The organism is Actinoplanes palleronii, from assembly GCF_016862315.1.
Classification (GTDB): domain Bacteria; phylum Actinomycetota; class Actinomycetes; order Mycobacteriales; family Micromonosporaceae; genus Actinoplanes; species Actinoplanes palleronii.
Map to the genome: position 1 here is coordinate 1 of NZ_BOMS01000099.1, position 47,554 is coordinate 47,554.

Below are 47,554 nucleotides of genomic sequence, written 5' to 3' on the forward strand. Positions count from 1 at the left end.
CCACCGCCCCGACCCCGACCCACCGCGGACCCCTGCCGCCCCTTCGGTGCCGAGCGCGGACTCCGGCCGCCCCACCGGTGTTGAGCGCGGACTCCGGCCGCCCCACCGGCATCGATCACCCACGCCGGCCCGGCGAAGCGCCACCGAGCGACCGAACCTCCCGGCCCGCAACGCCCCCACCCACCTGCATCAGCCTGCCCGGCTGCGGGCAGCGACCGGCGTAGCGGACCGCGACCAACTGCCGGCCCCGCTTGGCAAGCCTGACCACCACCCCCCCCGACCACGATCGATCAAGGCGGGATGGCATGGGCTGGTGCTGGCGGCGGTCACCACGAACGCGAGACGACCGTGCGCGCCAGCCGGGGCCGGTTCGGTGTCGAGGTCGAGGTCGTCGAGCCGGATCCGGGCCTGCCCGCGTTCACCGACGTCGTGCTGCTGGGGGACCACGTGCCCCCCGGAAGACTTCCCGGCCGTGCGGAACGTCATGCCGGACGGCGAGCTGCGCCTCTCACCCGGAACCCGGAAACCCGGGCCCGGGGCGAGAGGCGCAGTCCGGGTCAGGCCGCGCTGGTCAGCGCCGGCAGGTAGCCGTTCGTGTACCCGCTCGAGTTCGGGTGGTAGGAGTTCTGCGGCGGGATGATGGTCAGCCCGTTCAGGTAGGGCTTCGCGGCGCACACCCCGTGCCCGCTGAAGTTGTCACGGACGTCCGAGAAGGTGAACCCGGCCGCCGCCACCCGCGACTTGATCATGTCGTCCAGCACCTGGGCGCCGCTGTTCAGCGCCTTCCGCTTGGTCGAGCTCATCTCGCAGATGACCGCTGACGTGTCGAAGATGTTCGGGTACGACAGCACCACCACCTTCGCGCCCGGCGCCTTCGCCTTGATCGCGGCGTAGGTGCTGTCCAGCTTGCCGGGCAGTGTGGTGGCGACGTAGGTCTTGCCCGCGTTCACCTTGGCCGTGCACGTGGCGTCGCTGCCGGTCAGGCAGGTCAGCACGGTCGAGGCGAACCCGGCGTCGTTGCCGCCGATGGTGATGCTGATCAGGTCGGCGGCGCTGCTCATGGCCGGCACCTGGGTCTTCACCACGTCGTCGGTGACGGCGCCGCTGCAGGCCAGGAACTGGAACGTGGTCGGGCTGTTCTTCGCCGCCCACTGCGCGGCGTAGCTGTAGTTGCTCCGCAGGCACGTGCCGGACTGCCCGGGTGCGCCGACCCCGGACGAGTAGGAGTCGCCGAGGGCGACGTAGTCGACGCCGGCCGCCTGGGCGGGGGAGGCGGTGGCGACGGTGAGCGCGAGAACGGACGTTGAGACGAGACAGGCGAGGACGGTAGCCCTACTCATCATCGATGGCCTCCGATATCCGCGGGGGATTTCTGGGGCCGAAGCGCTTCGGTTACCGCACAGTAAGTCAAGGCTCCGAGAAATGGAATCCGGTGACTTTCCTGTTACATGGGAGTAACATGCATCGATGTGACCTGGGGTTATGACCTTGGGTGATGTTACGTGTGCGGTTCTCCGCAAGCACCGAGCGGGTCTTCAGCGTGTCCCCAGAATGCCGGGCTACGGTCGGCGGTATGGAAGAGAACCGGGCCCGCCGGGTCGTCGACCGGCTTCGCGAGCGCAACGTCTTCGCTCATCTGAAACTCCCGCACGCAGGCCTCACCCAGTTCGGCATCCGCGTCGTGCTCCCCGACGGCCGCGAGGCGATCTGGGACAACGACGGCACCGCCGGCCTCGAGGCCCAGGTCATGCGGGACGGCATCCTCGTCGGGTTCGTCCCGTCCATCCCGGGCTCGGAGTCCTTCGGCGAGGAGCAGATCATCGACGCGATCTCCGCCGCCGACTACGACCGCCCGATCGGCCGCTCCACCGCCACCGCGGGCCGCCGCCCGACACCGCCACCCCCGCCCCCGAGCCTGGCCCAGCGCCTCCGCACCACCTTCGGCGGCTGACCTCGCGCCCGCCGAAGCCCACCACCAAGCGTTCCACTTACGGCCGCTCCGAGTCCCGGTCCTTCTACGGTACGAATACTCCAGCGCCCGTCCGTAGGCTACGAGCCGAGTCCCGCCCGTGAGGCCATCGCAAGACCGTGCCCACCCCGGGCCGCAGCGCGCCCCACGGTCCCCGGCTGGTCCCGAGGGGTGCCTCCGGCACCCCGACGCACCCCTGAGTGCCAGCCCGGACCCGCCGCGTGCCCGCGGTCTCCGGCTGGTCCCGAGGGGTGTCTCCCGGCCCTCGAGGCACCCCTCAGAACCAGCCGGGGGACCGTGGCGCGGGGCGGGGGCGGGGTCAGGCGGAGTCGCGCCAGATGATCGGGGTGGGGAGCAGCTGGCCCTCCGGGGTGATCTGCTCGCCGCTGAGCTGGCGCAGGATCAGCTGGGCCGCGCACGACCCGATCTCCTTCGCGGGCTGGTGCACGGTGGAGAGCTGCGGCTGCGTGCGCACCGCCCACGTGCTGTCGTCGAACCCGACGATCCCGACCTCCCGGGGCACGCTGCGACCCGCCTCGCGAAGCGCTTCGAGGGCGCCGGCGGCGATCGCATCCGACGCGGCGAACACCCCGTCGATCGTGGGGTCGCGTTCCAGGAGCAGGCGCATGCCCTTGACCCCGGAGCCGTAGTCGTAGTGCGGGACGTCCGCGACCAGGTCGGCGTCGAAGCGGTCGCCGAGGGCGGCACGGAACCCGGTCAGACGGTCTATTCCCGAGTCCCGGTCCAGCGCCGCGGCGATCATGCCGACCCGCCGGCGACCGGTGGCCAGCAGGCGCTCGGTCACGGTGCGGGCGGAGCCGACGTTGTCGATCCCGACGTACGGAATATTTTGATCTAAATCTGGCGGATGTCCGACGAACGCCGCCGGCAGCCGCAGATCGCTGATCATCTTGATGATCGGGTCGTGGGTGCGCGCCGACACGACGATCGCGCCGTCCACGAAACCGCCGCTCAGATAGCGCCCGACCCGCTCGGTGTCGCGCGCCGACTCGACCACCAGGCTGACCATCTGGTGGTCGGCCAGGGAGAGCGCGGCGTTGGCGCCCAGCATGATCGCGCCGATGTTGGGGTCGTCGAGGAAGAGCGAGTGTGGCTCGAGGGCGACGAAGCCGACGGCCTGGGAGCGGCGCATCTTGAGCGTGCGGGCGGCCGTGTTCGGCACGTAGCCGACCTCGGTGATCGCGGCCTCGATCGCGGCACGAGCCTCGGTCGAGACGTATCCGCCGTTCAGGACGCGGCTGACCGTGCCCCGGGACACGCCCGCGGCAGCCGCGATGTCGTGCACCGTGGCGCGTTTGCGGGGTTGCGGCATGCGATCACGATATCCCCGCCAACGCTATTGACCTTGTGTCAGCCCGGTCATACTGTGTGCACGTTCACACATCCGTAACGCCCATTTAGGCGCTAGGAAATGTGTGCACGTGCACACACCCGTGACCAGGAGTTTTATGAGCACCCTGCGTTTGTCTATACCCGGGATCAGCCTGGGCTGTGATTACAACCCGGAGCAATGGACGCCGGATGTCTGGCGCGAGGACGTCGCGCTGATGAGCGAGGCCGGCGTCGACCTGGTCGCGGTCAACATCTTCGGCTGGTCGAGCGTCGAACCGGCCGCCGGCCAGTACGAGTTCGACGACCTGGACGAGGTCATCGGCCTGCTGCACGCCAACGGCATCAAGATCAACCTGGGCACCGGCACGTCGTCCCCGCCGCCGTGGCTGACCACCCTGCACCCCGAGGTGCTGCCGGTCGCCGCCGACGGGACCACCCGCTTCCCGGGCGGCCGCCAGGCGTGGTGCCCGAGCTCGCCGGTCTTCCGCGACCGGGCCTACGACCTGGTCCGGCACGTCGCCGACCGGTACGGCGACCACCCGGCGCTCGCCCTCTGGCACGTCTCCAACGAGCTGGGCTGCCACAACGCGCTCTGCTACTGCGAGACCAGCGCCGAGGCGTTCCGCTCCTGGCTGCGCCGCCGGTACGGCAAGATCGAAACCCTGAACGAGGCCTGGGGCACCGCTTTCTGGAGCCAGCGGTACGGCGACTGGGCCGAGATCCAGCCGCCCCGCGCGGCGCTGTCGGCCCGTAACCCGGCGCAGATCGTGGACTTCCACCGGTTCAGCTCGGACGAGCTGCTCGACTACTACCGCGGCGAGACCGAGATCCTGCGGGCCCGCTCGGCCGCACCGGTCACCACGAACTTCATGGTCACCGCGCACATCCGCAACCTCGACTACTGGTCCTGGGCGCCGGAGATGGACGTGATCGCGAACGACCACTACCTCGACCACCGCCTCGGTGACCCGGTCGCCGAGCTGGCCTTCGCCGCGGACCTCACCCGGGGTCTGTCCGGCGGCGCGCCGTGGATGCTGATGGAGCAGGCGGCCGGCGCGGTCAACTGGCAGCCGCACAACCTGACCAAGGCGCCCGGCGAGATGCTCCGCAACACGCTGACCCACGTCTCGCGGGGCGCCGACTCGGTCTGTTTCTTCCAGTGGCGGGCCTCCGCGCAGGGCGCCGAGAAGTTCCACTCCGCGATGCTGCCGCACGCCGGCACCGACACAGTGGCCTGGCGCGAGGTGCTGCGGCTGTCCGCGACGCTGGACCGGATCGGCGAGGTGGCCGGCACCCGGGTGGAGTCCCGGGTCGCGGTGCTGTTCAGCTGGGACTCGTGGTGGTCGTCGGAGGGTGAGGCGCGGCCGTCGCAGGAGGTGAAGTACCTCGACCAGGTGCACGCCACCCACCGGGCGCTGCGTGAGCTGGGCGTCACCGCCGACGTGGTGTCACCGGACGCCGACCTGAGCGCGTACCGGCTGGTGGTCGTGCCGGGCCTCTACATGGTGGGTGACCTGGCCGCGGTCCGGATCGCCGACTACGTGGCGGACGGCGGGCACCTGCTCGTCACGTTCTTCAGCGGCATCGTCGACGAGCGGGACCGGATCCGGCTGGGCGGTTACCCGGGTGCGTTCCGTGACGTGCTCGGCGTGCTGGCCGAGGAGTTCGCGCCGCTGAAACCGGAGCAGGACGTCGCCCTGACAACCGGGGGCACCGGAACGCTCTGGACCGAGCGGCTGCGGACCACGTCGGCCGAGACGATCGCCAGCTACGCCGACGGGCCGATGCCGGGCACACCGGCGATCACCCGGAACACGTTCGGCGCGGGGACGGCCTGGTACGTGTCGACCGCGCTCGACGCCGTCAGCCTGCGGGACTTGACCGGAGATATCGCGAAAAATGCGGGTGTGAAATCCCTCGCCCTCCAGCCCAGCGGTGACGTCGAGATCGTCCGCCGCACCGGTGACGGCCGCAGCTACCTCTTCGTGATCAACCACGGGGCGGCGCCGGTCGAGTACCCGGTGACCGGTTTCGATCTGGTCGCCGACCAGGACGTCCACGGCCTGCTCCGCGTCGAGGGCGGCGGCACCGCAGTGGTCCGGGAAGACACGAAGCAGGGGGACCGGTCATGACGAAGAAGAAACACCTGCTCGTCTTCATCCTGCCGTTCGGGCTGCTCTTCGCCGCCTTCTACGTGGCGCCGATCGGGTACGCCATCAAGCAGTCGCTCTACAAGGTCACCCGCACCGGCACGTTCGGCCCGGCCCACGAGGTCTTCGGCGGGCTGGAGCAGTACCAGCGGGTGTTCGAGAACGGCCCGTTCTGGGAGTCGGTCGGCCGGGTGCTGCTGTTCGGCCTGGTCCAGGTCCCGGTGATGCTCGGGCTGGCGCTGCTCCTCGCGCTGCTGCTCGACTCCGGCCTGGTCAAGGGGCGGCGGTTCTTCCGGCTGGCGTTCTTCGTGCCGTACGCGGTGCCCGGTGTGGTCGCCGCGATCATGTGGGGCTTCCTGTACTCGCCGAACCTGTCGCCGTTCACCGCGGTCACCAAGAACTGGGACCTGCTCTCCGCCGACCTGGTGCTGTGGGCCATGGCGAACGTGGTGACCTGGGTCTACGTCGGCTACAACATGCTGATCATCTACTCCGCCCTGCTGGCCATCCCGCAGGAGGTGTACGAGGCCGCCAAGATCGATGGGGCCGGGCCGTTGCGGACCGCCTGGTCGATCAAGATCCCGCTGGTCATGCCGGCGATCGTGCTGACCACGGTCTTCTCCATCATCGGCACCCTGCAGCTGCTCGCCGAACCGCAGGTGTTCCGCACCTTCAGCTCCGCGGTGTCCAGCACGTACACGCCGAACCTGACGGTGTACTCCACCTCGTCGATCCCGAACTTCAACCTGGCCGCCGCGTTCTCCGTGGTCCTGGCGCTGGCGACGTTCGCCCTCTCCTTCACGTTCCTGAAGTTCACGCAGCGAGGAGCGGACAAGTGACCAGCTTCAAGTTCACGCAGCGAGGAGCGGCGAAGTGAAGTCCAAGACCGCAGCGATGGCCATCATGGGCCTGAGCACCCTCTACTTCCTGGTCCCGATCTGGTGGCTGTTCGTCGGCGCGACCAAGTCCCGCGGCGACTTCTCCAGCACCGCCCCGCTCTGGTTCGCCGACTTCAACCTCGGCCAGAACCTGCACGAGCTGGTCAGCTACCGCGACGGCGTCTTCCTGCGCTGGATGCTCAACAGCATCCTCTACACCGGCGGCGCCGCCCTGCTCGGCACGGTGCTCGCCGCGATGTGCGGGTATGCCCTGGCCAAGTACCGCTTCCGCGGCCGGGAGCTGATCTTCAACATCGTGCTCGGCGGTGTCCTGGTACCGGCCACCGCGCTGGCCCTGCCGCTCTTCCTGATCTTCTCCCAGCTGAACGCGACGAACACCTTCTGGTCGGTGTTCCTGCCCAGCCTGGTCAACCCGTTCGGGGTCTACCTGGCCCGGATCTATGCCACCGCGAGTGTTCCGGAGGAGCTGCTGGAGGCGGCCCGGCTGGACGGCTCCGGCGAGGTCCGCACGTTCTTCAAGATCTCCACCAAGCTGATGTTCCCGGCCCTGGTGACGATCTTCCTGTTCCACTTCGTGGCGGTCTGGAACAACTTCCTGCTGCCACTGATCATGCTCGGCAACGAGCGGCTGTTCCCGGTCACGCTCGGTCTCTACTCCTGGAACACCCAGGTCAACCAGCTCCCGGAACTGCGGATGCTGGTTCTCACCGGCGCCCTGGTCTCGATTCTCCCGCTGGTCGCCGCGTTCCTGCTGCTCCAGCGCTTCTGGCGCAGCGGCCTCGGCTCCGGCGCCGTCAAGTAACACATCCCTCCCCGTTGGAACGCTCTCAAAGGCGGAAAGAAATGAAAAAAATACTCAGCGTCCTGCTGACTTCCACCCTGGCCCTGACCGCCTGCTCCTCCGGCGGTGACGACGACACGACCGCCACCACCGGCGCGGCGAGCTGCGCGCCGTCCAGCGGCGGCCCGGTCACCCTGAACTTCACCTCGTGGATCCCGAACATCGAGGACGTCGTCAAGGTCTGGAACGACTCGCACCCGAACATCCAGGTCAAGGTGCAGACCGGCCCGAACGGCAACGGCGGCACGTACCAGAACTTCTTCAACCAGCTCAAGGCCGGCAACGCCCCCGACCTGGGCCAGATCGAGTACGACGCGCTGCCCAGCTTCCGGGTCCAGGACGGCCTGGAGAACCTGGCCGCCTGCAAGCCGGTGAGCGACGCCAAGGACCAGTTCATCGACTGGACCTGGAACCAGGTCAGCTTCGGCGAGCAGAACGCGGTCTACGGCGTGCCGCAGGACGCCGGCCCGATGGCGCTGTTCTACCGCAAGGACCTGTTCGAGAAGGCCGGCATCGCGATCCCGACCACCTGGGAGGAGTACACCGCGGCCGCCGAGAAGGTCAAGGCCGCCGGTGGTTACATCACCAACTTCTCGCAGAGCGACATCAACCAGTTCGCCGGGCTCGCCTGGCAGGCCGGTGGCCACTGGTTCGCCAACGACGGCAGCAAGTGGTCGGTGAACTTCCAGGACGAGGCGACCACCAAGGTGGCCACCTACTGGCAGGACCTGATCACCAAGAAGCTCGTCTCCACCGTGCCGCCGTGGACCACCGAGTGGGACAACGCCTACAACAAGGGCAACGCGTGGACCTGGGTCTCCGCGGTCTGGGGCGCCAACTCGATCTCGTCCGGCGCGCCGGACACGTCCGGCAAGTGGGCGGTCGCCCCGATGCCGCAGTGGACCGCCGGTGGCAAGACCGCCGGTAACTGGGGTGGCTCGTCCACCGCGGTCTTCAAGGGCTCGAAGCACCCGTACGAGGCGTCCGAGTTCGCGATCTGGCTGAACACCTCGCAGGAGGCGCTTACGCTGCTCAACGAGAAGGCCAACCTGTACCCGGCGACCAAGTCCGGCGCCACGCTGCCGGCTCTGTCCAAGGGCGTCGCGTTCTACGGCGACCAGAAGATCTACGACGTCTTCGCCGAGGCGTCCGGCCAGGTCGCGCCGGACTTCACCTGGGGACCGACGATGACCTCCACCTACGCCACCGCGTCGGACGGCTTCAAGGCCGCCGTCTCCGGTAACGGCACGCTGATCGACGCGCTGAAGAAGGCGCAGACGACCACCGTGGACAACCTGAAGTCGCAGAGCATCCCGGTCGCCGAGTGACCCTGCACCACCTCCGTGCCGCGGGCGCCAGCTTCGTGCTGGACGCCCGCGGCGTCGTGCTGCACTGGGGCCCTGACCTGGGCGAGCTGCCCGCCGACTTCGCCGACACCCAGGTGCCGGCGATTCCGCCCAGCTCCATCGACGTACCCCTGCAATTGCCTTTGCTCCCGACCGTGCGTGACGGATGGAGCGGGCGGCCCGCCCTGTCGGGCCACCGCGACGGCAAGACCGCGGGAACGCTGCGGGTCACCGACATCCAGACCACCGAAAACACCATTTTTGTACGATCGGAAAGCACCGACAACGGCCTGCACGTGACCACCGAGGTCGTCCTGTCGCCCGAGGGTGTCCTGCAGTTCCGGCACGCCGTGGAGAATCGCGGGCCGGGCGATTTTGAATTGGCCGCCCTGGATGTGCTGCTGCCGATCCCGGCCGAGGCGTCCGAACTGCTCGACTTCACCGGCCTGTGGGCACACGAGCGCCGCCCGCAGCGGTCCGCGCTGCGCTCCGGCACGTGGAGCCGGGAGAGCCGGCACGGCCGCCCCGGTCACGACGACGCGTTCCTGCTGATGGCCGGCGAGCCCGGCTTCGGTTTCCGCCGTGGCCGGGTCTGGGCGCTGCACCTGGCCTGGAGCGGCGACAAGCGGATCTGGGCGGAACGGTCCGCGCTCGGCCCCTCGGTGGCCGGCGCCGGTGAGTTGCTCGCGCCCGGCGAGATCCGGCTCGCGCCCGGCGAGTCCTACCGCACGCCGTGGGTGGTCGCGGTCTTCTCAGACACCGGCATCGACGGCCTCTCCGACCGGCTGCACCCGTGGATCCGTGCCGGTCGCCGGCCCGCCGCGCCGCGCCCGGTGGTGCTGAACACCTGGGAAGCGGTCTACTTCGACCACGACCTCACGAAGCTGTCCGCCCTGGTCGACGCGGCCGCCGAGGTCGGCGTGGAACGGTTCGTGCTCGACGACGGCTGGTTCACCGGCCGCCGTGACGACCGGCGCGCCCTCGGCGACTGGTACGTCGACCCGGACGTCTGGCCGGACGGCCTGCACCCGCTGATCACCCGGGTGCACGCGGCCGGGATGGACTTCGGCCTCTGGGTCGAACCCGAGATGATCAGCCCGGATTCCGAGCTGGCCCGGGCCCACCCGTCCTGGGTCCTGGGCCCGCCGTCCGCAGCGACCTGGCGTTTTCAGCGCGTCCTCGACCTCGCCGACCCGGGCGCGTTCGGCTACGTGCGGGACCGGCTGACCGCGCTGCTCACCGAGTACCCGATCGCGTTCCTCAAGTGGGACCACAACCGGGACCTGCTCGAGCCGGGCGCCGCGCACCGGCAGACCGCCGCCCTCTACCGGCTGCTGGCCGAGTTGCGGGCGGCATTCCCGGACGTGGAGATCGAGAGCTGTGCCTCCGGCGGGGCCCGGATCGACCTGGGCATCCTGGAGCACGTCGACCGGTTCTGGACCTCGGACACCAACGACCCGCTGGACCGGCAGCTGATCCAGCGCTGGACCGGCGTGCTGATCCCGCCCGAGTTCCTCGGTGGCCACCTCGGTGCCGGGGCCGCGCACGTCACCGGTCGTACGTCAGCTCTGGGTTTCCGTCTCGCCACGGCCCTGTTCGGGCACGCGGGCATCGAGTGGGACGTCTCCCGGGCCTCCGCCGCGGACCGCGAGATGATCGCGGCCTGGACCGCCGAGTACCAACGCCTGCGCCCGCTGCTGCACTCCGGCGTGGTGGTCCGGGCGGACTCCCCGGACCCGGCGGTGCTGGTGCACGGTGTCGTGGCCCAGGACCGCTCGGCGGCAGTGTTCGCCCTGGTCACCCTGGACGCCCCGGCTGCCGCGCTGCCCCCACCGCTGCGCTTCCCGGGTCTGGACCCGGACCGCTCCTACACGGTCCGCCCCCTGGGCCACCCACCCCGCACGGTCCAGGACGCCCCGCCCCCGTGGCTGGCCGCAGGCTCGGTCACCCTCCCCGGCCGCGTCCTGACCGAAATCGGCCTCCCGGTCCCCCTCCTGGTCCCGGAGCAGGCCGCCCTCTTCACCCTGGACAGCACCCCGTAGCTGTCCCGTGTGGCACGGTCTGGCGCGAGACCCGCGGCGGCTCCTGACCGTGCCGCGCCCCAGGCCCCGGCTGGTGCTGAGGGTTGTCTCAACAGCCTTGAGGCACCCCTGAGCGCCAGCCGGGAGAAGCGGGCTGGTGCTGAGGGTTGTCTCGACGGGCTTGAGGCACCCCTGAGCGCCAGCCAAGGCCCGGGCGGGGACCGCCTTGTGGGGGTGCTGGAGCCGGGCTGGGCGCGGTGGTCGTACCGAAAAGAATCAGGCGCCGCCGAAGCGTTCGGTGCGGACCTTCTTCGGGTCGTGGCCGAGGGCGACCAGGATGTCGGCCGCGGTCTCGACGAACGAGCTCGGGCCGCAGACGAAGACGTCCGGGGCGAAGTCCGGCGGCCAGCCGTGGCTGTTGACCGTGGCCACGTCGATCCGTTTCGGCGGGGTGGGCCAGCCGGCCGGCGCCGTGCGGGTGTAGACCATGTGCACGTCGAGACCCGGGTCGTCGCGGACCCGGCGCTGGAGCTCGTCGGCGTAGCAGGCGTCCTCGGGCGAGCGGACCGAGTAGATCAGCCGGAACGGCTGGCGGCCGCGGACCTGGCCGCGCTCGCGGATCATCGCCATCAGCGGGACGATCCCGGAGCCGCCCGCGACCAGCAGGACCGGGGCCGGCTGTGCGGAGCGCCAGACGAACCAGCCGCCGATCGGCCCGCGCAGTTCGATCTGGTCGCCGGTCTCGACGACGTCGGTGAGGTACGGCGACACCTCACCGTCCTCGAGGCGCTGGATCGTGATCTCCAGCGGGCCGCTGCCGGCCGACGCGATCGAGTAGCTGCGCTGGGCCGAGTAGCCGTCCTCGGCGGTCAGGCGCAGGTCGACGTGCTGGCCGGGGAGGTGGCCGGTCCAGTCCGGTACGTCCAGGACCAGGGTGCGGGCCGACGGGGTCTCCTGGCGTACCGCGGTCACGGTGCCGGCCCGCCAGGTCAGGGTGCGCGGCTTAGTCACCCGAGTAGCGCTGTTCCGACCAGGGGTCGCCGTACATGTGGTAGCCGGCCGCCTCCCAGAACCCGGGCTCGTCCTCCAGCAGCATCTGCAGGCCGTTGACCCACTTGGCGGACTTCCAGAAGTACAGGTGCGGGATCAGCAGCCGGGCCGGGCCGCCGTGCTCCGGGTCGAGCGGCTCGCCGTCGAACTCGTACGCGATCCACGCCTTGCCGTCGAGCAGGTCCTCGAACGGCACGTTGGTGGTGTAGCCGCCCTTGCTGTGCGCCATCACGTAGTCCGCGGCGGTCTCCACCTCCTCGAAGAGCGTGTCCAGCGAGACGCCCTTCCAGGTGGTGCCGAGCTTCGACCACTTGGTGACGCAGTGGATGTCCTTGGTGATCTCCTCGGCCGGCAGCGCGGTGAACGCCTTCCAGTCCCAGGTGTGCTTCTGCCCGACCTCGGTGGCGATGGTGAAACTCCACCGGTCGAGCGGGATGCGCGGGGTCGGCCCGGCCGAGAGGACCGGGAAGTCGTGTGTCAGGTACTGGCCGGGCGGCAGGTCGGGTGCGGAGTCACGCCGCCGCCCGCCGAAGCCTCGGGAGATGATGCCCATGCCGACGAGTAAACCGCATGATCGTTACGGGGTGGCGTCCCCGGGTCAGGCCTTCACGGTCGCACTCGTCACGCCGGTCACGCTCGTGGTGGAGGACAGCACCACCCGGTAGCTGCCGCCGCTGACCAGCCCGGTGACGGTCCGGCTGCTGGTGGCCGGGTAGCTCTTCACCGTGGTCCAGCGCTTGCTCGTATACCGCTGGACGGTCAGCTTCTGCCCGGCGGCGCCGGTCACCCGTACCGTCAAGGTCTTCTTGGCGCTGCGCCGGACCGCGACCGCGGCCTTGACGGTGTAGCTGCTGGTCGCCACCGCGGTGGTGTTGGTGCTGCTGGCGGGCACGGTCAGCCGGATCCGGAAGGAGGCCGTGGCGGTGCGGGTCACGGTGTACGTGCCGGTCGCGCCGGTCGTCGCCGAGCCGCAGGACCAGCTGCCGCCGCCGACCGAGACGCAGACCGAGACCGGCCGGTTCGCCCAGGGCGCGCCGTCCGCGGTCACCCGGAACGCGGTGCTGGTGCGGGCCTGGTAGGTGACGGTCCGGGTGGCCGGGCTCGCGGTCACGACCGGCGTGGCGACCACCGGCGCGGCGGTGGGTGCCGGTGACGGGGTGGTGGTCGGTGCCACCTGATCGAGAGCGGTCACCGCGTCGATCCGGCCGTACCCGAAGTCGTTGTCCTTGCCCGCCGTCCCGAGATCGATCGCGGAGTCCTCGAGCGCGGCCTCGACCTGGTCCGGGTTGAGGCCCGGACGCGCTGCGAGCAGCAGCGCGGCGACCGCCGCGACGTGCGGCGAGGCCATCGAGGTGCCGCTCATGGTGGCGTAGCCGGTGGCGGCCAGCGCGGTCGGATAGGTGTTCAGGATCAGACTGCCAGGAGCTGCCACGTCCACGTAACTGCCCGCGTTCGAGTAGGACTCGACCGCGTCCGACGCGTCGGTGGCGGCCACCGCGATCACGCCGGGGTCGGCGCCCGGGTAGCTGGTCGGGCTGCCCTTGGCCCGGTCGTTGCCGGCCGCGGCGACCACGACCACACCCTTGCCCCGGGCGTAGGCGATCGCGTTGGTGAGCGCGCTGGACTGCTTCGTCCCACCCAGCGACATGTTGATCACGTCGGCGCCGTGGTCGGCGGCCCAGATCACGCCCTCGGCGGTGTCCGAGGTGTCCCCGGCGCCCTCCGCGTCCAGCACCCGCACCGGCAGGATCGTCACGTCAGGGGCGATGCCGGACACACCGATTCCGTTGCCGGTGAGTGCGGCGATCGTGCCGGCCACGTGGGTGCCGTGCCCCTCCGGGTCGGTGTTCCCGCCGGTCGTGCCGGCGACCGCGTCCCAGCCGGTCAGCACGTGTCCGGCCAGGTCCGGGTGGCTCGCGTCGACCCCGGTGTCCAGGACCGCGACGGTCACCCCGGCGCCTGTCGACCGCTGCCAGGCTGCGGGCACGTGCGTGGTCGCGAGATCCCACTGCTTGCTTCGGTACGGGTCGGAGCCACCCGGCGCCTCCAACGCGTGCACCATCCCGTCGATCTCCACCCCGAGCGCGTTCGCGGCCTGCTGGGCCTGCACCACCAGCCGGGCGGCGGTCACCCGATCGTGGGCCTCGCGCACCGTGATCACCGGGCGCCCGTCGGCGTCCAGCGTGGTGCTGACCACCCGGGCCGGCTTCGCGGCGGACACCTCGGCCGGCAGCACCTGCTCGGGGCTCGCGGCCAGGGCGTACGAGATCGGTTCCCAGCCCGGGCCGCCGATCGGCAGGACCAGAGCACCCACCGTGGCGAGCGCCGCCGCCGTCACCATGCCCGCGAAAGTCCTCGGCCGCATCAAGTCCACCCCTCGTCGGCGGCCGCCCCGGTGACCAGCCCTACGTGAAAGATCGGGCCACCGGAGTGCGATCGAGGGCCGTGCGGGGTGCGGTTGCGGTGCGGTGATCGCCGTAGACTCGGGCGTATGCCGCTGACCGGTGAGTACGAACCGAGCACATCCGACTGGGCCCGCAAGCAGGCCGAGAAGTACGACGCGACCGACGGCGCCCAGGCCAACGACATCCAGGGCAAGCCGATCGTGGTGGTGACGAGCGTCGGCGCGAAATCCGGCAAGCTGCGCAAGACCCCGTTGATGCGGGTCGAGCACGAGGGGGAGTACCTCGCGGTCGGCTCCCTCGGCGGCGCCCCGAAGAACCCGGTGTGGGTCTACAACCTGCGCAAGAACCCGCAGGTCGAGGTGCAGGACGGCCCGGAACGGCACGACTACGAGGCGCGGGAGCTGTCCGGCGCCGAGCGGGAGGTCTGGTGGCAGAGGGCGGTCGAGGCGTTCCCGAACTACGCCGGCTATCAGACGAAGACGGACCGCGTGATTCCGGTCTTCGTCCTGACCCGGCGCTGAGCGGCGCCACCCGTCCGGTGGGTGCCGATGGGGCTGGAAAAGGGGATGCCACCAGGCCGCCCGCCCGCGATCATGTGGGGATGCGGACCCCCCACCAGCCCATCGACCGCACCAACGGCACGGCGCGGCCGGCCGGTGTGCTGCCGACCAGCCTGCCCGCCGGCCTCCCGGTGGCCGGCGCCGTCGACGACGGCGACCGCTTGGTGGACCTGGTCGACCTGATCGCGCTCGACCCGTTCGTCAGCGGCCGGGAGCCGTTCGGCCGCACCACCTGGCTGGAAAATCTGCGGGCCGACGCGCCGCTGACCCTGCCCGGCGCGCACGTGATGCGCGACGCCGTGGAGGACGACGGCCACGGCCGGCTCAGCGTCGGCGACGGCTGGTCGCTGCACGTGATGCGCTGGAAGCAGAGCCGCCGGGCCCGGGTCACGGTCACCGCGACCACCAGCGAGCTGGCCGAGGCGACCCTGGCCGCGGTCACCGCCGGCGCGGTCGAGGAGCCGGCCCCGGCCGACGACAGCGTGCCGGTCGGGTTCTGGCACTACGGCCCGCACGGCCCGCGCCGCACCCAGCGGGAGATCGGCGCCGCGCCGTGGGACACCATCAAGCCGAACTACGCCCGGCCGGTCGCCGACACCCTGGAACGGCTGATGGCCGTCGACGCGTCGAACGTCACCGGCCGCCTCCTGCTGCTGCACGGCGAGCCGGGCACCGGCAAGACCACCGCGTTGCGCGCCCTTGCCCAGCAGTGGCGGTCCTGGTGCCAGGTGGACTGCGTGCTCGACCCGGAACGGCTGTTCGGCGACCCGGCGTACCTGATGAGCGTGGCGCTGGGCAGCGGCGAGGAGGACGAGCCGAAGTGGCGGCTGCTGATGCTCGAGGACTGCGACGAGCTGATCAGCGGGGATGCCAAGGCGAGCGCCGGGCAGTCGCTGTCCCGCCTGCTCAACCTGACCGACGGGCTGCTCGGGCAGGGGCGTAACGCCCTGATCGCGATCACCACGAACGAGGACCTGTCGTCGCTGCACCCCGCGGTGGTCCGGCCCGGGCGCTGCCTGGCCAGCATCGAGGTGGGGCGGTTGCCGTACCAGGAAGCGGTCGGCTGGCTGGGCACCTCGACCGGGATCGGCCCGGACGGCGCGACCCTCGCCGAGCTGTACGCCCTGCGCACCGGCGCCCAGCCGGTGACCGTCCCGAAGCAGTCCGTCCCGACCGGAATGTATCTGTAGAACCGATGCAACCCCCGGTGCGTCCACCCGCGACAGAAGGGTGACGGACCACTGACGGGGGAGCGGGATGCGTTCTGACCTCGAGCGGGAGTACGTCGACTATGTGGCCGGGCGCCTGCCCCGGCTGCATCGGGCGGCGTATCTGCTGTGCGCGGACCGGTACCAGGCCGACGACATCGTCCAGGCCACGGTCACCGCGCTGTACATGAATTGGAAGTCGGCCGTCCGGGCGGACAACCTGGACGGCTTCGTGCACCGGATCCTGGTGCGGCGCTATCTCGACGAGCGTCGCCGCCGGTGGAGCCGGGTGCTGCTCGGCGACCACCTGCCGGAACGACCCGGCCCGGCCGACACCCGGGTCGAAGCGCGGGACGAGCTGCTGACCGCCCTGCGCGCCCTGCCTAAGGGGCAGCGGGCCGTGGTGGTGCTGCGCTACTTCAGCGACCTCTCGGTCGAGGCGACCGCGGCGGCGCTCGGCTGCTCGGTCGGCAATGTCAAGAGCCAGTGTTCGCGTGGGCTGGCCGCGTTGCGCGCCGAGCTCGGCGCCTTCCAGGAATCGAGGTAGCGGGGTGGATCAGGAACAGGCTCTGCGGGAGCGGCTGGCGGCGATCGCCACGCCACCGAGCCGGATCTCGATGGACACGGTGCTTCCGGCCGCCCGGCAACGGGTCCGCCGGCGGCGCGCGGTGTGGGCCGGCGCGGGTGCCGCGCTGACCGTGGGCGCGCTGCTCGCGGTGCCGAAGGTGCTGCTCAGCGACGCCGGTCCGGACAACCGGCCGGCCCTGCCGGCGGCGACCAGTGCCCCGGTGGCGCATCCGGCCGCCTGCCGGCCGCGCACCTTGCCGCTGCCGGACGGGATCACCGACATGGAGGCCGAGTCGGTCGACCCGACCGGCCGGTACATCGTCGGCAACGCCACCGTGAAGCACGTCTTCCGGCCGGTGTTGTGGACCGACGGGGTCCCCCGGCTGTTGCCGGCGCCGGCCGAGTCGGTGCAGGTGACCGGAGTGAACGCGGCCGGCGTGGTGGTCGGGCTGGTCAACGACGGCGCCGGCGGCGGGTCGGTGTTCCGTTTCGAGGACGGCCAGTACACCGTTCTCGGGATGCCGGCCGGGAACTGGGCACCGTATCCCGGCGCGATGATCAACACAGCCGGGGACGTGCTGGTCAACGCGGAGCCGGCCACCGCGGGGGAGAACAACGGCAAGGGCACGATCGTGCTGCTGTGGAAGGCCGGTGCGACCACGCCGGTGCGGCTGCCGCTCCCGGCCGGCGCCACCGTCGACGACCTGGCCGATGACGGGACCATGGTCGGCGGGCTCTACCGCGACGGCGCCGGTGTGGCCGGGTACCGCTGGGACCAGCGGGGCGAGGCCCGGAAGCTGTCGGCACCGGCCGGGAAGGTCACCCTGGCGAGCGCGTCCCGCGGCGACTGGGTCACCGGCAGCGTGTGGGGGCAGGGCGAGGCGGCTCGATGGAATCTGCGGACCGGCGAGTTCCGCCAGTTCCCCCAGCGATTCGGGCCGGGCGTCGCGGTCAACGACGACGGCTGGGTGGTCACCCAGCAGGGTGCGCTGATCCGGGACGGCGCGGTGGCCGACCTGTCGGCCGGTGGCGGCGGCCGGACCGCCAAGGCGAGGGCGCTGACCGATGACGGCCTGGTGGTCGGGTCGGTCGCCGTGGAGCCCGAGGCCGGCCGGTCCGGCTCGCTCGCCTTCCTGACCGCATCGGGCCAGACCCTCCCGCAGATCTGGCAATGCTGACCTGACCGGTCCACGCCGGGTGTTGCCGCTCGGCGTGGACCGGTTTCACTCCGGGGCGTTGCCGCTCGGCGTGGACCGGTCTCACTCCGGGGTGTTGCCGCTCGGTCCGCCGACCTGGAACGAGCTGCGCACCCCGGTGTAGGCCAGGTGCGCCACCAGCCCCTCCGGCACGTGGTCCAGGTTGTGGCAGTGGTCGGCCCAGATGCCCGGGTTGTCGGCGCGGAACGCGATCTCGTACGTGTCGCCGTCCGCCACGTCCAGCGAGTCGGTCCACCACGGGCTGCCGGTCGCGGCGGTGCCGTTGCGGCTGAGCACCACCACGTGGTGGCCGTGCAGGTGCATCGGGTGCACCTCGCCGCTGCCGTTGTGCACGGTCATCCGGACGACGTCACCGGTGGTCACCATGAACATCGGGACGTCCGGGAACAGGTGCCCGTTGATCGTCCACCACAGGCCCGGCCGGCCGTCGAGGAATCCGAACCGGCGCCCGATGTCGTAGGAGAAACGGCGGCGCGGCCGGTCCGGGTCAAAACCGAGAAAACCACTTTTTCCGTACGAGAGGAAGTCGAGCGTGTCGCGCGGCAGCGCGGCCTGGACCGCACCGGCGGCCGTGAGCGCCGCCCCGCCGCCGACGTCGACCCGGGCCGGACCGGGACCGTCGAGCCGCAGGTCGACCCGGCCGCCCGCGGTGACCAGCACGGCCTGATCCTTGATCACACCCGGTTCGTGGACGTCACGTCCGTCGATGGCGGTGACCCGGAAGGTCGTGCCGCTCACCCAGATCCGGATCGGTCCGGCATCCGTGTTGACCACTTTGATTGCCGAAGACGATATATCGGATATGCCGGGCACGCCGTTGACGGTCCGCTTGCCCTGATACGTGTGCACCATCGCGACCTGATCACTCCTGGTCGCACCGCGCGGGGTAATGATCAAAGCGCCGAACAGGCCGTTCTTCACCTGCTCGTGCGAGACCTGGTGCGAGTGGTACCAGTACGTGCCGGCGTCCTTGGCCACGAACCGGTACACGTGGCTCTGCCCGCGCCCGACCGCGTCCTGGGTCACCCCGGCGACGCCGTCCTCGGCGTTCGGCACGTCGACACCGTGCCAGTGCAGGGTCACGCCGTCCGGCACCGACTCGTTGACCAGCGTCACCTGGATCAACTGGCCCTGAACGGCGCGGATCTCCGGACCGGGGGAGGCGCCGTTCAGCGTGTAGCGGCTGCCCGCCTTGCCCGCGGTGAGCGTGACCGCGACGTCCGGCGTGCCACTCGGCCCCTTGAGGTCGGCGACCGCGATCCCGGTGCGGTGATCGTGATCGGTCGCCGGGCCGCCGCCGTAGTCCGGATAACCCATCGCGGCCATGTCGTAGGTGCCGGTGACCAGGCTGTCGAACCAGAACCAGCCGATCGGGCCCAGCACGGCGAGGGCTGCCACCACGGCGACGGCGGCCCGGGTCGAGGTGCGCATCAGGCGACGGCGACCGGCGGGGCCGGTTTCGCGTCGGCCTCCCGGGCCTTGCGCATGGCGACCGAGGCGAGCCCGGCGACCACGAGCGCGTTGAGCCCGTGCAGGGCGCCGACGCCGGGCACGCTGTAGCCGGCGAACGCCAGGACGACCTGCAGGACCACGGCGCCGAAGGTCAGCGCGGCCCACTTCACCCCGCCCGGGATCCGGGCGAAGAACGAGACCACCAGCAGCGCCAGGGCGAGCAGCGGGATCACCTCGGCGCCGACCACGGCGTGCACGATGTGCGCCCAGTTGCGGGTGTTGTTGTCGAAGACGCCGCCGTCGTCGACGTCGTTGAGGACCTGGAACCAGGCGGCGGCGATCGCGGCGATCTGCACGACGAAGCCGATCAGGATCAAACCGGATAGTGCACGGTAGACGGAGCGCATCGGGCTTTCTCCCTTCACATCCGATGCTCTCAGCGTTCTCCCGACGGTCAGACCAGGCAATACGCCGGGAGTCGTATGTGCGACGGCCCGCGTACGCCATCGGCGACAAAACGCTTGTCGGCGGCGCGCGGGCCGTACGACTCCAGGGTTACCGGTGCGCCCAGCAGCGCGCCGATCTCGGCCGGCCAGTCGCCGGGCCGGTGCAGCCCGGCGGGCGTGGCCCGGTGCAGCCGGGCGGTCAGGCGCTCCTGGTGGGCCAGGTCGCGGTGCGGTCCGGGCTCGATCCGGTCCCAGAGCGCCCCGTCCACCCGGTACGACGTGCAGATCCCCAGCCCGGTCTCCCGCGCGGCCACGTCCAGGTGGGTGACGGCCAGCTCGTCGACGCCGCCGGCCACCTCCACGGCGTACCGGTGGGCGACCGCGTCGAAGTGCCCGGTCCGGAACCGGCCCTGCCACTCGTCGTGCCCGTTGTGCTGTTCCGGCAGGTCCAGCGCCGGGTCCTCGGTGACGAACGGCCCCGACCCGTGCCGCGTCGTGTACGTCCGCACCACCCCGAGCCGCCGGAACGACGGGCACAGCTCGGCCACGTTGTCGAACGTCGTGGTCGACCAGGTGGTGTGCGGGTGCCATCCGCGCCACTCGTCGAGCAGCACACCCTGGGCGCCCTCGAACACGCACGGCCCCTCGGCGAGCAACCGCATGGTGTAGCTCTCGTGCGTGATCGTGACCGCCCGGCCGAACGCGACGAACGCGTCCAGCACGTCGTCGAGCGGGGTGTCGGTGTAGCCGTACGCCTCCTGCACCGCGGCCAGCCGCCGCCGCAGCCGCGCCGGTGAGAGCACGTCGGAGACCCGGGGCGCCTCCGGATGCTCCAGGGCGTACGCCATGGTCTCGCCCACCCCCATCCCGCACGAGCCGTGCCGGTTCACGCGTTCCTTGCGCCGGTTCGCGGCCCGGTGCCACGGAGTGGCCAGCAGCGCGTCCCCGTCCACGGTGAGCAGGTGGAACGGGTTCTGCAACGCGAACGCCTCGGCGGACAACGCGAGCGGGTCGACCACCGTGAACCGGGTCAGGTGGGTCGGCACCCCGCGCAGCGTGCCCGCCCCGAACTGGGCGAACGTGTGGTGCCGCCCGTCGTCGGTGACCACGTTGTGGCCGGCCTGCGCTCCCCCGTTGAAGCGCAGGACGGCCCGCACGCGGTTCCTCGCGCAGAGCGCGTCGACGACGGTGCCCTTGCCGGCGTCCCCGTACCCGAGGTCGACGACCGCCACGTGATCCATCACAGCCTCCGGAGGCGACCGGGCCTGTGCAGCGGAGCGAGCGCCTGTCCGACCGAGTGACCGGCCGCCGACCCGTAGGCGGCCAGGTCGTCCAGGCCCTCCTCCAGGTCGACGGTGTCCTCGCCCAGGCCGACGGTCAGCGCGATCGTCTCGCAGACCGCGTCCAGGTCGTCGAGCTCCAGGACGTTCTGCCCGAGCAGGCCGCGCCAGGCGGCGAGGACCTCGCGGTCCCGGCCGTACGTCGCCGAGGTGGGCAGGATGAAGAACACCTCGAACTTGCGCTGCAGCTCGGCGACGATCGACGCGACCGGGATGGCCTCGCGCAGGTCGTCGCCGATCACCCGGCGGACCTCCTTCGGCTTGACCATGGCGTAGGGCAGCTCGTCGCCGATCAGGAACAGGTAGCCCTTGCGCTGCCGCTTGACCATCGAGTCGGTCAGCACGTGCCGGGCCAGGAAGTACATCGCCAGCTCGTACGACTCGCGCTTCTGCCCGCCGCCACCGCCCTCCAGCACGATCCGGGACAGGTCCTCGTCCATCCGGTTGTCCGACTCGAACTGGCCCACCTGCAGCGGCACCCGGTCGCAGGTGGCGTCGCCGATCGCGCCGAACATGATCTGCGGGTCGGTCGCGTAGCCCTTGCGGGTCAGCAGGCCGAGCAGCTGCGGCAGCTTGGTCTGCAGCACCCGCGGGACGTTCCGCATCGAGCCGGTCACGTCGAACATCACCACGATCGGCGTGCTGTCCGGGTGTTCCGAGCTGTCCCGGCTCTCCCGCATGAACACACCCTGCGGGTCGAGCTCCGGGTGGGCCTGCCGGGCGCCGCCGTCGCTGTACGCGAAGGCACTCTCGCCGGTCGCCGCCCGGAAGTTCTCGGCAGCCGTGTAGACATCGGTGGACCAGCGTCCGCTTCCCATTGTCGTGTTTCCTCTCAGATCCGGTAACGCGGGGGGACCAGCTCGTCGAGCTCGGCCAGGAGGTGCCACGCGTTCTGCGGGCGCATCCTCGGCGCGTCGTACAGGCAGCCGTCGGCGAACCGCCGCAGCGGGTGCGGCATGTCCGGCCCGAACAGCCGGGTGATCAGGCCGGTGGCCAGGTGGATGTCGGTGGCCGGGGTGACCGGGCGCCCGGCCGGCACCTCCGGCGGGTACTGCGCCTCGCGCTTGGCGATCAGCGCCTTCGGCCGGCCGCCGACCGGCGCGGCGTAACACCAGTCGATCAGGACCAGGCCGCGCTGCCGCCGGTCGACGAGCACGTGCTCCTCGAAGACCGCTCCGTGCACGATGCCGGCGTGGTGCGCCCAGCCCAGGCCGGCCAGCAGCCGGCGCCAGATCCAGATCAGGTCGGCCGGGTCGAGACCGCCGGGAACGGCCAGGTCGCGGAACCCTCGCTGCCGCATCAGGACGTTCACCGTACGACGGTGATGGTCGCCGTCGACGTGGATGAAGCTGTCCAGCAGCCGCGGGGCGTACGCCTGGAAATCGGGCCTGCCGTGCCGCCGGAGCCGGCGCAGAGCGGCGGCCTCGACCACCATGAGATCGCTGTCCGCGGGGTCGCGGGGCACCTTGAGCAGCGACTCGCCCTCTTCGAACAGGTCGGCCACGTCGCCCTCGGCGAACCGGCGGTCGAACCGCGACCACGGCTTGGGGTGGGCGACCGGGTCCGGGCCTCCCCGGACCCGGTCTCGGGCCGTTTGCCGCCGGCCCGTCGAGTAATGCTGCTGGGCCTTCCGACTGTGCTGCTTCGGGGTGATCACGCGGTCGTCGCACTCCGCGTAGAGCGCGCCGAGCTTGGCGAACGCCCGGGTCGCGGACGCCCACAGCGCGGGTCCGGCAGTGTCCGGGTGAACGATCTTGGCGAGTGTCCGGTAGGCGAGCCGGACGTCGACGAACGTCGCCTTCCGGGTGATGCCGACGCCGGTGGTGTCGATCAGCTCGGCGAACGTGCTCGCCGCCGCGATCCGGGCCTCGGCCTCGGCGAAAGAGATCCGGAAACGGGTCTGGGTGTCCTGCTCGGAAGTCGCGTACCCGGCTTTCATCTGATCCTGTCCTCCCGTGTCGGCCGCAACAGCGCGGGGTGCAGCAACCTGGCGTCACCGGCCCGGTAGAGCCGGGCCTTGGGCCCGCCGCGCTCCCCGCCGCGCGCCGCGGTCTCACCGGTGCTCTCCACGAAGCCCGGCACCGACAGCACCTTGCGGTGGAAGTTGCCGGCGTGCAGCTCCTCACCCCAGACCGCGGCGTAGACCTGCCGCAGCTCGCCGATGGTGAAGGCGGTGGCGACGAACGCGGTCGCGAGCGGGGTGTACTCCAGCTTGTCGCGGGCCCGTTCGAGCGCGTCGGCGAGGATCTGGTCGTGGTCGAAGGCCAGGTCCTTGGCCTCGTCGACCGGGACCCAGAAGGCCCGGGCCGCGTCGGTCCCGGCGACCGGCTCCGGCAGATGCGGTGCGAACGCCAGGTAGGCGACCGACACGATGCGCATCCGGGGGTCACGGTCCGGATTTCCGTACGTCCGGAGCTGCTCCAGGTGCACCCGGCCGAGCGTCTCGTCCTGCTCGGCGCCCGGGGTCAGGCCGGTCTCCTCGGCCAGCTCCCGCAGCGCCGCCTCGTCGAGCGTCTCGTCCCGGACGAAGCCGCCGGGCAGCGCGTTCTGCCCGAGGTGCGGGGCCTGGCCACGCTCGACAAGCAGCACGCAGAGCGTGCCCTCCCGGATGGTCAGCGCCACCACGTCCACGGTCACGGCGGCAGACGGGTAGTCCCGGGGGTTGTAGCTGGCCAGGAAACTCGCCTCGTCCATGATCGCGTCCTTCTCGGGGTGAGATCTACTCGATGTGAGTACTACTCGATGTGAGATGAACCTAGCGCTCTCGATCGTCATGTGTCAACGCGCTGCGGGCACCAAAAAACCCGCCACCTCGGTGGGTGGCGGGTTTCCCTGAACGGATTCGGTCAGCTACTTCTCGTACGTCAGGCAGTCTGCTCGGTCCAGGGATGCGCCCACGGTAATCGCCGGCGCCTGACACTCAAGATTGGTGTTGTATTTGCATTCGGCCCGCTTGCAGGCGCCCACCTGGGCGGTGGCCACCCCCATGCCGCCGGTCACGCCGGAGCCGATGAACGTGTCACACTCCGAGTTCATGTCACCGATGGTGATCGCGAAAGCGGTGCAACCGTCGTGGTTGTAGCCACAGTCCGTAACCGTGCAGGTCTGGACCCGCGGCATGTTCATCATCTGAGTCATCGCGCGTGCTCCTTCTGGTTACCGGGTTTGTCGCCTCTTGAATCTAGTCATTGGTGCAACGGTTCGCACATTTTCCCGCTTAAGATTTTTTAAACCAAGAATGGTAGGCAAGCCTTTCCTTTCCCATTAGGTTAGGCGTGCCTTACCAATGCTGATCGTTTTTATGTATGTCGTCACCAGCATGTTTGGCGCCGGATTCTAGTGGTGCGGGAGCGGAGTGTCTGACATATGAGGATGTTTCTGACTCTACGTAAACGAACCGCCACGAATAGCTACGCTTCCGGCGAGACGGCCCGCCGGCTTCAGTACTTGCAAGCACGTGCGGGCCCACCCAACATCACCGAAGCGGTCGCATGACCGTAGGAGGACCACGCATGAGCAAGTCGAAGAGCGGATCCCGCACGCGGCTGAGCCGCCGCGTCGGGATCGTGGCCGGCGCGGCGACCGTTGCCACCCTGGGCCTCGTGACGCCGGCGTACGCCGAGGCGAAGCTGACCCTGAGCGCGACCTCGGGTCCGTCCGCCACCGCCACCGCCATCACGGCGACGGCGACCACTGCTGTCTTCACCGGTATCACCCCGGTCGTCCAGTTCGTGACCACGGGCAGCGGCTCGACGGTCTGCCCGCTCAGCTACTCGAACCCGGTGGAGCGAGTGATCTCCGTAGCCGGCGTGCAGAGCGCCGGCATCGTCGGTGTCCCGGCGGCCAACGTCCGCAAGGTCACCGAGAGCAAGATCGTGATCACGACGCCCACCACGGCGCTGAACGCGGGTGGTGCGGGCGCCGAACTGTTCAACACCACCGGTCTCGCGCTGGCCGTCAACGGTTCGACCACCCAGACCACGGCCAAGTACAACGTCTGCGTGTACGCGGGCACCACCGCCGGCAACGCCACGACCAGCGGCCTGCTGGCCTCGGGCACCTACACGATCGCCGCCTCGCCGACGATCACCAACATCACCCCGGAGAGCGGACCGTCGCTCGGCGGCACCAAGGTCACGGTCACCGGGACCGGCTTCACCACGGGCACCACCGCGACGATCGGTGGCAGTGCCCTGTCCAGTGTCGTGGTCAACGCGACCGGCACCCAGTTCACCGCGGTCACGCCGGCGCGCACGGCGGGCGCCGACCTCAAGCTGGTCGTCACCGCGACGGGTGGCTCGGTCGACAGCACCGCCGACGTGCAGACCGACGATGACTACAGCTACCTGAACGGCATCACGGTCCAGCCGAACACGAACGCCGGTGCGGACTCGGTGACGCTCGACATCAGCGGTGTCGGTTTCTCGGCCTACACCTGGCTCACGCCGACCAACACACTGGACGCCAGCCCGCACATCTTCCTCGTCGAAGGTACTTACAACGGGGCGAACAACGCTACGCAGGTCGCCGCGTCGGAGGCGGACACCCGGACGAACGGCCCGGCCGCCGAGTGCACCGACGTCCTGGTGATCGGTGACACCGAGCTGATCTGCAACCTCGACATCACGAAGAGCGTCGATCCGGTTGCGGGAACTAGTGGGTCCACTCGGATGAACGAGGGCGCTTACGTGGTCACGGTGGTCAACACGGGTGCCAACAACGCCACCCCGTCCTTCCAGACCAAGGTCACCAGCGGCTCGATATTCACCGTCGCCGCTTACTGATCCTGATCCTGGTCCTGGTCTGCTGAGTCAGTCCTGCCATTGCTGCGGTCGGTCGCCTTCGGGCGGCCGGCCGCAGCTGCTTTTCCGCTTCGCACCTGGTTCTATTCCTTTCCTTAAAGGTCTGATTTCTTTGAGGGGAGCCTCGGGTTCCATCGAAGTCCTGAAACCATGGGAATGGTGTGATAAGTGCCCGCGAAGTTGGTGTCAGGAAACTTTCAGCGGACTTCGCGGCTCTGCGGATTTGCTCGCTTGCGGGCAGTTACGATTTCTCGCGAGGCGGCCCGAAGTGCCCATCCGGTCCGGGCCCACAAACACTTACCCAACGCGGTCATTGTTGACCGTAGGAGGCCCCACCCATGCAAATGGAGAAAGCATCATCCCGCCGCAGGAAGGCCCTGCAGTTCGGGGCCGTGGTCGGCGTCACCGCGGCTGCTGTCCTGTCTGCCAATCCGGCGATGGCGGCGGTAGAAGTGGCGACGGTCAGCCCCTCTTCCGGTCCGTCTGCCGGCGGCAACACCGTCACCCTCTCGGTGGCCACCCTGTCGGACCCGGCGCAGTCGTTCATCCAGGGATCCACTGCGGTGACGCTAGAGAGCGCAGCGACCTGCAGCACCTCCCTGACGGCGGCGCCGAGCTTCCCGCTGGTGGCCCCCGCCGCCGTCACCGTGGTCAGCGCCACCAAGCTGGCGTTCACGGTTCCCTCGGGTGCCACGACCACGGGCGGTATCAGCGCGGCCAACGACTACAACGTCTGTGCTTACAGCGCTCCGGGCGCCGTTCCCGGGGCGAGTACCGCCGCCTGGACGCTGATCGGCAAGGCTGAGGCCGGCGGTGGCACCTACCACGTCGGGGCCACCCCGACCATCACCGGCATCACCCCGCGGGCCGCGGGAACCCAGGGTGGTGGCACGCTGATCATCTCGGGTACCGGCCTGGACTCCAGCGGCACCTGGTCGCTCGGTGGCACGACCGTCACCCCGACCGTGAACGGGGCGTTCACGCTGGCCACGGTCGCGATCCCGGCCCATGCCGCCGGCGGCCCGTTCGCTCTGGTGCACACCAAGAGCGAGGGTGGCACCGCGACCTACCCCGCCGCCTTCACCTATGCCGCCGGCTTGAACGTCACGCCGAACACGGCATCGAACACGCGGACGCGGACCGACGTGTCGGTCACCGGCACCAATTTCTCCAGCATCAACTTCACCACGTCGACCGGCAAGACGCCGGACGACGCGAACGGCCACGTCTACCTGGTCAAGGGCAACTACGACCCGGCCAAGACCGGTCTGGTGAAGGCCAACCCGCAGACCACGGAATGCCTGAACGTGATGCCGATCAGTGACAGTGAGCTGCTCTGCTCGCTGTACCTGGCCGGCGGCGGTTACTCGATGTCCACCGCCCGGACCGTCTCCGCCACCGTCACCGGCACCACACTGACGGCAGCCCTGGGCGCGTTCGGCCCCGCTGACGTCGGCATGCTGGTGACCGGTCCGACCACGATCACGGCTGGCACCTTCATCACGTCGATCATCGATCCGACCAAGGTGATGCTGTCCAAGGCGCCGACCGCCGCGATCGCCACCGCGACGAACATCGTCCTGTCGCCGAGCCGTACCTTCGCCGACGCCACCCTGACAGCCAGCTCCACGGCCCTCACCTCGGGCGGAACCGCTGCCTTCGCGGCCTCCGACGTCGGTCGCCCGATCAGTGGTACCGGTATTCCGGCCGGCACGACGATCTCCGCGGTCGGCTCCGCCACCGGTGCCACGCTGTCCCAGGCGGCCACCGCCAGCGCGAGCGGCACCTACGTCATCGGCGCGGCGCCGCTGATCGAGGTCCCGACCGGGGTCTACACGGTGACCGTGGTCAACAGCGGTGCTGTCGACGCACAGAACACCCCGGCCTACCAGCGGTCGGTCATCAACAGTGGTTCGACCTTCACGGTCGCCGAATTCTGATCCTGGCTCTGAGCACGGCAAACTAGACAGAAGTAGCCGGTCCGTTCATCGGGCCGGCTGTTTCTGTCGGTCGTCTCGGGACTGCTCGACCGAGCAAACAGCCCGGCGGGCATTCGCTGTCCGCCGGGCTGTTCCCTGTCAGGTCAGATCAATGCAGCTTGGCCCACTCACGATCGATGATCGAGATGTTGTCGTCCGCCGACGGCTTGCCGTCCGGTGCCGCCATCATCGTCACCACGCTGCGCGACGAGGACGTCTTCCAGCACATCAGCAGCGTGGGCCGCTCGGTGACCGGTGCGTCCCGGGTGAAGCGGACCTTGTTCGTGCAGTTGACGCCCGCGCCGACCGACTTGCCGCGATCGCCGGCCAGGAGCAGGGTCGAACTGTCCGTCAGGTCATGACGAGCGGTCGTCACCCGCACGCTGCCGTTGTCGGTGGGTTCCGTCCACTCCTTGATCGCGTCGCCGGCCTTGGCGGCGGATTCGCCCTTCGCCTTCGGCGGGCGCTGCAGGTCGAAGCCGTCGGCCTCGGCCTTCGCCCGCGCCTCCTCGATCTCCTTGCGGATCTCCTTGGCCGACTTCTTCGTGACCTGGTTCTCATGGCCGTCGTCCGAGGACTTCTTCGCCGGCTTCTCGTCCGCGGCGCTACCGGCCGCCGAGCCCTTGTCGGTGGACGCGGCGACGGAAGCCGGCGCTGAGCCCGAGGCGGCCGCGGAAACGGGCCGGCTGGCCGACGCGGAAACCTCCGGCGTCGACGGGACCGGAGCCGTGCCGGTCGCGGCGGCCATCGGTGGTGGTTCGGGCAGGCTCTCCTGCTGGGTGCCGCGGGTCTGCAGCGCCAGAAAGGCGCCGCCGGCGAGCACGGTGGCCGCCCCGGTGACCCCGATGAGGGTGCGCCTGCGGCGGGTGTGGCGAAGCTCCGGCGTGAGATCTCCGCGCTCGGGTGTGGGTTCCTGATGTATTGGGTTCCCCATGTTCCCCGTCCTTAGAATGTGCCGGTTCTGCGAACCCCTGTGGTCTCAAGGGTTCCGGATGTGTCGCATGGCAATAGACATGAGCCGATCTATTGCTAACCCATGCTTTTCCATTTCTTATTGAGTTCCCGCACGGCTTTCGCCCGGGAGGGCTTTCCTTTCGGATCGACCAGAACAGTGACGACGCTCTTTTCCGTGCTGGTACGCCAGCAGAGCAGCAGATTTTTCTTTCGCTCCGCTTTCGGATTGTTGCCGAGCTGGAAGGTCTGGGTGCAGTCGGCGTTCCGGTAGGGCTTCACTCCACCGGCCACCCAGCGGAGCTCGCGCTGACCGGACAGGTCACCCCGGGCGGACACCACCCGGATGATGCCGCCCGATTTCAGCGAGCCCCGTTGGGTCATGCGCACGGAGTCCAGCACCGAGGTGGCCCGCTGCGGCCCCGGCATGATCGCCTGGGCGTGTCCGGCACTGCCCTCGGCGAGGGCCGCCGGCGTGGTGGAGGCGGAGCTGGCGAGAGGTTCCGGACCGATCGCGGCGGGCTCGGCGGAGCCGCATCCGGCGAGACAGGCCCCGCTGCCGAGCACGACGGCCAGGCCCACCGCCCTGGCTGCGGTCCGTGCGCGGTGCCCCGTCCGATCGTCATGGCGACTGGTCATGCTGGCTGTTCCCCTCGTGATCTCGGCGGTGAGCCGCACCGGCTCCCGACTCAATCGTCCCAATGATCACGAAATAACATGCTGAAACGGACGAGCGGTCGCTGTGAGTTCCCTTAACGGCGAGCCTCCGCGGGATCTTTCACGTTCTCCGCGAATCGGCAGCAATCCGGTCGTTACGCTGCGGTGGAAGCGCGGAGGTGACCCGGGACCGGCGCTCTGCCACCCCAAGCTGCCGAAGGATTGCGGGTACCCATGTCTCAGCGCGTCACCCGGGCCGGCCTGGCCTCGATCGCCGTCACCGCCCTGGTCCTGGCCGGAGCGGGCTCGCCGGTCTGGGCCGCCACGCCGGCGATGACCCTGAGCAGCGTCACCGGCCCCAGCGGCGGCGGCACCATCATCACCGGCACGGTGGCCAGCCCGTTCGTGGTGTTCCCGGCCGGCACCACGCCGGCGGTCCAGTTCCAGTACGTCGGAACGGGCTCCACGACCTGCAGTGCGACGGCGGGGGCGGTCGCGCAGATCGCCGTCACGGGTACGACCGGCACGGACGGGGTCCAGACCGTCGACCCGGATCAGGTACGGCGGGTCTCCGCCACGAAGGTGCTGTTCACCGTGCCGTCCCAGGCGTATCCGGTGATCGGGGAGGACGGCTACCCGAGCACGATCAATCCCACCGGGGTGGTCCTGGCCGGCGCGCAGACGTGGGCCAAGTGGAACGTCTGCGTCTACGACACCGACTCCACCGTCTCCAGCACGCTGCTGGCCACCGCCTCGTACACGGTGACCGCCCGGCCGACCATCACCTCGATCATCCCGGCGAGCAGCCCCGCCGGCGGCGGCCAGTCGATCACGGTGAACGGCACCGGCTTCAGCGCCGTCACCACCGCTACCACCGGTGCGATCGGCGATGTCCCGCTCGTCGACATCAAGGTCGCGCCGAACGGGAACAGCCTCACGGCGACCACCGGTCCGCGAGCCTCGGGCACTGGTCTGGCGCTCACCCTGACCACCCCGGGTGGCACGGTGAGCAGCCTCGATCCGGACAACAACGACCAGCCGGAGGACGCCGACCCGGACACCGACGACGCTCCGATCGGCTTCCTGTACAGCAACGGCATCACGATCGCGCCGAGGACCGCTCCGGCCGGGACGACAGTCGTGGTCGACGTCAACGGCGCCGGGTTCTCCGGGCTCAGCTTCAGCGCCGCCGGTGATCCGCAGAGCACCCAGGCGCACGTGTTCCTGGTCAGGGACGCCTACGTGCTGGACAGCAACCGCGGGGTGGCCGAGTGCGTGGTGCAGGCGGTCATCGGTGACACCGAGCTGATCTGCACGCTGGACCTGTCGGCGGACCAGCTGAGCCTGACCGACAGTTCGACCCTGCCGTCCACGCCGATCACCGACGGGGCCTACTTCCTGACGGTGGTCGCGGACGGTTCCACCACGGCCCTGAACCCGGATCCCAGCATCGTCAGCAGCGGGGCCGCGTTCATCGTCGCGCCGTACTGACCGGGTGCGCCGGGGCGCACCGTTCTGCTCCTGGGCGGCACCGGATCCGCACTGTCGGCTTCCTCAAGACGGCCGAACCTCCTTGTGCAAGGGCCGCCGGGGAGAGGACGTTGTCGATGAAGGTTCAGCTGCGCCGTTACGCTGCCGGGGCCGTTGCCGCTGGTGCGATCGCTGCCGTTGCCGCGTTTGCGCTGCCCGCCGGTACGCCGGAGTGGGCGCCGGTCACCTACGGTCTCACCGAGAGCGCCGACCAGCTTCTCCCCACGACCGTCTCCGAGGCCAAGCCGGCCCGGGTCGTCTCCACCACGCTCGACAAGCACGGCCGCCCGGTCGTCACCGTCAAGCAGGCCACCGACAAGGCGAGCGCCGCCAAGCTCGTCGAGGACGCGCAGAGCGCCGACGGCGCGATCGGTGTCGAGCTCGACGCCAAGACCTACGCCTACGGCGCGCCGACCGGAACTGATCTCTACCGGGGCAAGCAGTGGGGCCTGGCCACGATGCACGTCGCCGACGCCTGGCAGAAGTCGACCGGTGCCGGCGTCACCGTCGCGGTGATCGACACCGGGGTGGACGCGACAAACGTCGACCTGGCCGGACAGGTGCTGACCGGGTACGACGCGACCACCGACAAGGCCGGCGGCAACACCGACCCGCACGGGCACGGCACCCACGTGGCCGGCACCATCGCCGCGGTCACCGGCAACACCATCGGTGTCTCCGGTGTCGCCCCGGACGCGAAGATCCTGCCGGTGCGGGTGCTCGGCAACGACGGCAGCGGTTACATGTCGGACGCCGCCGAGGGCATCGTCTGGGCCGCCGACAACGGCGCCCAGGTGATCAACATGTCGCTGGGCTCGTCGGAGAAGATCGACGCGGTGACCACCGCGATCACGTACGCCCGCAGCAAGGGTGTCACCGTGGTCGCCGCGGCCGGCAACGAGCGCAAGGAGGGCAGCCCGGTCAGCTACCCGGCCGCCGAGGCCGGTGTGATCGCGGTCGCCGCGACCGACGCCGCCGACCAGGTCGCCGAGTACTCGAACGCCGGCAGCTTCGTCGACGTGGCCGCGCCGGGCAGCGCGATCCTGAGCACGTACCCGTCCGCGCTGGGCAAGAGCTACAGCACGATGAGCGGCACCTCGATGGCGTCGCCGCACGTCGCGGCGGTGGCCGCGCTGCTCAAGGCCGCGAAGCCGAGCCTGACCCCGGACCAGATCGAGCAGGCGCTGGAGACGTCCGCCGTCGACCTCGGGCCGTCCGGCAAGGACAACGACTATGGGTACGGCCGGATCGACGCCGCCGCGGCCCTCGCCACCGTCGGGGCGCCGACCAGCGCCCCGACCACCGCTCCCGCCACGCCCACGGCCCCCGCCACGACCGCGCCGACCACCGCGCCGACGACCAAGGCCCCGACCACTGCGCCGACCACCAAGGCGCCGACGACCGCCCCGACCAAGGCACCCACCAGCGCCCCCACCACCGCGCCCACGTCGAAGGCGCCGACCGCCGCGCCCACCTCGGCGGCACCGAGCCCGATCACCAGCGCGCCCAGGAAGGTCACGCCGGTGATCGTCACCGGCACCACTGCGGCCGAGGTCGCCTACAACGGCAGCACGGTCACCACGTTCACGGTGACCGCCGGTGGCCAGGCCTGGACCCGGAAGAACGCCAAGCTCTGCATCGCCGAGACCGGCAAGTCGTTCCAGTGCGTGGACGTGGTCACCTCGGCCGCCGGCGTGATCTCCCTCGACCGGGTCGCCACCGCCGGGTACCAGCTGCAGCTCCGGGTCGCCGCGACCGACGTCAACGAGGCCGCCACCGCCACCGCGACCTACACGGTGCACAGCACGGCGTCCGCGTTCCGCAGCGGCAACCGCACGATGGGTGTCGAGCTCGCCTCGCCGGCCGGGCTGACCGTGCAGGTGCAGCAGCAGGTCCGGGGCACCTGGAAGAACGTGTTCTCGTTCGTCACCAAGAAGACCGCCACCCAGGTGACGATCGGCGGGCTGGCCCCCGGGCGGCAGTACCGGGTGCTGGTCCCGGGCACCGCCGCGGTCGCGGGCACGACGAGTGACATCGTGGCCGGCTGACCGTTCGACTGATCGACCGCGGCAGGGCAGCACGCCCCTGTCGCGGTTTTTCGTCAGTCCAGCGCGGCCCACTCCCGCTCGATGACGGCGACGCTGTCCGCGGTGTCCGGCACACCCTGCTTGACGATCGCCATGGTCACCACGCTGCGCTGATCCGAGGTGCGCCAGCAGAGCAGCAGACCGTCACGGACGACGGCTGTCTCACCCTCCTCGAACCGCACCCGGTTCGTGCAGTGCACACCGTCCGCGACGAGGCGCCCCTGATCGGCGGCGAGTCGCCGGTCACCCTTGTCGCTGAGGTCGAACCGCGCGCTTGACACCCGTACCGTGCCATTGCGGACCGTTTCGACGCGGCGGGTGACCGGACCGCTCTGGCCCTGCGCCGCCGAAGGCGACGCGGCCTGCGGAAATCCGCCGGCCGCGACCGAAGCGTCGATCTCCGCCTGGAGATCCGACGGCGTCGGCGAGGGGGTGCGCCGGGCCGGATCCGCCGGGTAGGTGGTGCGCGGCGCCGGAAGATCCCCGGGTACGACGGACTGGCCGGTCCCCTCGATCCCGGGCGTGGCCACCGTGGCAGGCGGTGCGAGCGCGGCCGGCTCGGGCAGCGTCTCCTGCTGCGGCTCCATCAGCTGCGCGGCCAGGAAACCGGCGCCGGCCAGCAGGGCGGCAGCGCCGGCCACCCCGACCAGGGCCTGTTTGCGCCGCAGGGCTCGGCGGTGCGGAGCGGCAGCCGCCGCCGAGACGTACACGTTGCCCGCGGGTACGTGCTCGTGCTGGTCGTCGCTCATGTCACCGTCCTCACTCTCGTCTTCCGCGACAACCATGATTTCAAAGATCAGGACATATCGGGTTCGAATCTGTTTAACGGCGGTATTCCACCGATTCCGGTGGGCATTCCGGGGCAGTCATAACTGTCGACTTTCGGTCGCTCACGTCACCTGGAGGGGGAGCCCGGCCCCTACCTGGTTGACCGCGGAAACCGGCGCGCGCATCGTGTGGTGCACGGATGCGTTGGCGGGCGGATCTGGGGTTGTCCCGCCGTGTCCGGAAACGGGAGGGGGCCCTGTGCGGCGTGACGAGGTGCGATTCCGCGCTGAGCCGGACCGCCGGCGATGACCGGGAGCGTCGAGCATCTTCCGGCCCGGCCGTCCTGGGACTGCCGGGTGTGCGGCCGGCCCTGGCCGTGCGAGCCGGCCCAGGTGGTGCTGGCCCGCGGTCACGGCCGGGTCGATCTGGCCCTGGTGATGTGGGACTACCTCGAGGAAGCGGCACGCGACATGCCGCAGACCCCGGCGCCGGAACTGTTCAACCGGTTCCTGCGGTGGACGCAGTGACTCCGCAAAGCCTCGAAAAGCGAATGGCAAACACGTTTCCTGACTAGGGTCGAGATGTCCAAGTCAAGGAGATAAGTATGCTTTTCCGCCGTATTTCTGCGGCGCTCGGCATGGCCGGGCTCCTGATTCTTCCCGCCACCGCCGCACAGGCCGAACCGACCGCGGCGGACGCGGCGTTCCTGAAAGCGGCGCACCAGGTGAACCTCGCCGAGATCGCGACGGGGCAGATCGCCTGGAAGAAGACCACGGACCCGCAGGTGAAGAACGTGGCCGCCGCGCTCATGCGCGACCACATCCACCTGGACGCGGACCTCTACCGGACCGCGCGGGTGCTCCGCGTCCACCTGCCCGGCTCGCCGACAGCGGAGCAACAGGCCCTGGCCGACCAGTACGAGGCCGCCGGGGCCGCGTCGTTCGACAAGCTCTACCTGTCGACGCAGCTCGCCGGGCACCGCAAGGTCTTGCGGATGATCCGGTCGGCGGACATCACCGAGCCGTCGATCAAGGAACTCGCCGAGCGGGCCGAGCCGGTCATCACCCGCCACGTGGAAATGATCCGCAAGGCCGACTGACGGTGTTGCACCTGGCCGCCGGGTGTCCCGCTCTCGTGGGGCGCCCGGCGGCGTGGTGGCTTCCGTGCCGCTCTGTCCTGCGGCGCCGGGCGCGTTGTTCAGCCGCGCGGCCGGGTCAGCGGACGCCGATCACGGCGGCGTCGGTGCCGCCGCGCCAGAGCAGGCCGGTCTCGGTGTAACCGGCCGCGCGGAGGGCGTCGAGATGCCAGCTCGCCGGCGGAAGCCACCCTTCGGCGTGGCCGTCCGGGTAGATCTGCTGCCGTTCCACGGCCTTCGGCGCCAGCTGCTCGTCGGCGGCGGCGCGGGCCCACCAGTCGCTCCAGGAGGTCGCGGCACCCGAGTCGTACCGGGCGTTGCGCTCGTCCCGGGCCTGATCCCGGAGCCGGGCGGAGAGCGCGGTCAGGCCCTCGTCCTCCATGTGATCGGCGTTCACGAAGATCCCGCCGGGGCGCAGCACCGCACGGACCTCGGCGTAGAGCGCGGCGGTCCGCTCGGCGGGCAGCCAGTGCAGCGCGGTCGCGGTGAGCACCGCGTCGAACTCCTCGTGCGGCAGCTTGGCCCGCCAGCCCGGATCGCCGAGATCCGCGTCGACGACGGTGGCCCGGCCGGCGAGCGAGGCGGCCGCGATGGTCAGCAGCACCGGATCCTGGTCGACCAGGGTGACCTGTGCGGCCGGGAACCGGGCGAGGGTCCGCAGAGTGATCGTGCCGGTGCCCCCGGCCAGGTCGAGCAGCCGGGGCGCAGCGCCACCGGTCGCCGCGGCGACGGCGGTGAGCATCGCGGCGAACCGCTGCTCGCGGTCCGGCATGAAGGCCTCTTGTTGCTTGTCCCAGCTCTCCTGCCAGATCCGGGGGTGCTTCAGGTAAGCAGTCATACGCCCCACGGTAGTTACATTCCGCGCTCCGGTCACCCCTCGTTCCGGCGCCGAGGGTGGTCAGCCGGCGGGGCGGGAGGCTTGCTGGTCCTTGAAGCGCTCGGCGAAGGCCTGCAGGTCGCGGCGTTCGATCGCGGCGGCCATCAGGTCGGGGAACGCGTCGGGTGTGCACGCGAAAGCCGGCACACCCAGCGCCGCCAGCGCGGCCGCGTTCTCGTGGTCGTACGCCGGAGCGCCCTCGTCGGACAGCGCCAGCAGCACCACCACCTGCACGCCCGCCGCGGTCATCTCGGCGACCCGCCGCAGCATGTCCTCGCGGACGCCACCCTCGTACAGGTCGCTGACCAGCACGAAAATGCTGTCCCGCGGCCGGCTGATCAACTGCTGGCTGTACGTGATCGCCCGGTTGATGTCCGTCCCGCCACCGAGCTGAGTGCCGAACAGCACCTCGACCGGGTCGCTGAGCTGCTCGGTCAGGTCCACCACCGCGGTGTCGAAGACGACGAGCGAGGTCCGCAGCGACCGCATCGACGCCAGCACCGCCGCGAACACCCCGGCGAACACCACCGACGCGGCCATCGACCCGGACTGGTCCACGCAGAGCACCACGTCCCGCTGTACGGCGGTGCTGCGCCGGCCGTACCCGATCAACCGTTCCGGGATCACGGTCCGGTGCTCGGCCTGGTAGTGCTTGAGGTTGGCGCTGATCGTGCGGTCCCAGTCGATGTCGGCGTGCCGGGGCCGGTTGATCCGGGCGGCCCGGTTCAGCGCGCCGGCCACCGCGGCCCGGGTCTGCTGCGTGATCCGCCGTTCGAGCTGGTCGACCACCGTGCGCACGACCTGCCGGGCGGCGTCCTTGGTGGCGTCCGGCATCACCCGGTTGAGGGAGAGCAGCGTGCCGACCAGGTGCACGTCGGGTTCGACCGCGGCGAGCATCTCCGGCTCGAGCAGCAGCCGGGTCAGGTCGAGCCGCTCGATCGCGTCGGCCTGCATCACCTGCACCACGGTGCTGGGGAAGTACTCCCGGATGTCGCCCAGCCAGCGCGCCACCTTCGGCGCGGACCCGCCCAGTCCCGCGGACCGTTTGCCGGCCGTGCCGTCGGCGTCGCCGGTCGCGTCGTACAGCGCGGCGAGTGCCGCGTCCATCGCCCCGTCGTGTCCCTCGACCTTGCCGAGCGACTCCTCGGCCGGCCCGCCGAGGACGAGCCGCCATCGGCGCGAACGTTCCCGCGCCGCCTCCTCCGGCTCAGCCATCCGTTCCCCTCGATCGGGTGCCGCGGCCGGGGTCCCGCCGGCGGCCGTCCTTGCTCTGAGCAGTGCCATTCGCCCGGCCAGACCGGTCACCTCCGCTGGTTCGCCGGTGCCGGCCGTCCCGGCTGCCGGTGCTCTCCGGTCCGCTGTCGAACTCCCCGCCCCGTGCGCCCTCCGCGCCGCGCGGGTGGGAGAAGAGCCGCCCGGCGGACGCGGCCGGGTGTGCACCCGGCCCGTTCGGCGCCTCCATGGTCGGGTGCGAGAACTGCAACGCCGCAGGCAGAGCGCCGGTGGCGCCCGCCGCCGACGGTTCCGCCGAATGCGAGAAGAGTTCGGAAACTTCGTCGCTCATAGGTCCTCCCGGATCCGGATCTCGCGCCCCAGCAGGGCGCCCAGTGCGGGCAGCACCATCACCGCCCGCTCCTCGTCGATCGATGCCGCATCGGCCGTGGCCACAACGGCCCGTGGCCCGGCCACCCGTTCGCCGATGGCTCGCCGCTCGCCCGGGTCGAAACTCCCGAACGTACGTCTCAGCAGCGGCAACACGTCGTCGAACGCGTCCGCCGGCACGTCCGCCAGCCACTCGTCGACCAGCCCGAGCAGCGCGTCGTCGTGCACCAGCAGCAGTCCGCCGCCGGCCAGGAACCCCTCCACCCACGCGGCCGCGTGTGCCGGTGGGGTTCCCACGGTCAAGGGCAGCCGCAGCCGCCGCCGCACCTCGGCGGGGTCCAGCCGGCCCGCGTCGGACAACAGCCGGGTGATCCGCCCGGCGGGCAGCCCGTGCAGGTCCGGCCGTCGGGCCAGGGATTCCACGGTGGCCAGCCACAACTCCCGAAGGTCGTTGTCGGCGAGCAGGCTGACGGCCTGGTGCACGCCGTCCATGCCGTCCCGCAGCTGCTTGGCCGCGTCGTCGGAGAGACTACCGGCAGCCGAGGGCAGGCCGGCGCAGATCCGCTTCAGCAGGCTCGCGGTCACCGTGGCGAGTCCGGCCACGTCGGTGTGCCGGACATCCCCGTACCTCAGCGTACGGGCCAGGGCGGGCAGGGCCGCCATCAGGTGGTGCACGTCCGCGTCCAGCGCCGCCCGGGTGTCGAGCGCGGCGAGCACCGCGGGATACGCCTCGCCGAGGTCGGCCAGCAGGCATGTCTCCAGCAGCCCGGTCACCTCGGCCAGCGTCCGCGCGGCCCGGGCCCGCCGGATCGCCCGCGCGGTCGCGGCGGCCAGCACGGTGGTGCCCCACATGCTGCCCTCGACCAGCCGCACCGCGAACTCCGGCTGCCAGCGGAGCACCCACTCCTCCCGGAACGTCCCGGTCCCGCGCCGCCCGGCGGCCGGTTCGCCCCACGGCAGGCCGAGCGTGCGCAGCCGGTGCAGCAGCCGGCTGCGCCGCAGGTCGATGTCCTTGCGCAGGTCGAGGTCGAGGCCGCGTTCGGCGGCCTCGGGTTTGAGCCGCAGGGTGCGCTGCTGTGCGGTCAGGTCCCGGGCGAGCGGCACGGCCGGCATCTCCTCCGGCACCGCGCCGAGGCGTTCACCGACCACCAGCCGCCGGGCGATCAGCTCGGTCCGCAGCGGTTCCCCGTCACACATCACCGCCTCGGCGGCCTCGGTGACCTCGGCCAGCCCGGCCAGCGGCCGCCCGCGCAGCGTCGCGAGGGCCTCGGCCAGCCGGGTCGCCTCGATGACGTGCGCCGACGAGGTGGGCACGCCCTCCGCGCGCAGCACGCCGGCCGCGGCCACCAGCCAGCGCGGCACCACCGCGTCGGTGCTGGTGAACAGGTGGTGGTACCACCCCGGCGAGCTCACCCCGGCGCCATAACCCGACCAGCTCGCGAGCCGGCCATAGGTCCACGGCACCCAGGTGAACGTGACCTTCCCCTTGCGCCGCCCCTTGAGCAACGCGGCGTCGTCCTTGACGGCCACCTTCCGGGTCAGCGCCGGCACGTGCCACGCTCCGCAGACGACGGCGATGTTCTCGTGCCGCCGCCGGACCTCGCGCAGCACCGTGCGCATGTAGGCCTCGCGCACCAGATCCTCGGGATCCTCCGCGGCGCCCTCCCGGATCGCCGTCATCGCCTCCGCGATCGCCTCGAACACCGGCACCCCGCGATGCTCGACCACGTCCTCCCACCAGCGCTCGGGATCGTCATACCCGGCGGCCGCCGCCAGCTCCCCGATCGGATCCGCCGGCCGCGCCGGCTCCGCCGGACCAGGCGCCTCCCCAGGAATCCCGCCGCCGCCGGCCTCGTCCGTTTCCACGATCTCTTCCGGTACGCCGTCCGCACCGGGCCCGCCGTCCGCCACACCCTTTGCCGGTACGCCGGAGCCGCCATCCCCCGCGCCGTCCTCCGGAGCGCCGGCCGCGCCGGGCTCATCGGCGACCGGGCGGTCTTCCGGAGCGCCGGCCGCGCCGGGCTCATCGGCGACCGGCCGGTCTTCTGGAGCGCCGGCTGTGCCGGGCTCACCAGTCTCCGGGGCGTCCTCCGGAGTGCCAGGCGCGCCGGGCTTGCCGGCCGCCGGGCGGGTTCTCGGCGCGGCGGCCTCGCCCACGCGATATCCATACGGCAGGTCGAAGAAGCGGACCGGCACCTCATTGGCCACCGCCCAGCGGATCGCCTGCCACTCCGGTGAGAAGACCGCGAACGGCCAGAACGCCGCCCGCCCCGGATCGTCCGCCGCATAACCCAGCAGGGCGACCGGTGGCTCCAACCCGCCGCCGGCCACCCAGCGCACCAGGTCGTCGGCCTCCGGCGGCCCCTCCACCAGCAGGATCTCCGGCTGCTGGGCGGCCAGCTCCCGCACCACGGCCCGGGCCGACCCGGGCCCGTGATGGCGGATGCCGTAGAACCTCTCAGGCATCGCGGGCGGCCCGATAGAAGTCGAGCCAGTCCGGTCGCTCCCGGACCACGGTCTCGAGGTACTCCCGCCAGACGACCGCGTCGGAGACCGGGTCCTTGACCACCGCGCCGAGGATCCCGGCGGCCACGTCACCCGGGTGCAGCGTGCCGTCGCCGAAGTGTGCGGCCAGCGCCATCCCGTTGGTGATCACCGAGATGGCCTCGGCGGTGGAGAGCGACCCGGTCGGCGATTTCAGTTTGGTCCGGCCGTCCTCGGTGAGGCCGCCGCGCAGCTCGCGGAAGATCGTGACCACCCGGCGGATCTCCTCCAGCGCGGCCGGCACCTCGGGCAGCTCCAGCGACGCGCCGAGCTGGGCGACCCGCCGGGCCACGATCTCGACCTCGTCGTCGGCGTTGGCCGGCATCGGCAGCACCACCGTGTTGAACCGCCGACGCAGGGCGCTGGACAGCTCGTTGACCCCGCGGTCCCGGTCGTTGGCGGTGGCGATCAGGTTGAACCCGCGCTCCGCCTGGACCTCGGTGTTCAGCTCGGGGACCGGCAGCGTCTTCTCGGACAGGATGGTGATCAGCGCGTCCTGCACGTCGGACGGGACCCGGGTGAGCTCCTCCAGCCGGGCGATCGACCCGGTCCGCATGGCCCGCATGATCGGGCTGGGGACCAGGGCCGCGTCGGTCGGGCCCTCGGCGAGCAGCCGGGCGTAGTTCCACCCATACCGAATGGCTTCCTCCGGGGTGCCGGCGGTGCCCTGGACCAGCAGCGTGGAGTCGCCCGAGACGGCCGCGGCCAGGTGCTCGGAGACCCAGGTCTTGGCGGTGCCGGGGACGCCGAGCAGCAGCAGCGCCCGGTCGGTGGCCAGGGTGGAGACGGCCACCTCGATCAGGCGGCGGGGACCCACGTACTTCGGGGTGATCTTGGCGCCGTCACCCAGCAGATACGTCACGACGGCCTGCGGGGACAGCCGCCAGCCCGGAGGGCGCGGCCGATCGTCGGCGGCCGCCAGCTGGGCGAGCTCGTCGGCGTACTCATCCTCGGCGTGCGGTCGCAGGGCGGTCACGCGAACTCCTGAAATCTCGTCAGCTCGGTAGGTGGCTCGAACAGCAAACTACTGCGGGGGTGTGACATTTTCGGCGGCGAGCTCGTCGAGCATCTCCGCCCGGAATGTCAGAGTGCGGGCCAGGTCGGCGACCGGCCGGACCCGGCTCGGGTCGACCTCCGGCTCCAGCTGGGCGGCGAGCCGGCCGGTCAGATCGGCATACGCCGGTGGCATGGCCAGCGCGGCGGCCCGGCACAGCTCGCCCAGCTGCCAGGTGTGCCGGTCGTTGCGCGCCCGGGTCACGACGGTCTCCAGCACGGTGACGCTGAGTGGCTCCGGCCACGGCCCGGGATGCAGGGCGAGCAGCCGGTGCGCCGCGCCGTCCTCGGTCCGCAACGCCTGAGCGGCCAGCCGGGCCAGCACGTCCGGCGGGAGCACCAGGTGCAGATCCCAGCGCACCGCCTCGCGCAGCATCCCGGCGTCGGCGGCCAGCAGGGCGCGCGCCCAGCCCGGGTCGTTCTGCGCGGTGGCCGCTTTTGCCCAGCCGTGCAGCAGCGGGGCGGCCCAGTCGTTGCCCCGGGCCAGGGCGAGGTAGCCGCTCGGCTCCAGCTCGGACCAGGACTCCAGCGGCGCGCCCGCGATCACCTCCTCCAGCAGCCAGGCACTCGTGCCGGTGCCGTGCGCCGGGGTGGCGGCGACCCCGTCGCGCCGCAGGGCGGCGTCGAGCTCGCCGGGCGGCCGGACGGCGAGCCGGGGCGGGTCGCTGAGCTCGAGGCGCACCGCGGCGTGCGCCCGCTGCCGCATCCGCCGGCCGAGCGCGGCCCCGGGCAGCTGCCGCAACAGCTCGACGGCGGCCTGCCGGACCTCCTTGCGGCGGTCGTCCAGCCCGCGCTCCAGCAGCTCCTCGTCGTCGAGCGAGAGCCCGTCGGCGAAGGTGCCGAGGAACCGGGCGCGGTTGTCCGAGGACTCGGTGTCCCAGGTGCTCTCCACCAGCTGACGGGCCCGGGCCGGCGCGGACCGGCGCAGCGTGGTCAGGTGGCCGAGGCGTTCCGCGCTGGTGGCGGTCGTCCAGTCGGTGACGGTGACCGGCGCGGCCTCGTCGAGCAGCCAGCGCCAGTCGGCCCGCTGCCCGGCCAGCCAGGCCCCGCGCCGCCCGGCGACCCGGGCCACGTCGGCTCGGACCGTGGTGTTGCGCCGGGCGGCCTCCAGCAGCGCCGGCAGCAGCACCGGCGGCACCAACCCGCCCCGCGCCACCGCCGCGGCCAGCCACTGCGCCAGGAGCTCCTGCTCCAGGTGGGCGCCGCCGGGCGCGCCACCCCGCAGGATGCGCGCCAGCCGGACACCGGCCGCGACCGGCAACCCCGGCGCGGTCTCGACCGGCGCCGCGGGGACCGGCGCCTTCACCGTCGACGGCAGCAACCCGGCCCGCCGCGTCGCCAGCGCCACCACAGCCGCGTCCAGCAGAGCGACCGCCGCAGATGCGGGCGCCGAGGAGGAAGCAGGTGCCGAGGAAGAAGCAGACGCCGACAGAGAAGCGGGCGCCGAGGGAGAAGCAGGCGCCGGGGAAGAAGCGGGCGCCGGGGAAGCCAGCGCGACGACGCTCGCACCGACCCGCACCGTATCGTCGCTCCACGGGCGCCGCGCCGTCCCCACCAGGGCCGCTGCCAGCAACTCAGGTGGCAACTCGGCCTCCCGGGGCGCTCCCGGATCGGGCACCGCGGGCCCCGCCGGCACGAACTGCCCCGCCACCCACGCCGCCAGCGGACGCAGCCCGGCCGGCGACCACTCCGCCGCCACCGCCGCCGGTCGCCCACCCGCGGCCGCCAGCAGCCACCACGGCTCCCGGTGCCCGGCAGCGAGGGGGAGCGCCGCGCCCTCCTCGTCGACCAGGAAACCGTCGGCGCTCGGGGTGACGCCCGCCAGGAGCATCGGTCCGTCGTACCGAAAAGGCTCATCGGCCAGAAGCCGGGACCACCGGGAGAGGGCGGCGCGCACCGACCCGGCGCCATCCGGTGTGCCGAACGGCTCGGTGGCGCTCAGGCGCTCGGCGACCAGCGCCCGCAGCGGCGCGGCACCGGGATGAAAACACAGGTCGCCGCGGAACTCGGTGCCCGGCACCAGGTCGGCGGCGAGCGTCTGGCCGGGCGCGGCGAACGACAGCACCAGCGCGAACCGGGACGTCGACGCACCGTGCAACCAGGTCCGCCGGGTGGTCAGCACGCCGTCGTCGGAGTCGTGCTGCCCGAGGACCTGCCAGCGGTCGGTGACCCGGGGCCCGGCCAGCACCTCCTCGGCCGAGGTGGGGAAGCCGATCCGGGAGCGGACGGTGGCGGCGGTGGCCGGGTCGAGCGCGTCGAGGCGGTCGTGCCCGGCGACCAGCAGGTGCAGCATGGCCAGCTCGCCGAGCAGCCGGTCAGCCCACTGCGGACCGATGCCGGCGATCTCGCCGAGCCGCCGGACCGTGCTCGCCACGCCCGGCGCCTGCGCGTCGACCAGCCGGGCGGCGACCGGCTCGAAGGCCTGGTGCCCGCGCCGGCCCAGCCCGGCCAGACCCTGCTCGACCTGGTCGTCGAGCCAGCGGCGCAGCTCGGTCATGCCGCTCGCCACCCGCTCGGCGCGGTCCTTGGCGCGTTTCGCGGCGGCCACCGGGTCGGGCGGGGTCAGCCGCGCCTTGGCCCGGGCCGCCCGGGCGGTCTGCCAGGAGATCACCCAATCGGGTGCGGTGGCGGCGCCGAGGCCGGCCTCGGCCCAGTGCAGGACCAGGCCGACCGCGTGTTTGCAGGGCGCCTGGAACGTCGGGCAGGAGCACTTGAACGCCGGGCCGGCCAGGTCGACGGCGACCTGATAGCCCCGGCAGAGTCCCCAGAGGAGGGTGTCGTCGTGCGCCCCGGTGACGCTGAACTGCCCGGACACGCTGCGGGCGCGCTTGAGCGCGGCCGGGTCGGCGGCGAGCGACTCGGCCTGGGCGAGGGACCAACGTTCGGCGGGCACGGGACGACCCTAGGCCCGGGGTACGACGTTTTCGACGGCGATTCAGGGCAGACTGAGAACCCTGCGGATCAGTGGAGGTAGCGACATGCGGGTGATCGTCTTCGGGGCGACCGGGATGGTCGGGCAGGGTGTGCTGCGGGAGTGTCTGCTCGCCCCGGACGTGACCGAGGTGCTGGTGGTGACCCGGTCACCGACCGGCGTGCGGCACGCCAAACTCCGCGAGGTGACAGTCGCCGACTTCGCCGACCTCAGTGCGATCAAGGGCGAGCTCTCCGGGTACGACGCCTGCTTCTACTGCCTCGGCGTCTCCTCGGTCGGGATGGACGAGGCCGCGTACACCAAAGTGTCGTACGACTTCCCGATGGCCGCCGCGCGAACCCTGGCCGAGCTGAGTCCGGAGATGACCTTCGTCTACGTCTCCGGGGCCGGCACCGACGCGGCCAGCCGGACGATGTGGTCGCGGGTCAAGGGCCGCACCGAGAACGAGGTGATGGCGCTCTTCCACCACGGGTACGCGTTCCGCCCCGGCTTCATCCAGCCCACGCACGGCGCCCGCTCCAAGACCGGGTGGTACAACGCGGTCTACACGGTCACCGCGCCACTGATCCCGATGTTCCGCCGGCTCGCGCCGCAGTACGTGACGAGCACCGACGTGATCGGCCGGGCGATGCTGCGGGCCGCCCGCACCGGCTTCCCGCGCCGCGTCGTCACCAACGCCGACATGTGAGCTCTCAGACAGCCCGCACCGGGGGAGTGCCGTCCCCGAACGGGCGCCCGCCCAGCGACTCCCGGCCGTGCGGCGTCAGCCAGCCGCTCAGGTCCGGTCCGGCCGGGATGATGCCGCTCGGATTGATGTTCCGGTGCACCTGGTAGTAGTGCTGCTTGATCTGCACGAAGTCGATGGTGTCCCCGAACCCCGGTGTCTGAAAAAGATCACGCGCGTACGCCCACAGCACCGGCATCTCGGTCAGCTTCGACCGGTTGCACTTGAAGTGCCCGTGGTACACCGCGTCGAAGCGCACCAGCGTGGTGAACAGCCGTACGTCCGCCTCGGTGATCGTGTCGCCGACCAGGTAGCGCCGGTCGGCCAGGCGCGCCGAGAGCCAGTCCAGCCGGTCGAACAGCCGGTGGTACGCCTTCTCGTAGGCCTCCTGCGACGACGCGAACCCGGCCCGGTAGACGCCGTTGTTCACGTCCGCGAACACCACCGCGTTGACCTCGTCGATCTCGGCACGCAGCTCCGGCGGGTAGAGCAGCGGCGCACCCGGCCGGTGGAACGCGGCCCACTCCAGCGACAGGTCCAGGGTGATCTGCGCGAAGTCATTGGTGACCACCGCGCCGGACGGCACGTCCACGATCGCCGGGACGGTGATCCCCTTGTCGTAGTCGGGGAACCGCTTCAGGAACGCCTCCTGCAGCCGCTCGATGCCGAGCACCGGGTCCCGGCCACCCGGATCCAGGTCGAACGTCCAGCTCCGCTCGTCGTGGGTCGGTCCGGCGACACCCATCGACAGCACGTCCTCCAGGCCGAGCAGCCGCCGTACGATGATCGCCCGGTTCGCCCATGGGCAGGCCCGGCTCACCACCAGCCGGTACCGTCCCGCCTCGACCGGGTACGGCCCGTCCGCGGCGATCCGGGTCGAGATGTAGCGCTGATCACGGTTGTACTCACCGGTTGCCATCCCCCCATCGTGCCCCCGCCGGACCTGGCAAAACCGGTGAGATCGACATCCCGGCATACTGGCGCGCATGACCGAACCGGAAGACCCGGCCGCCACCCCCGAGCGTCTGGTGCTGTTCACCGACGCGGTGGCCGCGATCGCGATCACCCTGCTCATCCTGCCGCTGCTGGAGACGCTCGCGGACGTCGAGGAGCACACCGACCTGTCCGACCTGATCCACGACAACCGGGCCGGTTTCGGCGCGTTCCTGCTGGGCTTCGCGGTGATCTTCCGCTTCTGGTGGGGCCACCACCGGGTGTTCGGCCACCTGTCGCAGCTGCGGGGACCGATCGTGATCCTCAGTGGCCTGTGGACGCTGGCGATCGTGACACTGCCGGTGCTCACCGCGGTCATCACCGACTTCCCGCCGTCCAGCGGCTCGGTGGCGATGTACTGCGGCACCCTGGCCCTGGCCACCGGCTCGCTCAGCGTGCTGTCGATCTACGTGTACCGGCGCCCGGAGCTGAGCGTGGGGCGTACCCCGCTGCCGTTCGACGAGGTGGTCGGCACCCTGGTGACCTTCGGCGCCCTGCTGCTCGCCGCGGTGATCGGCTCGGTGTTCCCGCAGATCAACTACTTTGCGCTGTTCCTGCTGTTCCTCACCGGACCGGTCGAGCGCCTGCTCCGATCCCGCTGGCGCCGCCCCCGCCCGGTCGCCTAGTTTTCTTTTCCATGTACGCCGTAGTCGACCTGCAGACCACCGGCACCAGGACCAGCTGGCACGACCGGATCGTGGAGATCGCCATCGTCCGGCTGGACGCGACCGGCACGGTCGTGGACGAGTGGTGCACCCTGGTCAACCCGGACCGTGACCTGGGCCCCCAGTCGTTGCACGGGATCACCGGCGCCGAGGCCCGCCGCGCCCCGGTCTTCGCCGAGGTGGCCGGCCAGATCGCTGAACGCCTGGCCGGGCAGCTGCTGGTGGCGCACAACCTGCTCTTCGACGCCGGTTTCCTGCTCGCCGAGTTCGGCAAGCTGGGCGTGACCGTGCCGGTCGACGACGACTGGGGACTGTGCACGATGCGCCTGGCCGGGCACTTCCTGCCCACCGCGTCGCGCAGCCTGAAAGCCTGCCGGGCCGCCGCCGGCTTGCCGCCGCACCGGGAGTACTCGGCACTGCACGGCGCCCGCGCCGCCGCCGAGCTGCTCACCTACTACCTCGGCCGGGCCGGCGATCCGCCGCCGTGGGCCGAGCTGTCCGACGAGGTCCGGCAGATGAAATGGCCCGCGCTGCCGGTCACCGACGTGGTGCCGGTCGCGCGAGGCCGCGCCGAGGAGCGCGAACCGCACTTCCTCACCCGGCTGGTCGAGCGGCTGCCCCGCCAGCTGAACCCGAAAGCGGACGCCTACCTGGCCCTGCTCGACGGCGTCCTGCTGGACCGGCACATCTCGGCCAGCGAGGCCGACCAGCTGGTCACCACCGCGGAACGGATCGGCCTGTCCCGCGCCGACGCCGAGTTCCTGCACCACCGCTACCTGTCCGGCCTGGCCGCGGTCGCCCTGGCCGACCAGATCCTCACCCCCGCGGAACGCCTCGACCTGGACGGCGTCGCCGAGCTGCTCGGCCTGACCAGTGCCGACGTCGACCGCGCCCTGGCCGGCGCCGCCGAGCAACCGTCCGCCCCGATCGCGCAGTGGCAGCTCAGCCCGGGCGACCAGGTGGTCTTCACCGGCATCCTGCAACCCCCGCGCGAACACCTCGAAGTCGACGCCCTCACCCACGGCCTGCGCACCGCCCGCAAGGTCACCAAACAGACCCGCCTGCTGGTCGCCGCCGACCCCGACTCGATGTCCGGCACCGCCAAACTCGCCCGCCAGTACAACATCCCGATCGTCACCACGACCGCCTACCGCGCGATGCTCGAGGCCCTGCTCCGCTAACCCCTCTTCTGGTACGAATACGGAGCGCCCGCCCGCAGGCCACAAGCCAAGCCCCCTGACTGCGGCCCGCTCCACCGCGCCCCTTCCGGCCCGGCCGCGCGTCCCGCGCCACCCCACTCACCGCACCCCCGCCACCCAGCCGGCGCTGAGGGGTCCCTCCGCCCCGCCTCGGTGAGGCACCCCTCAGCACCACCCGACGCCGCGCCAATGCCACTTAGCTTAAGTTGATCTTGGTGGCTAAGTGGCATTG

Annotated in this window: 40 protein-coding genes; 19 read left to right on the forward strand and 21 right to left on the reverse strand. The window is 71.1% G+C overall.

From position 1 onward, the window contains the following. Nucleotides 1–557: 557 nt before the first annotated feature. On the reverse strand, nucleotides 558–1,340 hold the full coding sequence (locus Apa02nite_RS31160; RefSeq protein WP_203828235.1) for an SGNH/GDSL hydrolase family protein: 783 nt from the start codon (nucleotides 1,338–1,340) through the stop codon (nucleotides 558–560). Nucleotides 1,341–1,573: 233 nt separating this feature from the next. Between Apa02nite_RS31160 and Apa02nite_RS31165 the strand changes: the two genes are divergently transcribed. Beyond that, nucleotides 1,574–1,951 (forward strand): hypothetical protein, encoded by a 378-nt coding sequence (locus tag Apa02nite_RS31165; protein WP_203828208.1) that lies wholly within the window; start codon nucleotides 1,574–1,576, stop codon nucleotides 1,949–1,951. Between the two features lie 337 nt (nucleotides 1,952–2,288). Here Apa02nite_RS31165 and Apa02nite_RS31170 read toward each other — a convergent pair whose 3' ends face one another. Further along, nucleotides 2,289–3,302, reverse strand: coding sequence for a LacI family DNA-binding transcriptional regulator (locus Apa02nite_RS31170; protein WP_067692663.1), 1,014 nt, complete (start codon nucleotides 3,300–3,302; stop codon nucleotides 2,289–2,291). 136 nt (nucleotides 3,303–3,438) lie between these two features. Between Apa02nite_RS31170 and Apa02nite_RS31175 the strand changes: the two genes are divergently transcribed. Genes Apa02nite_RS31175 through Apa02nite_RS31195 form a run of 5 tightly spaced genes read left to right on the forward strand, consistent with a single transcriptional unit; the run spans nucleotide 3,439 to nucleotide 10,600 of the window. Then, nucleotides 3,439–5,454, forward strand: a complete 2,016-nt coding sequence (locus Apa02nite_RS31175; protein ID WP_203828209.1) for a beta-galactosidase — start codon at nucleotides 3,439–3,441, stop codon at nucleotides 5,452–5,454. Then, on the forward strand, nucleotides 5,451–6,311 hold the full coding sequence (locus Apa02nite_RS31180; protein ID WP_067692669.1) for a carbohydrate ABC transporter permease: 861 nt from the start codon (nucleotides 5,451–5,453) through the stop codon (nucleotides 6,309–6,311). Before Apa02nite_RS31175 ends, Apa02nite_RS31180 begins: the two co-directional genes overlap by 4 nt. A 34-nt stretch (nucleotides 6,312–6,345) precedes the next feature. After that, entirely contained in the window at nucleotides 6,346–7,173 is an 828-nt protein-coding gene (locus tag Apa02nite_RS31185) for a carbohydrate ABC transporter permease (RefSeq protein WP_239164691.1), read from the forward strand. A gap of 41 nt (nucleotides 7,174–7,214) precedes the next feature. Further along, nucleotides 7,215–8,540 (forward strand): ABC transporter substrate-binding protein, encoded by a 1,326-nt coding sequence (locus Apa02nite_RS31190; RefSeq protein WP_203828210.1) that lies wholly within the window; start codon nucleotides 7,215–7,217, stop codon nucleotides 8,538–8,540. Next, on the forward strand, nucleotides 8,537–10,600 hold the full coding sequence (locus tag Apa02nite_RS31195; RefSeq protein ID WP_203828211.1) for an alpha-galactosidase: 2,064 nt from the start codon (nucleotides 8,537–8,539) through the stop codon (nucleotides 10,598–10,600). Before Apa02nite_RS31190 ends, Apa02nite_RS31195 begins: the two co-directional genes overlap by 4 nt. A 255-nt stretch (nucleotides 10,601–10,855) precedes the next feature. Here the strand turns inward: Apa02nite_RS31195 and Apa02nite_RS31200 are convergent, their stop codons facing one another. Genes Apa02nite_RS31200 through Apa02nite_RS31210 form a run of 3 tightly spaced genes read right to left on the reverse strand, consistent with a single transcriptional unit; the run spans nucleotide 10,856 to nucleotide 13,994 of the window. Next, on the reverse strand, nucleotides 10,856–11,590 hold the full coding sequence (locus Apa02nite_RS31200; RefSeq protein ID WP_203828212.1) for a ferredoxin reductase: 735 nt from the start codon (nucleotides 11,588–11,590) through the stop codon (nucleotides 10,856–10,858). Next, nucleotides 11,583–12,182: a sulfite oxidase-like oxidoreductase gene (locus tag Apa02nite_RS31205; protein ID WP_067692685.1), complete on the reverse strand. Its 600-nt coding sequence runs from the start codon at nucleotides 12,180–12,182 to the stop codon at nucleotides 11,583–11,585. The genes Apa02nite_RS31200 and Apa02nite_RS31205 overlap by 8 nt, the downstream gene beginning before the upstream one ends. A 45-nt stretch (nucleotides 12,183–12,227) precedes the next feature. Beyond that, nucleotides 12,228–13,994, reverse strand: coding sequence for a S8 family peptidase (locus tag Apa02nite_RS31210; protein WP_203828213.1), 1,767 nt, complete (start codon nucleotides 13,992–13,994; stop codon nucleotides 12,228–12,230). 126 nt (nucleotides 13,995–14,120) lie between these two features. Between Apa02nite_RS31210 and Apa02nite_RS31215 the strand changes: the two genes are divergently transcribed. The 4 genes from Apa02nite_RS31215 to Apa02nite_RS31230 all read left to right on the forward strand — a co-directional run bounded on the left by Apa02nite_RS31215 (nucleotide 14,121) and on the right by Apa02nite_RS31230 (nucleotide 17,547). Beyond that, on the forward strand, nucleotides 14,121–14,555 hold the full coding sequence (locus Apa02nite_RS31215; RefSeq protein WP_203828214.1) for a nitroreductase family deazaflavin-dependent oxidoreductase: 435 nt from the start codon (nucleotides 14,121–14,123) through the stop codon (nucleotides 14,553–14,555). Nucleotides 14,556–14,635: 80 nt separating this feature from the next. Continuing rightward, the gene (locus tag Apa02nite_RS31220) at nucleotides 14,636–15,784 is read left to right on the forward strand and encodes a DUF5925 domain-containing protein (protein WP_203828215.1); all 1,149 of its coding nucleotides are present in this window, start codon (nucleotides 14,636–14,638) and stop codon (nucleotides 15,782–15,784) included. A gap of 67 nt (nucleotides 15,785–15,851) precedes the next feature. Further along, on the forward strand, nucleotides 15,852–16,349 hold the full coding sequence (locus tag Apa02nite_RS31225) for a SigE family RNA polymerase sigma factor (RefSeq protein ID WP_067692704.1): 498 nt from the start codon (nucleotides 15,852–15,854) through the stop codon (nucleotides 16,347–16,349). Nucleotides 16,350–16,353: 4 nt separating this feature from the next. After that, on the forward strand, nucleotides 16,354–17,547 hold the full coding sequence (locus tag Apa02nite_RS31230) for a hypothetical protein (RefSeq protein WP_203828216.1): 1,194 nt from the start codon (nucleotides 16,354–16,356) through the stop codon (nucleotides 17,545–17,547). Nucleotides 17,548–17,628: 81 nt separating this feature from the next. Here Apa02nite_RS31230 and Apa02nite_RS31235 read toward each other — a convergent pair whose 3' ends face one another. The 7 genes from Apa02nite_RS31235 to Apa02nite_RS31265 form a co-directional block, all read right to left on the reverse strand. Beyond that, nucleotides 17,629–19,017, reverse strand: a complete 1,389-nt coding sequence (locus tag Apa02nite_RS31235) for a multicopper oxidase family protein (protein WP_203828217.1) — start codon at nucleotides 19,015–19,017, stop codon at nucleotides 17,629–17,631. Next, entirely contained in the window at nucleotides 19,017–19,445 is a 429-nt protein-coding gene (locus Apa02nite_RS31240) for a hypothetical protein (RefSeq protein ID WP_067692709.1), read from the reverse strand. The genes Apa02nite_RS31235 and Apa02nite_RS31240 overlap by 1 nt, the downstream gene beginning before the upstream one ends. 47 nt (nucleotides 19,446–19,492) lie before the next feature. Next, nucleotides 19,493–20,725: an adenylosuccinate synthetase gene (locus Apa02nite_RS31245; RefSeq protein ID WP_203828218.1), complete on the reverse strand. Its 1,233-nt coding sequence runs from the start codon at nucleotides 20,723–20,725 to the stop codon at nucleotides 19,493–19,495. Next, nucleotides 20,725–21,642 carry a hypothetical protein gene (locus tag Apa02nite_RS31250; protein WP_067692713.1) on the reverse strand — a complete coding sequence of 306 codons (918 nt, stop codon included), beginning with the start codon at nucleotides 21,640–21,642 and terminating at the stop codon, nucleotides 20,725–20,727. The genes Apa02nite_RS31245 and Apa02nite_RS31250 overlap by 1 nt, the downstream gene beginning before the upstream one ends. Nucleotides 21,643–21,656: 14 nt before the next feature. Further along, complete coding sequence (locus tag Apa02nite_RS31255) at nucleotides 21,657–22,763, reverse strand: hypothetical protein (protein WP_067692716.1); 1,107 nt, start codon at nucleotides 22,761–22,763, stop codon at nucleotides 21,657–21,659. Beyond that, complete coding sequence (locus Apa02nite_RS31260) at nucleotides 22,760–23,518, reverse strand: NUDIX hydrolase (RefSeq protein WP_203828219.1); 759 nt, start codon at nucleotides 23,516–23,518, stop codon at nucleotides 22,760–22,762. Before Apa02nite_RS31260 ends, Apa02nite_RS31255 begins: the two co-directional genes overlap by 4 nt. A gap of 156 nt (nucleotides 23,519–23,674) precedes the next feature. Next, a complete protein-coding gene (locus Apa02nite_RS31265) occupies nucleotides 23,675–23,962 on the reverse strand; it encodes a DUF1540 domain-containing protein (protein WP_067692721.1) in 288 nt (95 codons plus the stop codon). A gap of 374 nt (nucleotides 23,963–24,336) precedes the next feature. Between Apa02nite_RS31265 and Apa02nite_RS31270 the strand changes: the two genes are divergently transcribed. Further along, nucleotides 24,337–25,608, forward strand: a complete 1,272-nt coding sequence (locus tag Apa02nite_RS31270) for an IPT/TIG domain-containing protein (RefSeq protein ID WP_203828220.1) — start codon at nucleotides 24,337–24,339, stop codon at nucleotides 25,606–25,608. A gap of 455 nt (nucleotides 25,609–26,063) precedes the next feature. Continuing rightward, nucleotides 26,064–27,566 carry an IPT/TIG domain-containing protein gene (locus Apa02nite_RS31275; protein ID WP_203828221.1) on the forward strand — a complete coding sequence of 501 codons (1,503 nt, stop codon included), beginning with the start codon at nucleotides 26,064–26,066 and terminating at the stop codon, nucleotides 27,564–27,566. 148 nt (nucleotides 27,567–27,714) lie between these two features. Here Apa02nite_RS31275 and Apa02nite_RS31280 read toward each other — a convergent pair whose 3' ends face one another. Together Apa02nite_RS31280 and Apa02nite_RS31285 are read right to left on the reverse strand one after the other, a co-directional pair. Further along, nucleotides 27,715–28,539, reverse strand: a complete 825-nt coding sequence (locus Apa02nite_RS31280) for a hypothetical protein (RefSeq protein ID WP_203828222.1) — start codon at nucleotides 28,537–28,539, stop codon at nucleotides 27,715–27,717. 95 nt (nucleotides 28,540–28,634) lie between these two features. Further along, a complete protein-coding gene (locus tag Apa02nite_RS31285; RefSeq protein ID WP_203828223.1) occupies nucleotides 28,635–29,195 on the reverse strand; it encodes a hypothetical protein in 561 nt (186 codons plus the stop codon). 252 nt (nucleotides 29,196–29,447) lie between these two features. On the opposite strand from Apa02nite_RS31285, the gene Apa02nite_RS31290 reads away from it, so the two are divergent. Beyond that, nucleotides 29,448–30,704 carry an IPT/TIG domain-containing protein gene (locus tag Apa02nite_RS31290; protein WP_203828224.1) on the forward strand — a complete coding sequence of 419 codons (1,257 nt, stop codon included), beginning with the start codon at nucleotides 29,448–29,450 and terminating at the stop codon, nucleotides 30,702–30,704. A 116-nt stretch (nucleotides 30,705–30,820) separates the two neighbouring features. Further along, the gene (locus Apa02nite_RS31295; protein ID WP_203828225.1) at nucleotides 30,821–32,791 is read left to right on the forward strand and encodes a S8 family peptidase; all 1,971 of its coding nucleotides are present in this window, start codon (nucleotides 30,821–30,823) and stop codon (nucleotides 32,789–32,791) included. A 53-nt stretch (nucleotides 32,792–32,844) separates the two neighbouring features. On the opposite strand, the gene Apa02nite_RS31300 is transcribed toward Apa02nite_RS31295, so the two are convergent. Continuing rightward, nucleotides 32,845–33,615 (reverse strand): hypothetical protein, encoded by a 771-nt coding sequence (locus Apa02nite_RS31300; RefSeq protein ID WP_203828226.1) that lies wholly within the window; start codon nucleotides 33,613–33,615, stop codon nucleotides 32,845–32,847. A gap of 288 nt (nucleotides 33,616–33,903) precedes the next feature. Here Apa02nite_RS31300 and Apa02nite_RS31305 point away from each other — a divergent pair, with 288 nt between their 5' ends. Both Apa02nite_RS31305 and Apa02nite_RS31310 read left to right on the forward strand, forming a co-directional pair. After that, a complete protein-coding gene (locus Apa02nite_RS31305; protein WP_067692745.1) occupies nucleotides 33,904–34,125 on the forward strand; it encodes a hypothetical protein in 222 nt (73 codons plus the stop codon). Nucleotides 34,126–34,202: 77 nt separating this feature from the next. Beyond that, on the forward strand, nucleotides 34,203–34,697 hold the full coding sequence (locus Apa02nite_RS31310) for a DUF4142 domain-containing protein (protein ID WP_203828227.1): 495 nt from the start codon (nucleotides 34,203–34,205) through the stop codon (nucleotides 34,695–34,697). A gap of 115 nt (nucleotides 34,698–34,812) precedes the next feature. Here the strand turns inward: Apa02nite_RS31310 and Apa02nite_RS31315 are convergent, their stop codons facing one another. From Apa02nite_RS31315 to Apa02nite_RS31340, 5 genes are all read right to left on the reverse strand, one after another. Then, a complete protein-coding gene (locus Apa02nite_RS31315) occupies nucleotides 34,813–35,571 on the reverse strand; it encodes a class I SAM-dependent methyltransferase (protein WP_203828228.1) in 759 nt (252 codons plus the stop codon). Nucleotides 35,572–35,631: 60 nt separating this feature from the next. Beyond that, the gene (locus Apa02nite_RS31320) at nucleotides 35,632–36,825 is read right to left on the reverse strand and encodes a VWA domain-containing protein (RefSeq protein WP_203828229.1); all 1,194 of its coding nucleotides are present in this window, start codon (nucleotides 36,823–36,825) and stop codon (nucleotides 35,632–35,634) included. 345 nt (nucleotides 36,826–37,170) lie between these two features. Continuing rightward, nucleotides 37,171–39,678 carry a DUF5682 family protein gene (locus Apa02nite_RS31325; protein ID WP_239164692.1) on the reverse strand — a complete coding sequence of 836 codons (2,508 nt, stop codon included), beginning with the start codon at nucleotides 39,676–39,678 and terminating at the stop codon, nucleotides 37,171–37,173. Further along, complete coding sequence (locus Apa02nite_RS31335; protein ID WP_203828230.1) at nucleotides 39,671–40,732, reverse strand: ATP-binding protein; 1,062 nt, start codon at nucleotides 40,730–40,732, stop codon at nucleotides 39,671–39,673. The genes Apa02nite_RS31325 and Apa02nite_RS31335 overlap by 8 nt, the downstream gene beginning before the upstream one ends. Nucleotides 40,733–40,780: 48 nt before the next feature. Next, nucleotides 40,781–43,702: an SWIM zinc finger family protein gene (locus tag Apa02nite_RS31340; protein WP_203828231.1), complete on the reverse strand. Its 2,922-nt coding sequence runs from the start codon at nucleotides 43,700–43,702 to the stop codon at nucleotides 40,781–40,783. Between the two features lie 85 nt (nucleotides 43,703–43,787). Between Apa02nite_RS31340 and Apa02nite_RS31345 the strand changes: the two genes are divergently transcribed. Further along, entirely contained in the window at nucleotides 43,788–44,429 is a 642-nt protein-coding gene (locus tag Apa02nite_RS31345) for an NAD-dependent epimerase/dehydratase family protein (RefSeq protein WP_203828232.1), read from the forward strand. A 4-nt stretch (nucleotides 44,430–44,433) separates the two neighbouring features. On the opposite strand, the gene Apa02nite_RS31350 is transcribed toward Apa02nite_RS31345, so the two are convergent. After that, nucleotides 44,434–45,384: a glutathione S-transferase family protein gene (locus Apa02nite_RS31350; protein WP_203828233.1), complete on the reverse strand. Its 951-nt coding sequence runs from the start codon at nucleotides 45,382–45,384 to the stop codon at nucleotides 44,434–44,436. Between the two features lie 67 nt (nucleotides 45,385–45,451). Between Apa02nite_RS31350 and Apa02nite_RS31355 the strand changes: the two genes are divergently transcribed. Both Apa02nite_RS31355 and Apa02nite_RS31360 read left to right on the forward strand, forming a co-directional pair. Continuing rightward, nucleotides 45,452–46,084: a TMEM175 family protein gene (locus tag Apa02nite_RS31355; protein WP_067692771.1), complete on the forward strand. Its 633-nt coding sequence runs from the start codon at nucleotides 45,452–45,454 to the stop codon at nucleotides 46,082–46,084. A gap of 11 nt (nucleotides 46,085–46,095) precedes the next feature. Beyond that, the gene (locus tag Apa02nite_RS31360; RefSeq protein WP_203828234.1) at nucleotides 46,096–47,304 is read left to right on the forward strand and encodes an exonuclease domain-containing protein; all 1,209 of its coding nucleotides are present in this window, start codon (nucleotides 46,096–46,098) and stop codon (nucleotides 47,302–47,304) included. Nucleotides 47,305–47,554 lie beyond the last annotated feature (250 nt).

Coding starts and splice junctions, on each gene's coding strand:
- Apa02nite_RS31180 (WP_067692669.1), top strand. CDS start 5,451: ATGACGAAGAAGAAACACCTGCTCGTCTTCATCCTGCCGTTCGGGCTG.
- Apa02nite_RS31225 (WP_067692704.1), top strand. CDS start 15,852: ATGCGTTCTGACCTCGAGCGGGAGTACGTCGACTATGTGGCCGGGCGC.
- Apa02nite_RS31175 (WP_203828209.1), top strand. CDS start 3,439: ATGAGCACCCTGCGTTTGTCTATACCCGGGATCAGCCTGGGCTGTGAT.
- Apa02nite_RS31310 (WP_203828227.1), top strand. CDS start 34,203: ATGCTTTTCCGCCGTATTTCTGCGGCGCTCGGCATGGCCGGGCTCCTG.
- Apa02nite_RS31280 (WP_203828222.1), bottom strand. CDS start 28,539: ATGGGGAACCCAATACATCAGGAACCCACACCCGAGCGCGGAGATCTC.
- Apa02nite_RS31295 (WP_203828225.1), top strand. CDS start 30,821: ATGAAGGTTCAGCTGCGCCGTTACGCTGCCGGGGCCGTTGCCGCTGGT.
- Apa02nite_RS31325 (WP_239164692.1), bottom strand. CDS start 39,678: ATGCCTGAGAGGTTCTACGGCATCCGCCATCACGGGCCCGGGTCGGCC.
- Apa02nite_RS31360 (WP_203828234.1), top strand. CDS start 46,096: ATGTACGCCGTAGTCGACCTGCAGACCACCGGCACCAGGACCAGCTGG.
- Apa02nite_RS31170 (WP_067692663.1), bottom strand. CDS start 3,302: ATGCCGCAACCCCGCAAACGCGCCACGGTGCACGACATCGCGGCTGCC.
- Apa02nite_RS31260 (WP_203828219.1), bottom strand. CDS start 23,518: ATGGACGAGGCGAGTTTCCTGGCCAGCTACAACCCCCGGGACTACCCG.
- Apa02nite_RS31220 (WP_203828215.1), top strand. CDS start 14,636: ATGCGGACCCCCCACCAGCCCATCGACCGCACCAACGGCACGGCGCGG.
- Apa02nite_RS31205 (WP_067692685.1), bottom strand. CDS start 12,182: ATGGGCATCATCTCCCGAGGCTTCGGCGGGCGGCGGCGTGACTCCGCA.
- Apa02nite_RS31315 (WP_203828228.1), bottom strand. CDS start 35,571: ATGACTGCTTACCTGAAGCACCCCCGGATCTGGCAGGAGAGCTGGGAC.
- Apa02nite_RS31250 (WP_067692713.1), bottom strand. CDS start 21,642: ATGGGAAGCGGACGCTGGTCCACCGATGTCTACACGGCTGCCGAGAAC.
- Apa02nite_RS31160 (WP_203828235.1), bottom strand. CDS start 1,340: ATGAGTAGGGCTACCGTCCTCGCCTGTCTCGTCTCAACGTCCGTTCTC.
- Apa02nite_RS31190 (WP_203828210.1), top strand. CDS start 7,215: ATGAAAAAAATACTCAGCGTCCTGCTGACTTCCACCCTGGCCCTGACC.
- Apa02nite_RS31275 (WP_203828221.1), top strand. CDS start 26,064: ATGGCGGCGGTAGAAGTGGCGACGGTCAGCCCCTCTTCCGGTCCGTCT.
- Apa02nite_RS31355 (WP_067692771.1), top strand. CDS start 45,452: ATGACCGAACCGGAAGACCCGGCCGCCACCCCCGAGCGTCTGGTGCTG.
- Apa02nite_RS31215 (WP_203828214.1), top strand. CDS start 14,121: ATGCCGCTGACCGGTGAGTACGAACCGAGCACATCCGACTGGGCCCGC.
- Apa02nite_RS31255 (WP_067692716.1), bottom strand. CDS start 22,763: ATGAAAGCCGGGTACGCGACTTCCGAGCAGGACACCCAGACCCGTTTC.
- Apa02nite_RS31235 (WP_203828217.1), bottom strand. CDS start 19,017: ATGCGCACCTCGACCCGGGCCGCCGTCGCCGTGGTGGCAGCCCTCGCC.
- Apa02nite_RS31165 (WP_203828208.1), top strand. CDS start 1,574: ATGGAAGAGAACCGGGCCCGCCGGGTCGTCGACCGGCTTCGCGAGCGC.
- Apa02nite_RS31320 (WP_203828229.1), bottom strand. CDS start 36,825: ATGGCTGAGCCGGAGGAGGCGGCGCGGGAACGTTCGCGCCGATGGCGG.
- Apa02nite_RS31305 (WP_067692745.1), top strand. CDS start 33,904: ATGACCGGGAGCGTCGAGCATCTTCCGGCCCGGCCGTCCTGGGACTGC.
- Apa02nite_RS31350 (WP_203828233.1), bottom strand. CDS start 45,384: ATGGCAACCGGTGAGTACAACCGTGATCAGCGCTACATCTCGACCCGG.
- Apa02nite_RS31245 (WP_203828218.1), bottom strand. CDS start 20,725: ATGGATCACGTGGCGGTCGTCGACCTCGGGTACGGGGACGCCGGCAAG.
- Apa02nite_RS31285 (WP_203828223.1), bottom strand. CDS start 29,195: ATGACCAGTCGCCATGACGATCGGACGGGGCACCGCGCACGGACCGCA.
- Apa02nite_RS31345 (WP_203828232.1), top strand. CDS start 43,788: ATGCGGGTGATCGTCTTCGGGGCGACCGGGATGGTCGGGCAGGGTGTG.
- Apa02nite_RS31240 (WP_067692709.1), bottom strand. CDS start 19,445: ATGCGCTCCGTCTACCGTGCACTATCCGGTTTGATCCTGATCGGCTTC.
- Apa02nite_RS31290 (WP_203828224.1), top strand. CDS start 29,448: ATGTCTCAGCGCGTCACCCGGGCCGGCCTGGCCTCGATCGCCGTCACC.
- Apa02nite_RS31270 (WP_203828220.1), top strand. CDS start 24,337: ATGAGCAAGTCGAAGAGCGGATCCCGCACGCGGCTGAGCCGCCGCGTC.
- Apa02nite_RS31265 (WP_067692721.1), bottom strand. CDS start 23,962: ATGACTCAGATGATGAACATGCCGCGGGTCCAGACCTGCACGGTTACG.
- Apa02nite_RS31210 (WP_203828213.1), bottom strand. CDS start 13,994: ATGCGGCCGAGGACTTTCGCGGGCATGGTGACGGCGGCGGCGCTCGCC.
- Apa02nite_RS31300 (WP_203828226.1), bottom strand. CDS start 33,615: ATGGTTGTCGCGGAAGACGAGAGTGAGGACGGTGACATGAGCGACGAC.